Raw genomic sequence first — 54,420 nt, forward strand, 5'->3', positions numbered from 1 at the left:
GAGAACCGCGAGGTGCCGTCCGGCATGACGCCTTGCCCCTGGGTGGCGCGGATGGCGGTGCAGAGATTGGTCTTGCGGCTGAGGCAGGAGGGGCAGGCGCGGCATTCCGGCGTATAGAGCGGAATGACGTGGTCGCCCTTCTTGACCGAGGTGACGCCGGGGCCGACATCGACGACGATGCCGGCGCCCTCATGGCCGAGGATCGCCGGAAACAGCCCTTCCGGGTCGGCACCCGAGAGGGTGAAATCGTCGGTGTGGCAGATGCCGGTGGCCTTGACCTCGACGAGCACCTCGCCGGCCTTCGGGCCCTCGAGCTGAACCGTCATGATTTCCAGCGGCTTGCCGGCCTCAGTGGCGACGGCGGCGCGTACGTCCATGTCTCCATCCCCCTTTGCACATTATAATCGACTTGGGCTGCTTCGTCAGTATACCCGACCAAACGCAGCCCTCTTCCCGACGCTCGGCAGTCAATCTTGGCCGGTGACCACCGGTGATCATCTCAGAGACAAGAGCGACGTCGCCGGCCATCACTGCGTGATCCTCTCGTCCTGTTCATCGAGCAGCGGCACACCATAGGAGAGCAGGAGTTTGTTGATGTCCGCCTGATTGTCCCGGATGAAGGTGTTAAGCGTGCGTTTCCATTGCTGGTCGGACGGCCGCACCCCCATCGTGATCCGATAGGTCATGCGCGAGCCGCCCTTCTCCCCGGTTAGGGGCACGATCGCCATCGCGACCTTCGACTTTTCTGCATAATAGCCCGCCATCGGCCCCCAGACCACGGCCGCGTCAATCACGCCTGCCACCATGTCCCGGATCATCACCTCGGCCATCGATGGCACGTTCCGCGTGTCGACCACGAGAGGATAGACCTTCGCTTTGCGCATCAGTTTTGCCGCCGCCATCTTTGCGGAGGGTGGCGTTGCGTGGACCACGCCGATCCGCTTGTCGAGAAGCCTCGGGTCGCTCAGCGTTTCGACGCCGGCAAGATCGCCATCCTTCCTGTAGATCAGCACATAGGACGAGCGGTAATAGGCGTTGGTATTCTGGACCAGTTCGTCCCCTTGCGCGTAGCCCATGATGATGTCGCAGCGATTGGCGCCGAGCGTATTGCGGACGAAACCCGGGATCGAGGGAAACCACGTGTAGGCGACCGAGCTTCGTCCCGTCGCGGCCGCGACCATCTCGGCGAGCTTGTTCTCGAAGCCTTCGCCGCTCTCGTCGGAGAAGGGCATGTTGGAGGGGTCGGCGCAGACCCGCAGCGTCTCCGGGTCGACCAGTTCGCCGGCAGCCCCGAGCCCGGCACTCTGCGAATGCGCTTGCCATGGCATCAGCACGGCCGCCACCAGGGAAATGAAAGCCCTGCAGGTCCGCTGGATGCCGTGTGCCATCTCATCCCCCCATGCAGGACGTTTCATAGGCGGTAGCCGCCTCCGGCTTGTCGGCCTTCTTGGGCGGACGCCCTCGGGGCGCAGCGCCGACGGCGCGGGCGCGCAGGTAGATGTAGATGTCGTCGAGATAGCAATAGACATTCTTGTTTTCGCCGAAGGCCGGCATGACGACCTCCTTGCCGCCGACGACACTCTTGCGTCCTTCGGCGACGATCGACAGGAAGGTCCCGTAATCGAGGTTGATCATGGTCTTGGCGAGAGCCGGCGCATAGGAGGAGCCTTCGCCATCGGGCCCGTGGCAGACATGACAATCGGCGTGATAGCGGCGATATCCGTTGAAAGTGTACCAATCGACGACGCCGTTCTCGATCTTGAAGGTGGGATTGCCGTCGGCGTCGAAATGCTTGCCGTCTTCCTCCGTGGCGCTGGCCGCCTTTTCCTTGCTGTCCTCGGCGCGGAGAGTGCCACTTGCACTCAGCAGGAGGACCACGGCAAACGCCGAACTGATGAAGCGTGGTGACATGCGTGACCTCGTCTTCCAACCGCCATCGACCATGGCTGAGGGCGTGAGATTCTGTTGGTGAAGCCGAGAGCCCGGCAGCCTCTGCTGATACGGGCTCTCGTTCAGGCAGGGTTCGCCCGGCTATCAATCCGGGAGACCGAATACGGTCAGTTGCCCGCCGAGTGTGGTGTACTCGGCCAGTGCGGCATAGCCGCCCACCGCACCCAAACCCGCCGTGGCGATGGCTTCGCTTTCTTCGGTCGGAGCTTTCTCGCCCGCTACGGCCTGTTGCCACGCCGCTGCACCTTCGGCCGCCAGAAGGCCGCCGGCAAGCCCGATGCCTGCCCAGCCACCGACACCCGACAGCACCGCAATATATTGCTTGCCACCATGCTCGTAGGTGTTGATGTTGCCGATGATGCCCGAGGGAGTTTTGAACTTGTAGAGTTCATTTCCCTGCATATCCACGGCCTTGATGTAGCCTTCCAGCGTGCCGTAGAAGATGACGTCGCCTTCCGTTGCGAGCGCACCCGACCACACCGAGAACTGTTCCGGCTTCGACCAGACGATCTCGCCCTTGGCCGCGTCCCAAGCGATGAAATTGCCCATGCCGCCGTGACTGTTGGGCGTCGGGTACATGTTCACGGTCGCGCCCACATAGGCTTGGCCGGCCGTGTAGCTCACCCGGTAGGGCTCGTAGTCCATGCAGACATGGTTGGTCGGCACATAGAACAGCTTCGTCTTCGGCGAATAGGTTGCCGGTTGCTGGTCTTTCGTTCCAAGCGCCGCCGGGCAAACGCCTGTGGTGTTGAAGTCCTCGCCGTTATGCTCGGTGGAGTACTTGTCCACCACCTGCGGACGGCCATACTGGTCGCTCTTCGGGTCCATCACGACCTCGGTCGCCCAGTTCACCGTGGGATCGTATTTCTTGGCAACCAGAAGCTCACCCGTCGCACGATCGAGCGTATAGCCGAAGCCGTTGCGGTCGAAATGCACGAGCACGTCGCGCGGTTGACCCATGATCTCCATGTCGTCGACAAGGATCATTTCGTTGACGCCGTCATAGTCCCATTCGTCATGCGGCGTCATTTGATAGGCCCACTTGGCCATACCCGTATCGGCGTCGCGCGCGAAGATCGTCATTGACCATCGGTTGTCGCCGGGTCTCTGGTTGGGATTCCAGGTCGAAGGATTGCCCGTACCATAGTAGACGAGGTTGAGTTCCGGATCATAGGCGTACCACCCCCAGGTGGTGCCGCCGCCGGTCTTCCACTGCTCGCCTTCCCAGGTGTTCATTCCGGAGTCCTTGCCGACCGGCTTGCCGAGATGGGTCGTCTTCTCCGGGTCGATCAGCGTTTCTGAATCAGGGCCGGTCGAATAGGCCCGCCAGGCACGCTTGCCGTCGCTCAGATTGTAGGCAGTGAGGTGGCCGCGGACACCATATTCGGCACCCGAGACGCCGACGATGACCTTGTCCTTGACCACCATGGGCGCGGACGTGCCGGATTCGGACAGGCTCCCGTCGATCTTCTCGCCGTTCTGGGCTTGCCAGGCGACCTTGCCGGTCTTGGCATCGAGAGCCGTCACCATGGTGTCGGCCTGATAGAGGATGATCTTTCCGTCACCATAGGCCGGACCGCGGTTGACTGTGTCGCAGCACATGATCGCGATGACGCTCGGATCCTGCTTCGGTTCGTATTTCCAGAGGATCCTGCCGTCGTTCTTGAGATCAAGTGCATAAACAATGTTCGGGAACGGCGTATGGACGTACATGACGTCGCCGATCACCAGCGGGCCGCCTTCATGGCCGCGCAATACGCCGGTGGAGAAGGTCCACTTGACCTGCAGATCCTTAGCATTGTCCTTGTTGATCTGGTTCAGCTTGGAATAACGCTGATTGGCATAGTCGCCCGTGGGCATGGCCCAGTTCTTCGGGTCGGCCGCAAGGGCCTTCAGTTCGTCATTGGCCAACGCATTTCCGGCAAGCGCCGCTGTCAGAACTCCAGCGGCCGCCATCGGCAGATATGCGAATTTTCCGAGTATGCGCATGCGAAGTCCTCCCGATGTCGATAGTCACCCGAGGCTCGTCTTCACAATTCCGCAGGCGACCACAAAGGCCAGCCCAAGCATGTCATGCTTGTCGTGGGACATGCGCTTCCGTCAGCGTGTCACGGCTCATTCGGATCGGCAGAGGGCACCGTTATTGCCAAACCTCTTGATAAGCGAGACTTCGCCGCTCCCAGACAAGGCTTGAAGCCGGAAACCGCTGGAGAATAGGCGATCATAAAGAATAAAGCAAGGTTCATTATACAATTGATGCTGCAGCGCAAAACAAAATATGCTGCCGCGCAGCACGAAAGTTACTAATATTTGACAAATCTAGATTGGATGCTATGCGAGAATTTACTACACTAATACATCCTCACGGCAGGTTAATTTAAGAACCTGTCCTAGGTGACGAAGCTGGCGGAGGTTCATGGTGACGATTGGTAACTTGGAAGTGATCGGCTTGCTCGTTGCGCTCTCGGGCGCCGCACCGGCATCGGCCGCCGGAGGTTACCCGACGGTTGCCGTCGTCGACTATGTGTATGGCTGCATGAAGGCTAATGGCGAAACGCGTGCCGCCCTCGAACGCTGTTCATGCTCGATCGACGTCATAGCGTCGATCATGCCTTACGAACGCTATGAGACGGCCGAGACCTTCAGGAGCCTCGGACTTCAGACAGGCGAAAGAGGGGTTCTGTTCCGGCAAAGCGCGCCAGCAAAATCCGCCGACGCGGAACTCAGGCGAGCGCAGGCCGAGGCGGAGGTCCGCTGCTTCTGACCCGTCGCCCGCTCGGGACAATCAGTCCGCGTCCGGAAACCTCTTGTGAAACTCCGAGACAAGCTGGTCCAGCGATGCCGCCTCACGGGCGTGACGCGGCACGCCCACGTCGAAGATACCCAGCACATGCGCTGGGCGCGGCGACAGCACCACGATGCGATCGGCAAGCAGAAGCGCCTCGCGCAAATTGTGGGTGACCATCAGGGCCGTGGTGGGTCTCGCCGCCCACACCCTCATCAGAAGCTGGCGCAACTTGTCGGCGGTTCGCTCGTCGAGCGAGGCGAACGGCTCGTCCAGAAAAAGTACCGCGGGCTCGGTGGCGAAAGCCCGGGCGAGCGCGGCGCGGCGCGCCAGGCCGAGCGAAAGTTCCGAAGGATAGAGCGCCCGCATTGCCGAAAGCCCCAGAATGTCGAACAGCCAGTCCAGGTCCTTGTCCCTGAGGCGCGGCGCGAGCGCAAGACGGACGTTCTGCTCCACCGTCCGCCAGGGGAGGAGCACCGGCTCCTGGAAGACCGCAGCGACGCGGTCGGAACCGCCTTCGGGCAGTTGATAGCTGCCGGAAAATTGCCGATCGAGGCCCAGCAGAATGCGCAGGGTCGTTGTCTTGCCGCAGCCCGACGGGCCGAGCAGGCAGGCAAATTCGCCCTGTCTCACCGCGAAGGAAAGACCGCGCAGCGCAACGATCGTAACGCCCTCCGCCGAGCGGAACGTCTTCTCGGCAATGTCGACCTTAAGCGGAGCGGCGGCGCCAGCGGGTTGCATGTCGTTCAAGTGGCTGCACCAGAAGGAGTTCGATCGACAGCATGATAGCCACGAAAGCGAGCGTGTAGGCAAGGATGGCGGCAACGTCGAATATCTGGAAGTAGAGATAGATCTGGAAGCCGACGCCGCTCGAACGGCCGAGCAGCTCGACGACGAGCACGATCTTCCAGATCAGCGCAATGCCCAAGCGCGAGGCGGCGGCGAAATAGGGCTGCAACTGCGGCACCAGTATATGGCGAACATGGTCGAGCGGCCCGAGCCGGTAGACCGTGGCCATTTCCGCGAAACGGGGCTCGAGCGCCCGCGCGCCCTCACGCATGGTGACGACGACGTTGGGTATTTTGTTGATGGCGACGGCGCCGATTGCGGCAGCCTCGGTCAGGCCGAACCAGATATAAGCGAGTACGATGACGACCAGGGCCGGGAGATTGAGGAAGAGCACGAGCCACGGATTGAAGAAGACGTCCGCCCGCCGGTGCATGCCGAGCAGCACGCCGATGACCGATCCGACGATCATGGCGACGACATAGGCGGCCGCGACCCGCCAGAGGGTCATTGCCAGGTGATAACCAAGGTCGCCGCTGGCCGCCTCCTTGAGAAGCACCTGCCAGACTGCGAGCGGCGGCGGGAAAGCACGGCTCGGCCAGATGCCGGCCGCGAGGCTCCAGAGCAGGCACAGGGCGGCGAGCGATGCCACGGCCGTCGCCGCCGGCAACCCACGGGCCCTGCGCGCGGGCCGGCGCGCTGACAGCCCGTTTTCCGATCCGAATTTCGCCGTCATGTCTTCAATGCCGCCCAGAATGTCCCGGGAGCCATCTGCCGCGCTTCGCCGACGAGCTTCTCCCCGCCCAGTTGCGCGAGAACTTCATAGAGCTTAGCGGCATCGCTTTCCTCTTCGGCGAGAGGCCGGTTCGGAATGCCTTCCCGGTAGCGATCGCGCAGCACCTCGAGCTCTCTGCCCTCGGCGCGCACGATAGGCGCCAAGCGCTGCCATTCGTCATCCGACCGAGCCAGCAGCTTCTTGGCGTCTGCGCTTGCCTTGACAAAGCCCATCGCCGCATCCGGGTTTTCGTTCGCCCATTTGTCGCGGAACACGTAACCGAGTGCCGAGACCGGCCCCGATGCCCCAAGCGCCTTCGCTGCATCGTCGGCACCGATCAGCCGGCGAAAGCCGTTTGCCTCCAGCCGCGCGCAGAAATGCCAAAAATTCAAGACCGCGTCGAGCTCACCGGAAAGCGCCTTCTCCGACAGCAGCGGCGGGGCGCCGAAAACGACGTCGCTCTCTTTGGCCAGGTCGATCTTGTGGTCGCGCTCGGCAAGTCCCTGGATCAGGAGCCAGCTCTTGTCGAGCGATCCGCCGGCAACGCCGATCTTCTTGCCGATGAGGTCGGGGATTTGGCGGATTGGCGCCTCGTTTTTGACCATGATGGCGCCAACGGCTGTCGAGTAGGGGGCAAGCGTCAGGTCTTCGCCCTCGGAACGTTGACGCGACACCCACAGCCAGTCGGAAACGATGACGTCGAGATCGCGCGCAAGCATGGCGACATTGGTCGCGTCCTCGCCGGCGAAATAGACGACCTCCACCTCGATGCCGTTGGCCGCGTCGAACTTGTTGTGCTTGATGGTATCGAGTTCCCAATTCACCGTGCCGAATTTCAGCACACCCACACGCACTTTCGGCGCCGACGGCGCTGCAAAGGCAGGCAATCCCAGAGGACTGACGGCAGCCAGAAAAGCCACTCCGCAAAGCGCACGCCGCGATATGTTCATGATGTCACCTTCCATCAATTTCCTAGAGGGACGTCAGATTTCCTGCTCCTCGGGCGGGAAAACACATTTCCATCGCACGATCTTCAGTGTCGGATGGCTTACGGACCACTTGGCGATCTCAGCCGGAGCCAGCATCATGCATTGGACCAGCGATCCGTGGCTCTGGAAATACAGGTGCTCGGTGCGGCAACGGGTAGGGTCGGCCAGCATGCAGACGGTCAGGACGAGATCGACGAGGTTCACCTAAGCACCTTTCCGCACGAACGCGCGCAGAGGCAACGCCGACTGAGACGCTTGGCGCACCAGTCCGATAACCGGCTTTCACAAGGTGCCTGATGGAAAGCCCGCATGAGAAGGATACGCGCGCGATAAACCAGCGTCAATTATCGCGGAAAGCCCCCGCTTCGCCGTGAGCGACAGCTTCGGGGGGGGTTATCGATCGCTGAGCGTCTGCGCGATCGATTTGGCCAGAGCGTAGAGGCGCTGCTCGATGAGCGTCGGCACCTCGCAGACGAAGCCCAGCGATTGCGCGCGCTCCTGAAAAACGCGCGTCTGAAAGACCAGCCGGTCGTTCCGCCGTGCAAGCTCCTTCGGGTCGGCAGCGGGCTTCGCTCGCAAGGCATCGACCGCCGACGCCTCCTGCCGCAGGAATGCCGCCATGTCCCTCTGCGCGTGGGCGTAGCGGGCGATGCCGGCGATGACATCCGAGCGTTCCCGGTTCATGTGCTCGAACAGGCCCTGCGCGAGCATGGTCATGCGCCGTTCCTTCTCGCCCTCCGGCAGGCTATCCGCATATTCCCGGATCTTTTGCTGTGCCTCCGGCAGCGGCACGCGGCGCGCCGAGAGCTCCGTCACCAAATGAGCGATGGCCGCATCCTTCGACCAGTCGGCGGCCGTTTGCGGCAGTGCGGCGCCGGCCCATATCTGCCCGAGCGAGAGCTCCGGAACCTTGCGCTGAATGCACGGCCAGTCCGGATCGCCGCCCTGCGCTGCCAAAACGGGCCCTGCGACCGCTGCAGCGATCGCGGCCGGCAGGATGCGCGTCAGAAGCAAGCACCGCATCAGGCATTTCCTCCCGTATCCTGCCTGCGGCTGAGCAAGCCGTTCGACGGATCATAGGCGAGGATCGCGCCGCCAAGAAACAGCACGGTGAACGCAACCACGATCGACAGCGATCCCCAGTCGCTCTGTCCGTAAAGGGCGAAGCGGATCAGTTCGATCGCATAGGTGAACGGGTTTGCGACGCAGATCTTGTGGAGAAGCGGGCTCGATTCCTGAATGCGCCACAGCGGATAAAGTGCCGGCGAGGCGAAATACATCGGGAAGATCACGAAGTTCATGATCCCTGCGAAGTTCTCCAGTTGCTTGATCATCGAGGACAGGAGCATTCCGAGCGAGCAGAGCATCATCCCGGAAAGGAACAGTGCGGGCAGGATCAGCAGATAGCCGGTCCATGGCGGCCTGACGCCCCAGAACCAGGCGATGGCAAGAAAGGCATAGACCTGCAGGATCGAAACGGAGACTCCTGCGAGCAGCTTGGACACCAGCAGGAACCAGCGTGGAAATGGGCTGACCAGCAGGGTCCGCATGTTTCCCATTTCCCGGTCGTAGACCAGCGAAAGCGAAGACTGCATGCCACTGAACAACAGGATCATGCCGCATAATCCGGGGGTGATATAGACCTCGTAGAGCACGTAGGTCTTGTAGGGCGGGATGATCGAGACGCCGAGAACCTGACGGAAGCCCGCCGCGAACACGAAGAGCCACAGGAGCGGACGAACCAGCGACGAGACGAAGCGCTCCCGCTGGTTGAGAAAGCGAAGTCCTTCGCGGATGAGGATGCCCTTGAGGCAGACGAGATACTGGCGGGCGCTGAAGCCCGGGTCGGAATCGGCCGGAATTCCGTCTGCGGCAGACTGCAAGCTCATCGGACGCCTCCGCCTGCCGTAGCGACCCCGCTCAGCGTCGCGAAGGCTTCTCGAATGCTACTTGCGCCTGAGGAGCGGACGACGTCATCGACCCTGCCGTCCGCGAGCACCCTGCCTTGGTGGAGTATGACGACGTGATCGCCGTCCTCGACCTCGTCGATGAGATGGGTCGCCCAGAAGACGCCGATGCCGTCGGTCGCCACGAGCTTGCGAATGGTCGCGAGAATCTCGGCTCGCGATTGTATGTCCAGCCCGACCGTTGCCTCGTCGAGGAGCAGCAGCGGCGGCCGGTGCAAGAGCGCCCGGGCGATTTCGATGCGCCGCATCTGCCCCCCGGAAAGACTGCGCGCCTTGTCGTGCAAACGGTCGCTCATGCCGATCTGGGCCAGCAGCGCTTCGATGCGCGCGCGGGCCTCTCTCTGCCCGATGCCGTGCAGCGAGGCGTGGTAGGAGAGATTCTGATAGACGCTGAGGTCGAGATCGAGGGTGCGCGCCTGGAAGACGATGCCGAGCCGCCGTAGCGCCTCGCCCGGTTCGCGGCTGACGTCGTGGCCGAAGATACGGATCGACCCCCGACGCGTGTCGAAGAGACGGCTGATCAGCGAGAACAGCGTCGTCTTTCCGGCCCCGTTCAGGCCGAGAAGGACGGTGAAGCGCCCTGCCGCAATCGAGAAGGAAATGTCGGACAGAACCTGCTTCCGGCCGTAGCTGTGGTCGACCGCCGAGACGTCGAGCGCGGCGGGCAGGCTCAATCCGTCGTTTGCCCTCACATGCTGCATGTTGGCATCGTCCTCCTCGATCATCCAACCTCATTTGCCCGATCATCCAACCTTATTTGATCGTGATCGTTCCTTTCATGCCTCTCTCGGCGAGATCGGGAACCGACCAGCTGTAGCTACCCGGGCGCACGGTGGTGAACTGGATCTGGATGGTGCCGTCCGCATCATATTCGAGCCAGGCCGGGGCGCCGTTCATGTGCACTTCGAGATCGTTGATGACGATCTGGTTCATCCACACATTGCGGAAGAGGTCGGTGTGGAATTTATACTCCAGACCGCCCGCAGCCGATATCTTCCAGCGGTAGCCTTGGCCGGCGATCAGCGCGAAATCCTTTTGATTGACGGTGAACTGGTCATTCTTCGACCCAAGGATCAGCTCGGGGACGTCCTTGCTGGCCCGCGTCACCTGCTCGGCGTCCGCAGCCGGCTGCGTCGCGTCGTTATCATCGTCGTCGGCCTCCTGTGCGGAACCGGGTGTTACGGACAGGACCACGCCGAGAAACACGGCAAGCGCGAAATTCCGATAGCTCTGCATTTCCTCCTCCGCTGCCAAAGAGCTTTGCCGTCCCGTCAGTTCGGATGCACGACCACGCCCCAGGGCAGCGCCCCGACGGTCACCGATTGAATTGCCTCGTCGGTCGCGACGTCAATGAAGGTGATGTCGTTCGAGACGCCGTTGGTGCTTATGATCGTCTTCTGGTCGGGGGTGAAGGCGAGCTGCCAGACCCGTTGCCCGACGAGCACGTATTTTTCGACCTCATAGGTCTTCGCATCGATCACCGCCACGCGGTTGGCGGGGCCGAGCGCCACATAGGCTTTCGTGCCGTCGGCGGTGATGCGCACGCCGACCGGCTGGATCGATTCCGAGCGCAGGCCAGGAATCTCGAAGGTGATCTTGTGCTTTACCTCACGGCTCGCATTGTCGATGATCGAGACGGTGCCGCCGATTTCGGCGCTGACCCAGATCTCTGAATTGTCTGGCTTGAACTCGGCGAAGCGCGGCCGCGAATCGACGAGAACATTGTGGGTGATTTCGTTGGTTGCCGTGTCGATGAAATGGGCCATGTTGGTCGTCTCGGAGGTGTTGACCATGGTCTTGCCGTCCGGGCTGATGCCCATTCCCTCGGGTTCGACGCCGACCGGCACCTCCGCCACCACTTTCTTGCCCTCGAGGTCGATGACGGTGACCAGATTGTCGTCCTCGTTGGCGACATAGAGCGTCTTGCCGTCGGGTGAGAGGACGAACAGCTCGGGATCCGGGCCGGAGGGTAGCGATCCGACAATCTCGTAGGTGGCCGTGTCGATGATCTCGATCGTGTCGTCGTCGCTTGCGCAGAGATAGATGAACTTGCCGTCGTGCGAAATGGTGATGCCGCGCGGCCGCTGGCCGACATTGATCGTGCGCACCACTTCCTTCGTGACCGAGTCGACCACAGTCACCGTGTTGTCCTTCTCGTTGGAGACATAGACCATGTAGGCGAAGGCTGGCGAAGCCATGCTGGCGGCGACGGCAAGTCCGGCCGAAAGATACGTCAGTCTTCGCAGCACCTGTCTCTCTCCCTGTTTAAGGCAACGTCAGAGCACATTTTGTCTCCGGCTGGTCGACGCCGAGCGTGTCGAGTTCGGAGACCTGATGCAGGAACCCTTCCTGGGGCGAGGTCGAAACCACGGAACGGCCGTCGCCCAGGAAGATCGGCTGGCGCAGCTGCCAGTTCCATTTACGGAAGGTCAGCTTCTGCCCCTTGAAGGCCGCGAGCGAGAAGTCGTCGGAGCGTATATAGGCTGCGAGCGTCTCGGGATCGGCGCTTTGCGTGCGCGTCGCGGCCTCGCCGACGATCCTCGCCGCCGTCCAGGCGGCCATGTCCTTCGACAGCATGCGCCGGCCATTCGCCTTGGCGAAACGGTTCTGGATCTGCGTGCCGCCCCATTGCTCGCTGGCCGGGTGCCAGGCAGAAGGGATCAGGCCGGCAGTGCCGGCCACCGGGCGCGGAATCCAGGTCCGGAACGGCACGTATGTTCCGAAAACCTCGCTTTCGTCGGCGACGAGCAGCACGTCGTGGTCGGGGAACGCCTGCGTGAAGACGGGCATTTGCCGCTGGATCTGGACCACGCCGGTATCCGTTCGCCGCGCCGTGCCGGTGTCAGTGAACTCCTTTTCGGCGATGATCTCGCCACCGAAGCGCGTGGCGGCGCGGCGCAGCGCATCGGCGAACAGTCGGTCGGGCTCATGGGAGCCGTGGACCAGCACCCATCGGCGCCACTGCTTCCAGACCAGATATTGCGCCAGCCCGTCGGCCAGCATCGTGCGGGTCGGGGCGGTGTGGAAGACGTTCGCCCGGCACTCCTCCTCGCGCAGACGGTCGTCGGTGGCGCCGACGTTGAAGATCAGCACTCCCTTGTCGCGGGCGATTTCGGCGATCGACAGAAGCTGCGCGGCCGAGAGATCGGCGAGAATATAGCGCGCGCCCTTCGACACCATGTCGTTGAAGGCCGGCACGGCATCGGCGTCCGGCCTTATTTCGGTCAGATCGAGCGTGAACTTCTGTCCGAGGAAGGTACCGGTCGTGTTGTTGTCGCCCACCGCCACCTTGGCTCCGGCGACGCCGTCGTCACGCGGCGGCACGTCGAGCACCGAAAGGGCGAGTTCAGGCGCATAGGCCCGAAGATAGCCCAGCTTGAGTTCCAGGACCTGCTCGGCCGGAGCCGTCTTGCCGACGGGCGCAGGCTGCTGCGTAACGGCCCGGGAGCCGGAAGCCGCAAGAAGAACTGCGATAAGGAGCGTCAGGGCATAGCGCACCGCTGATCCCATTCGATCGACAACATGCACCATCTCCGACGCCTGTCGGATCTGTGCAATTGCTCGGTGCCGCAGACAGCTTAGTCGAGATTTCGCTGATTTCAACCCGGCTGCGATGCGGCAGTCCTGCCAGCGCCTGCATGTTTCTCCGCAATAGAACAGCTCAGGCAAAGGCCGGCGGCGCGCTGGGCGGCAATGTGTCCCGGCGCAATGTTCGAATCTTCCCGGCGTTCCACATGGGAATTCGTCAGCGACAACCGCTGAACTTTAGCAAAGTCGGGTATCCACGACGAAGCATTACTTCGGAAAACTGTCGCTGCCGGAGCAAACTCTTTTGCTGCGCTGGTTTCGTGATAGAATACCGGAAAAATATGGGGGCCATGTGTTGAAACGGGAGGAAGAAACATGGCTGTCCAGGTCCCGAAGGACTTCCGGCGGGTGATCGTTGCCGCATCGGTCGGAAACATCATCGAATGGTACGATTTCTACATCTTCGGCAGCTTGGCCGCAGTTCTCTCGGTCAAGTTCTTCGAACAGTCGCACCCGGTCGCAGCGCTCCTGAGTACGATCGCGCTGTTCACGGCGGGCTTCCTGATCCGTCCGCTGGGGGCGTTCCTGTTCGGCTGGATGGGCGACCGGGTCGGTCGCAAATACACCTTCCTGATCACGCTCAGCGGAATGGGCTTGGGCACCGGCGCCATCGGCCTGATCCCCACCTATGAGGCGATCGGCCTCACCGCCGCATTTCTTCTCTTCGGCTTGCGGATGATCCAGGGCCTGTGCCTCGGCGGCGAATATGGCGGCGCCATCACCTATGTCGCCGAGCATGTGCCGGACGAGCGCCGCGGCTACTACACCGGCTGGCTTCAGACCTCTCCGACGCTCGGTATCGTGGTGTCGCTCGCCGTCATCATCGCGACCCGCACCTATTTCGGCAACGAGGTCTTCGAAGCATGGGCCTGGCGCGTTCCGTTTCTGGTGTCGTTCCTGCTGGTCGGCATCGCGATCTACATCCGGCTTCAGCTCCAGGAGACGCCGATCTTCGCGGAGATAAAGGCCAAGGGGCAGATGACCCGAAATCCCTGGAAGGAGGCCTTCCTCAGTTCCAACATCAAATTCGTCGGGATCGCCACCATCGTGCTGATCGGGCAGGGGGTGGTCTGGTACAGCGGCCAGTTCTGGGCGCTCTACTTCCTGCAGCAGGTTTCCAAGGTGGATGCATTGAACTCCGCCTATATCGTCGGCGCAGCGCTGCTCCTGGCGACGCCGAGCTTGATCTTCTTCGGATGGCTGTCCGACATCATCGGCCGCAAGCCGGTGATCCTCGGAGGCATGCTGCTCGCCGCGATCACCTACTACCCGCTGTATCTGTGGCTGGGCACCGTCACCCAGCCGGACAATATCAACTACCCGACGGCGATCTTCATCATCTTCATTCTCGTCTGCTATGTCGGGATGGTCTATGGCCCGGTTGGGGCATTCCTGGCGGAATACTTTCCCGGCCGTATCCGGTACACCTCGGTCTCGGTGCCGTATCACATCGGCAACGGCTGGGGCGGCGGATTGGTGCCCTTCGTCACCTCGGCGGCCTTCGCGGCCACCGGCAGCGTCGGCTACGCGCTGATCTATCCGATCGTCGTGCCTGCCGTCTGCTTCCTGCTTGCGCTTTACCTCATGCCCGAGACCCACAAGGTCAGCATTTGGAGGCCGGTCGAGCCCAGAGCGGGTTGAGATTGAGGAGACGTGCCCAAAGTGCGGGGCTCAGCCCCGCACTTTGGGAAGGGGAGCAACTGACCTATCTCACGAGGTAGGTCTCGATCTTGCCGATGCCCTTCAGATCGAGGGCGCGTCGCGGCTCGAGCGTCCACCGGCCATGCAGGGCGCGCCTCGTCGCCTCCGAGATCTGAACGCTGTCGGGCACGCCTTGGGATTCGAGACGGCTCGCAATGTTCACCGTTTCCCCCCAGACGTCGTAGACGAAACGAAGCCGGCCGATCAATCCGGCGACCACCGGCCCCGAGTGGACGCCGATTCGAACCCGGAAGCGGTCGGTGTCGGAGGCTGAGCCCTGCAGCGCTTCCAGCATCGATTTCCCGAGGGCGACGATCCTGTCGGCGTGATCGGCGGAAGGTTCCGGAATGCCGCAGGCGGCCATATAGGCGTCGCCGATCGTCTTGATCTTCTCGACGCGATGCTGCTCGGTCAGAAGATCGAACTTGCTGAACATCGCGTCCAGTCGCCTGACGAGGTCGGACGGCGGCAGCCTTGCCGCGATGGGCGAAAAGCCGACAATGTCGGCGAACAGAATGGACACCTCTTCGAAGCGATCGGCGATGATCTCCTCGCCGCCCTGCAGCCGGGCAACGATCTGGTCGGGCAGGATCGCGTGAACAAGGGAATCGGCGCGCCGCTTTTCCATTTCGATCTGCTCGAGATAGCGGTGCTCGCGGTCTAGCCAGCGTTTCTTTTCGAGCGTGGAGTTGATCCGCGCCCGAAGCAGGACGGGATTAAACGGCTTCGTCAGATAATCGTCAGCGCCGGCCTCGATGCAACGGGCCACGGCCGCCACTTCGCTGAGGCCCGATATCATGATGACCGGCACGTGCCGCCATCGGTCTTCCGCCTTCAGCCTTGCGAGGACTTCGATGCCGTTCATGTCCGGCATCAGGATATCGAGCAGGATGAGGTCGAACTCCCCCTCCGCCAGTCTTGCAAGCGCCGAGCGGCCGGAATCGGCCACGACGACGCGATGGCCCTCGTGGCGAAGGCGGCGGCTGAGAAGATCGCGATTGCTGGCGACATCGTCGACCACCAGGATCCTGCCGCCCTGATCGGTCCAGGCCTCCTGCCTGCTCTGGAACAGCAGCCGTTCGAGTTCGGCCGTGTCTAGCCCGGTCTCATCCCGCGGTTGAAGCGCCCCGATGGCGGCTCCGCGCGAAAGACCGGCGATGGCGTCGACCTGCTTCAACAGCTCGGAGGCCGCGGCCAGAATTACGCCGAGGTCATCCTTCAGCGTGTGCGGCTGCGGCTCTCCGGCCTCTTCGAGGATCATTTCGGAATAGCCGATGATGGCGTTGAGCGGTGTACGAAGATCGTGCCGCAGCCGTGCCTCCGCCTCGGCGGCGTCTCCGCCCGGGCATCCCGTCTTTGCGTCGACGAGGCTCTCGATAAAACTGTTCAGTTGTCTTGCTGCGGCGCCGATGCGTTCCAGGTCGGCGAGCAGCTCGAGTGCGCCGAGATCGCGCGCCTGTTCGAGCAGCAATTCCTGAAACCCCAGGATCGCCTGTGCCGGGCCGGCCATCCGCTGCGCCACATGGGTGGCAAGGGCCTGACGCTGAAATTCGTTCCCGACGCTCATTTTCAACGCCACTCAGGGAGATGCGGTGAGCAATTGTTCGATCTTCCGGACAAGCTGCGTCAGGTCGACCGGCTTGCTGTCATAGTCGTCGCAACCGGCATCCAGCGCCATGTCCCGGTCGCTGGCCATGGCGTGGGCCGTCAGCGCGATGACAGGTATCCCGGACGTAAGCGGGTTGGCCTTGATCTGTCGGGTCGCTTCCCAGCCGTCCATGACCGGCAGGCTCATATCCATCAGGATCACATCGGGCCTTTCGGAAGCGGCGAGCTCGACGCCGGCCTTGCCGTTTTCGGCAATGAGCACGTCGAAGCCGCGGCGGGACAAACGCCGCGAAAGCATGTCGCGGTTCATTTCATTGTCTTCCACCAGAAGGATTCTCGTCATTTCCGGTCTCCTCCTGCCCGCTGCAGGTTTGCACGGCACGATTTAGCCTTCAGCGGTCGCCGACGGTCTGGCCGGCCGTTTCACGCGATGCGATCTGGCGCTCGAGAGCCTCCACCAGTTGCGACCTGCTGTTTGCCCCCTTGTTGACGACGGCGACCGCCCGCTCGCGCAGCCACCGCAACTCGTTGGCGGAGAGGTCCTTCGACGTGACCACGACCACCGGAATGTTCTGCAGCTCCGGAATTCCCTGCATCTCGCTGAGCGTCTGGAATCCGTCCATTTCCGGCATCAGCAGATCGAGCAGGACGAGGCGCGGCAGAAGCCGTTTCATCATGTCGAGGCCGCGCACGCCGTCACCTGCCTCGTGGACCTTCCAATCCCTCTTCACCAGAATGCGCCGCAGGAATTCGCGGGAAGCCAGGTCGTCGTCGATGACGAGCACGTCGCGGTTTCCACCGCCGCAAGCCTCGACGGTCCGGATCAGCTTGTCGGTGTCGATCGGCTTGGTCAGATATTCGACCGCGCCGAGCGAGAGACCGAGCTCGCGATCCGCCAGAATGGTCGCCAGGATCACCGGGATGGTGCAGAGGTCGGGGTCGCTCTTCAGCGTGCGCAGCACCGACCAGCCGTCCTGGTGCGGCATGATGATGTCGAGAATGATGGCGTCGGGCCGATGCTCGCGGGCGACGGCTATCCCCTCCGCGCCGCTCGCCGCCTGCATCGAGGCGAGACCCGCTTCCGCCAGCGCCTTTGCGATCAGGTTGCGGGCGGCCGGGTCGTCGTCGATGATGAGCGCGGTGCGGCCCGGCTGGATGATCTGCGATGGCTCGGCTGCCGGCGCCACGCCGGCCTCCCGCCGGCATCGCGCCGGCACTTCCATCGTGAAGACCGAGCCCTTTCCCACTTCGCTTTCGACATCGACGGCGCCGCCGATCATGCGGCTGAAACTGCGGGTGATGCTCAAGCCGAGGCCGGTGCCGCCGTAGTTGCGGGTGGTGGACGCATCGGCCTGCGTGAAGGCGTTGAAAAGCCGGTTCTGCTGTTCCGGCGTCATGCCGATGCCGGTGTCGGAGACCTTGAAGACGAGCCAGTCGCCGTCGGCTCGCTCTTCGCGCCGGGCCGACAGCGTGACCCGGCCGCTATTGGTGAACTTCGCCGCGTTGCTGAGCAGGTTGAAGAGATTCTGGCGCAGCTTGGTCTGGTCCGAATGCATCTCCCCGAGATCGCCGTCGAACTCCTGGATGAATTCGTTAAGGTTCTTCGCCATCAGCGGCGCGACGGTGGCGGTCACGTCGCCGAGCAGCCGGGCGACGTCGAAGGTTTCGAGGAAGACCTCCATCTTGTTGGCCTCGATCTTCGACAGGTCGAGAATATCGTTGATGAGCGACAGCAGATGCCGGCCGGCCGAAGCGATTTTCTCGAGGTCCGGGACCAACTCGTCCTCGTCATGGTCGCGCGCTTCCTCTATCAGCATCTCGCTATAACCGATGATCGCATTCAGCGGCGTGCGCAATTCGTGGCTCATCGAGGCGAGGAACCGGCTCTTGGCCTCGCTGGCCGCTTCGGCATTGCTCTTGGCACGCTCGAGCTCGACCTGCCTCTGCTTGAGTTCGGTAATGTCGGTATAGACGGCGACCGTCCCACCGTCCGGGATCTTGCGCTTGGTGATGCGCACCCATTTGTCATTGAACCGCCTCTCGTCGACGAGGCCGGCGGGATCGCGGTGGAGGCGCAGGCGTTCCTCGATCCACTCTTCCGGCGCCTTGCCTTCGAGGTCCACTTTCCCTTTTGCCAGGTTCTGCTCCAGGATTTCGCGGAAGCTCTTGCCGCGCAGTTCGTTCGGCTTGTGGCTGGGGAAGATTTCGCAATATTTGCTGTTGGCGACGAGGATACGGTCGTCCGGATCATAGAGCACGAACCCGTCGGAAATCGCCTCGAGCGCCGCGGCGACCGTCCGCCTTTGCCGCTCCGCCTGGTCCTCGAGCTTCTTCTTTTCGATGGCGTTCTGCTGGAACAGCGAAAGCGTTTTCGCCATCGCCCCGAATTCGTCGCCGCCCTCCTGGGGGACCTCGACATCGTAGCGGCCCTCGGTCAGGTCGCCGATCACCCGGTTGAGGCGCCGGAGCGGCCCGACGATCGAGCGCAGGACGAGGAGCGTCAGGAGCGAGCCGATCAGGACGACCCCGCCGACGAGGATGGCCGCGGTCGTGGCCGTCTTTTGCGTCTGCGCCACGACCTCGTTGCGGGCAGCCTCAGCATCGGCCTTCACCTGCTCGACAAGCCTGTTGAGGTTCCGATCGACATGGCCGCTATGGGTGCGTGCTTCCGCCAGCAGGGTGTTGCCCAGGATGCGGTTGTCCTGGGTATAGCTTTCCGTTGCCTGTAGCGCCGTCGCGACATAGGCGTCGATTTCCGTGCGGATTTCCCTGACGGCGGCCGGAGAGTGCTTGGCAAGGCGCTCCAACTGGACCTGCAGGCGCTCGCGGGCCTGCTCGGCATTGCGCTGCGAATTCATCAGCAGGCTGACGGAGAGATCGGTCAGCCAGTACCGGAGGTCGCCGAAGGCGACATGCGCCGCCGCCGCCGATGCGGCCCGGTCGAAGAGTTCCTGGGTTTCGGCCATGCGCGCGGCGCTGCGATGGAGCGCCTGCGTCAGGAAAACCGACGATAGTACAAGGCTGATCATGCCGGCCGCGGTCAGCGTCGCGACGCGTGCCGAGATCGGCAGATTGGCGATCCGGCTGGCAAGCCTCGGCGCCGGGACAGGCTTTAGTGGCTGCAACTGCTCGCGAAGCGCGCTCATTGGAACAAGACGATGCTGATCGCACCGCCGAGGTCGCCGGCCTTGCCGCCCTCCTTCGGATAGCCGGTGACGTCGATTTCCCCCTTCGGGACGCCGTGGCAGACAAGGCAGGAATCGGTGTAATACTCTGGCAGCAGCATGCGAAAGGCAGGGCGACCGTTGACGGTCGTCACTTCCGTATAGCTCGCCTCCTTCGGTCGCTGCGGATCCGGGAAAACCTCCTCGATGACCTTCGCCTCCCAGGCATCGGGAAGCGACTTGCGATTGCGCACCAGCACCTCCGGCGCCGTGACGCGGACCAGCGCTTCGTTTCCCACCTTGACGGCGAATTTCTCGTTCATCAGGCGCGCGAAGACGGCTGGAACGAAGCCCTTGAAGGCAATGCCCGGACGGTTGATGTCGTCCTGATGCTCGTCGATCACCTCGCGCATGGCGTCGACCTGAGCCTGGAGCAGCTTGCGGTCGCGCTCGGCCAGATCGTCGGAGATCAACGGACTGCCGGTGCGCTTGCCGTAAAGCGCGATCGCTTCGGCCGTGAACCGTTCGCCGTCGAGATGCTTGTCGGCGACGGCCGGATCGTTGATGAGCGACTGATAGTTCGAAAGGACGCTTCGGGCCGCCCTGAGCAACTCGGCGAGCCGCGTCCCGGTCGCGACATCGGCAGCCTCTTCGGCCGGTGCCGGAGGCGACAGCAGCATGCAACCGGAGAAGACAGCGACTGCGCAGTTCCGCGTGAAGCCTTTAAGAGTCCCCATGTTGCTTTCCTCCGCAAGGAAGCACAAGGCGGAAAAGATAGCACAGGAAGCATACCGGAAGGAGTCATCTCTGGAACATGAACTACCCAGGCTTATGTCGCGAGAAGTACCATTTTTGGTGAGCCAGCAGCGGGAAGCCAAAAGGAAGTTGTAGCCCTGCCTGTCGTGCGTAGTTTACGCGGGCTCAATTCGGGCAGGGGACTTATTTCATGAAGCAATTTGTTTTGGCTGCAGTCACCCATGGGGGCCCATCGCATTCTCATCGGCGGCTTCGGCCGAATACCTGACTTTCACGTTGAAAAACGACACAGGCGCGACGCTCGTTCGTTTCCACACGTCGCCGGTCGGGGTCGAGGAATGGGAAGATGATGTGTTCGGCAGCCAGGTTTTGGACCGGGCGAAACGATCGAGCTTACGATCGCGGATGGCCGCGACGTGTGCGAGTACGACATGCGTTTTGAGTACGACGAGAACTCGAATCTCGAATCGACGGTAGATAAGCGGGATCTCTGCAAGCTGGGGCGTTACTCGATTCACGAGTAACGCTGTGAGCGAAAGGCGATCCCGTGTATTCGACAGCGGGATTGCCGTTGCGACTCGGTGGTCAGACACCGGTCGCGACCGCAGCTCGGACGGCACCGCCTCGGGCTACAGACTAGACGCCCTCTTTGACGGCAAAAGGCGAATGATCCGCCGCCTGAGACCGTCGAATGCTTTCCAGACCCCCGCATGTGCTTGCATCACCGATGTTGCCTGCAGCAACAGCCATGGAAAACTCACCTGAAGTTTGAGAGAGATAGGGCAGCGCGTAAGCTTCTATGGCTGCGCGGGCTTCCGCGACCGCGAGCTGGACCCTCGCCGCCTCCTTCGGCTGATAGCGATACCAATGATCCTGCCGCTCCGGGCGCTGAAAGCCGATGCGCTGGCGTGCCCTGCAGTCATGTTCCGCAACTCTGGCCTTTGTCGGCCGGGTGTCGAGGGTCACGCCGATATTGACGGTGAAGCGGGAATCGAGCTCTGTATTGTTCATCGACCGCTGTACGGAAATGACCTGCACGACGCAGTCCATACGCCGATTCCAAGTCTGGCCATGTCTCAGAAAGCCGACTGATCGGAGGTACGGTGCCAGCTCCTGGCCGATCACTCGTTCGAAAGCGCTCATCGGTGCAAATCGCGTTGGTTGGTGGCAGTTTCCCGGCAGCCGGGCAGTCGACACTCTTACCTGATCGGCACGACGGAATTAGGATCGCCCCATGCGGGGATGCCCTGACCGGTACCGGTCAGGGCGATTCTTGATCTCGAGGCCTGAAAAAAAGCCATGGCACGGCAATGCGGCCGCAAACGTTACGAGTGTGATCACCGAGCGTCAGAGGTTGTGCCAGAGCGAAGATGAACATACATAGTTGCATTGCTTTTGCAACTAGAAATTAGGGGTTATGGGAGTTGCGCGGAAACGCTGGTCTTCGTGTCGGCCGACTCCCAAACCGCTCGAATAGCAGAAGCTCTCAGCGCCATAGCTGTGGCGCTCACAGACCCGCCAGTTAATCGCCGCACCATGACATTTTCGCTTGTAACTCTAGTCGCTAGAGGTTTTAGCCTGCTCTGAAGCTAAGAGGAGCAACGCATGAGAGGTCGGGTTCGGGAAAGCAGATATCGCGTAGAAGGCATGGATTGCGCGTCCTGCGCCGCGAAGATCGACACCGCCGTCAGGCGCGTCGCCGGTGTCGAGGAGGTCAGCGTCTCGGTGACTGCGGCCACGATGATGGTCCGGCATGCCGACCACGACAATATCGGCCCGGCAATCGTGCGCAAGGTGGTCGGGCTTGGTTACGGGCTCTTGCCACTGGCCGGGGAAGTGTCGCAAGGATCGTCGCCTCCTGGCGAGCATGCTTGCTGCGGCCATGCGCATGCCGCGCCAGGTGAGGATCACGGTCACAGACACTCACACGAGGTCTCGTCCGCACGCTCCGCCGACCTTCCGAATACTGGCGCCACCGCGAATCAAGTGCGCCGAGCGGAGTCATGGTGGAGAACGAAAAAGGGCAGGCTGACCGTTGCCTGCGGCGTCGCGCTCGCCGGGGCCTATGGCATTGGAAAGCTCTTTCCTGTGACCGAGCCGTGGATATTCACCCTTGCCATGCTTGTCGGCCTGCTGCCGATCGCCAGACGCGCAGTCATGGCCGCTCTCGCCGGGACGCCGTTCTCCATCGAGATGCTGATGACCATCGCGGCGGTTGGCGCCGTCTTCATCGGCGCCGGCGAAGAGGCGGCGATGGTCGTGTTTCTCTTCCTGATCGGCGAACTCCTCGAAGGGATCGCCGCCGGTAAGGCGCGGGCGAGCATTGAAGCGCTGACGGCGCTTGTGCCGAAAACGGCGCTCATGGAGGCGGGGGGCCGCATGATCGAGGTTCCGGCGGAGAGCCTGCCGGAGGGCGCCATCATTCTTGTCCGCCCCGGTGAGCGGTTCGCCGCCGACGGCGTGGTCCTGACCGGCGAGAGCGGCGTCGACGAAGCACCGGTGACCGGCGAGAGCGCGCTTGTCCTGAAGGGGCCCGGCGACGCCGTCTCTGCCGGTACGGTCAACGGCGATGGCGCCTTGCGGCTGCGCGTCACCGCCGCTGCCGCCGACAACACCATCGCCCGCGTCATCAGGCTCGTCGAGGAGGCGCAGGAGACGAAAGCGCCGACGGAACGGTTTATCGACCGCTTCTCCCGCACCTATACGCCGGCCGTGGCCCTGGTCGCCGCCCTGGTCGCGATCGTCCCGCCGCTCTTCTTCGGCGGCCTCTGGCAGGAGTGGATCTACAAGGGGCTCGCCCTTCTGCTGATCGGCTGCCCCTGCGCCCTGGTCATCTCCACCCCGGCGGCGATCGCCGCGAGCCTCTCGGCCGGCGCGCGCCGTGGCCTGCTCATCAAGGGCGGCGCCGTGCTCGAGAACATCGGCAAGGTCACCGCCGTCGCCTTCGACAAGACCGGCACGCTCACCGAAGGTAGGCCGTTGGTGACGGATATTCTTGGATTCGATCGAGCCGAAGCGGAGGTCCTCAGCCATGCGGCCGCCCTCGAACAGGGCTCCAGCCACCCGCTGGCGCAGGCGATCCTGTCGCGTGCCGAGGCCGATGGATGCGCATTGCCGACCGCCACCGACGTCAAGGCCCTCGGCGGCAAGGGTGTCAGCGGCTGGGTGGCGGACGTGGACCTTTTCCTCGGCGCGCCGCAGGAGGCTGACCGCCGCGCGCCATTGACGGCAGAGCAGAAGGCGCAGGTGACCGCGCTGCACGGCCAGGGCAAGACCGTTTCGGTGCTGATCGCCGACGGTCGCGCGGCCGGCGCGCTCGCCATGCGCGACGAGCCGCGCACCGATGCGGCGACGGGCGTGAAGGCGCTCGCGGAGCGCGGCCTTCGTGTGATCATGCTCACGGGCGACAACCGGCGCACGGCGGAGGCGATCGCCGGCCGGCTCGGGATCGAGGCGCGCGCCGAACTCCTGCCGGAGGACAAGCAGCGCATCATCGGCGAATTGAAGAGCGAGGGTTACGTGGTCGCCAAAGTCGGCGACGGCATCAACGACGCGCCGGCTCTGGCAGCTGCGAATGTCGGCATCGCGGTCGGCGGCGGCACCGACGTGGCGCTCGAGACGGCCGATGCCGCCAGCCTCCATGGGCGCGTCACGGATATTGCCGCGATGGTGACGCTGTCGCGGCAGACGATGCGCAATATCTACCAGAACATCGCGATAGCGCTCGGCCTCAAGGGCGTCTTTCTCGTGACGACCGTTGCCGGCGTCACCGGCCTCTGGCCGGCGATCCTGGCCGATACCGGCGCCACCGTCCTGGTGACGATCAACGCGCTGAGACTGCTGCGAACGCCCATCGATCCCTGAGGAATTTTGCCTTTCGCCGGCAAGAGCCTAGGACCCCTGACCCCTCACATGCCTGTGCATATTCATGCTGGACTCTCACCGGCGATCCGATGAGAGTATAAGGAGATCGCGATTTGAGGCTTTCGCGCCGGAAAATCGATGATAAACTTATACCAAATGGTAAAAAATTGCCGGCACGGTCTTGGGGCAGGGCCGAAGCGGGCAAGAAGGGGATCGCAGGCCAATATGGACAATATTGCCATCGAATTGCGCGGGATCGACAAGAGCTTCGGTCCGGTCCATGCCAACAAGGACATCAATCTCAAGGTTCGCAAGGGCACGATCCACGGCATCATCGGTGAGAATGGCGCCGGGAAATCGACGCTGATGTCGATCCTCTACGGCTTCTACCAGGCCGACAACGGCGAGATATTCGTCGACGGCAAGGAGGTCGCCATTCGCGATCCGAATACGGCGATCTCCGTCGGCATCGGCATGGTCCACCAGCATTTCATGCTGGTGGAGAATTTCACCGTGCTCGAGAACGTCATGCTCGGCGCCGAGGACAGTCAGATCCTCAACAAGGGCATCGCCAAGGCGCGCCAGGAACTGAAGCGGCTCGAACGGGAATATGCGCTCGAGGTCAATCCAGATGCGCTGATAGAGGAACTGCCGGTCGGCCTGCAGCAGCGGGTGGAGATCCTGAAAGCCCTCTACCGCAGGGCCGACATCCTCATCCTCGACGAGCCGACCGGCGTTCTGACCCCGGCCGAGGCCGACCATCTCTTCCGCATCCTCGGCCAGCTCAAGGCTCAAGGGAAGACGATCATCCTGATCACCCACAAGCTGCGCGAAATCATGGCGATCACCGACGAGGTCTCCGTCATGCGCCGCGGCGAGATGGTCGCGACCCGCACGACGCGCGAGACCTCGGTCGAGGAGCTTGCCGAGCTCATGGTCGGCCGCCGCGTGCTGCTGCGCGTCGAAAAGGGCGAGGCGAGCCCCGGCGACGTGAAGCTTGCGGTTGAGGGGCTGACCGTCAAGGACAGCCGCGGCGTGACCATGGTCGACGACGTCTCCTTCGAGGTCCGCGCCGGCGAGATCGTCGGTATTGCCGGTGTTGCCGGCAACGGCCAGTCGGAACTGCTCGAGGCGATCGCCGGCATCCGAAAGGCGACCTCCGGAACCGTGCTTTTGAACGGCAGGTCCGTCGATGTGACGGGCCACAGGGATCCCGCCGAGCTCCGAGCCCGCGGGCTGGCGCATGTCCCGGAAGACCGGCATCACGTCGGTCTGGTCCTCAAGTTCGAGGAGAGCGAGAACGCCATTCTCGGCTACCACAACGACCCGCGTTACCTGAAGGGCGCCTTCCTCGATATCGACGCGATCCGCAAGGATGCCGAGGAGAAGATCGCCAAATACGACATCCGTCCGCCGAATGCGCGGCTGAAGACCGCCAATTTCTCCGGCGGCAACCAGCAGAAGATCGTCCTTGCCCGAGAGATGGAGCGTGGCCCCGATGTGCTGATCATCGGCCAGCCGACCCGCGGCGTCGACGTCGGCGCGATCGAATTCATTCACAAGCGGATCATCGAGATGCGCGACCAGGGCAAGGCCGTGCTGCTCGTCTCCGTCGAGCTCGACGAAATCCGCTCGCTTTCCGACCGTATCCTGGTGATGTTTGCCGGCCGCGTGGTCGGCGAGCGCAGCCCGGAGGCGACGGAGGGCGAACTCGGCCTGCTGATGGCCGGCGTCGAGGGCCGCAAGGAGGCCGCAGAATGAGCACACCCTATGCGAAGCTCCCGGGCTGGGTCGAATATGGCCTCATCCCGCTGATAAACCTTGCCGTCGCCTTCCTCGTCGCCGGTCTCGTCGTGCTGCTCGTCGGCGAGAATCCGTTCGAGGCCGCCTACCACCTGATCAATGGCACCTTCGGCCGCGGTGAATATATCGGCTTCACGCTCTACTATGCGACCACCTTCATCTTCACCGGGCTTGCCGTCGCCGTTGCCTTCCATGCCGGGCTCTTCAACATCGGCGGCGAGGGCCAGGCCTATGTCGGCGGCATCGGCGTCGCGCTTGCCTGCCTCTGGCTCGACCAAGTGATGCCCTGGTACGTGGTCTTCCCGCTGGCTATCGTCGGCTCGGTCTTCTTCGGCGCTCTCTGGGCCTTCCTGCCGGGCTGGCTGCAGGCCAAGCGCGGGAGCCATATCGTCATCACCACCATCATGTTCAACTTCATCGCCTCGAGCCTGATGGTCTATCTCCTGACGCGCGTCCTGAAGCCGCTCGGCTCGATGGCGCCGCAGACGCGGACCTTCGCAGAGGGCGGCCAATTGCCGAAGCTCGACTGGCTGCTGTCGATCTTCGGCCTCAATGTCGGAACGGCGCCGTTCAACATCTCCTTCCTGCTGGCGCTCGCCGCCGCCTTCGGCGTCTGGGTGCTGATCTGGCGCACCAAGCTCGGCTACGAGATGCGCACCATGGGCCATAGCCCCTCGGCGGCCCGCTATGCCGGCATTCGGGAAAGCCGCATCACCGTCATCACCATGATGATCTCCGGCGGCCTTGCCGGGATGATGGCGCTGAACCCGATCATGGGCGAGCAGTTCCGCATGCAGCTCGATTTCGTCCAGGGCGCCGGCTTCGTCGGCATCGCGGTTGCGCTGATGGGCCGGTCGCATCCGGGCGGCATCATCCCCGCGGCGATCCTCTTCGGCGTGCTCTATCAGGGCGGAGCCGAGATCGCCTTCGAGATGCCGTCGATCTCGCGCGACATGATCGTCATCATCCAGGGCCTCGTCATCCTCTTTGCCGGCGCGCTCGAAAACATGTTCCGCCCGGCGATCACCCGCGCCTTCGCCATGCGCGGCCAGCGCGCGGCCGCCGTCGTCCAGACCAAGGGGGCCTGAAGCCATGGATTTCTTCCACGTCCTCGTGGTGCTCCTCGAATCGACGATCCGCGTGTCCGTGCCGCTCGTCTTTGCCGCGCTCGCCGGCCTCTTCACCGAGCGTGCCGGCGTCTTCGACATCGGGCTTGAAGGCAAGATGCTCGGCGCCGCCTTCGCGGCCGGTGCCGTCGCCGCCGTCACCCAGTCGGTCTGGATGGGGCTCCTCGCGGCTATCCTCATCTCCATTCTTCTGTCGCTGGTTCACGGCTATGCCTCGATCACCCAGCGCGGCAATCAGATCGTCTCGGGCGTTGCGATCAACTTCATCGTCGCCGGCTCGACGGTGATCCTCGGCGAGGCCTGGTTCCGCCAGGGCGGCCGTACGCCGGCGCTTGCCGAGGGCGCCCGGTTCCAGACGATCAATCTGCCCGGCGCGGACGCGATCCGAGATGTGCCGGTCCTCGGGCCGATCTATGCGGACCTGCTCTCCGGACATTTCCTGCTCACCTATCTCGCCTTCGCCATGGTTCCGGCAAGCTGGTGGATCCTCTACCGCACTCGCTTCGGACTTCGCCTGAGGGCCGTCGGCGAGAATCCCGGCGCGGTCGATACGGCCGGCATCTCGGTGATCTGGCTCAGATACCGCGCGGTCATCTGCTGCGGCATCCTCTGCGGTTTTGCCGGCGCCTACCTGTCTCTGGCGATGACCGCCGGCTTCGTCAAGGGGATGACGGCGGGCAAGGGCTATATCGCGCTCGCGGCGCTGATCTTCGCCAAGTGGCGGCCGAAGAACGTCATGTTCGCCTGCCTGCTCTTCGGCTTCCTCGACGCGCTCGCCATCCGCCTGCAGGGCACGCCCCTGCCGCTCGTCGGCCAGGTGCCGGTGCAATTGATGCAGGCGCTGCCCTATATCCTCACCGTCATCCTGCTCGCCGGCTTTATCGGAAAGGCCATTCCGCCGAAGGCCGGCGGCGTGCCCTACGTGAAGGAGCGTTAATGCATGTCGCCCAAAAGTGCGCAGCGGTTTTGGGGCAACGACATGCATGAATCAAGGATGCATGTCGCCCAAAAGTGCGTAGCGGTTTTTGGGACAACGACATGCACAACATAAGGACAGACCATGCCGAAGAACGAGCTCTTCGTCGCCGCGCGTGAGGCCATGGCCAAGGCCCATGCACCCTATTCGAAATTTCCGGTGGGGGCGGCGATCCGCGCCGAGGATGGCAGGATCTATACGGGCGCCAATATCGAGAACCTGTCCTTCCCGGAAGGCTGGTGCGCCGAGACGACAGCGATCAGCCACATGGTGATGGCCGGCCAGCGCAAGATCATGGAAGTTGCGGTGATTGCCGAGAAGCTTGCGCTCTGCCCGCCCTGCGGCGGCTGCCGGCAGCGGCTGGCGGAATTCTCCGGCGCCAGCACGCGCATCTATCTCTGCGACGAGACGGGGATCAAGAAGAGCCTGGCGCTTTCCGACCTGCTGCCGCACAGCTTCGAGACCGAGATCCTCGGATGACCGGCGCGGCTGAATTCCTGCGTGACAAACTCGGCGATCTGTCGCCGCGCCATGCCATCGTCCTCGGCTCGGGTCTCGGCTCGCTCGTCGAGGCGGTCAGCGCGCCGGTCCGCTTTTCGTATGCGGACATACCGGGCTTCCCGGTCAGCAGCGTCTCCGGCCACGCGGGCGAGCTCGTTATCGGCCGCCTCGGCGACGTTCCGGTCGCCATCCTGTCGGGCCGCGTTCACTATTACGAGCGCGGCGACGCCAATGCGATGCGTGCCCCGATCGAAACGCTGAAGCGGATCGGCGTCGAGAATCTGATCCTCACCAACTCGGCCGGATCGCTGCGCGAAGACATGCCGCCCGGCTCGGTGATGCGCATCGCCGATCATATCGCCTTTTCCGGCGCCAATCCGCTGATCGGCGTCGAGAGCGACGATCGCTTCGTCGGCATGACGAACGCTTATGACGCGGCGCTCGCCGTTCAGATGGAAGAGGCCGCCGAGCGGCTGGGCATTCCGCTCGCCCGCGGCGTCTATATGTGGTTCTCCGGCCCGAGCTTCGAAACGCCGGCGGAAATCCGCATGGCCCGCGTTCTCGGCGCCGATGCGGTCGGCATGTCCACCGTGCCGGAGGTGATCCTCGCCCGGTTCTTTGGCATGAAGGTTGCGGCCGCGTCGGTCATCACCAACTATGGCGCCGGCATGACCGGTGCCGAGCTCAGCCACCACGAGACCAAGGAGATGGCGCCTTTCGGCGGCCAGCGGCTGGCGTCGATCCTCAAAGAGATGATTGCGAGCGAAGGCTGAGATGGCCCCTCTTCCTCAGGAACTGATCCGCAAGAAGAGGGATGGCGGTCGGCTCGAACCGACGGAGATACGCGGCTTCATCGAGGGCGTCACTAATGGTTCTGTCTCGGAGGGGCAGGTTGCCGCCTTCGCCATGGCCACCTGGTTCTCGGGCATGAGCCGCGACGAATGCGTGGCGCTGACGCTGGCAATGCGCGACTCCGGCGAGACCCTCGACTGGAGCGCGTTCGGCCGCCCCATCGCCGACAAGCATTCGACGGGCGGCGTCGGCGACAATGTCTCGTTGATGCTGGCGCCGATCGTCGCCGCCTGCGGCGCCGCCGTGCCGATGATTTCGGGGCGAGGGCTCGGCCACACCGGGGGTACGCTCGACAAGCTCGAATCGATCCCGGGCTATGACATCCAGCCGCCGCCCGAACTGTTTCGCCAGATCGTCGAGAAGGTCGGTTGCGCCATCATCGGCCAGACCGCCAATCTGGCGCCGGCCGACAAGCGCCTCTATGCGATCCGGGACGTGACGGCGACGGTCGACTCGGTGCCGCTGATCACTGCGTCGATCCTCTCCAAGAAGCTCGCCGCCGGCCTGCAATCGCTGGTGCTCGACGTCAAGGTCGGCAACGGATCCTTCCTGACGGATCCCGGCGAAACCGAAATCTTGGCGCGTTCGCTCGTCGATGTTGCGAACGGGGCAGGGGTGCACACCTCGGCGCTGATCACCGACATGAACGAGCCGCTGGCGGATGCTGCCGGAAATGCGCTGGAAGTCGGGAACTGCCTTGCTTATCTGCGCGGCGAGAAGGCGGGTACCCGTCTCGATCAGGTGGTGATGGCTTTTGCGGCGGAAATGCTGGTCGCGGCGAGGATTTCGGCAGGCGAGGCCGATGCTGAAGCCATGGCCCGCCGCGCCCTGCAGAGCGGCGCTGCAATGGAACGCTTCGCCCGCATGGTGCACGGCCTCGGCGGACCTGCCGATTTCGTCGATCGTCCCGACGCTTACCTTGAAAGGGCGCCGGCAATAATTCCAGTGCCCGCCAACCGCGACGGCTACCTTTCGGCGTGCGAGACCCGTGAGCTTGGGATGACGGTCATCGCGCTTGGCGGCGGGCGAACGCGCCCGGACGACCGGATCGATCATCGGGTCGGCCTTTCCGGCCTCAAACCGCTCGGGACAAAGGTCGAGAGGGGCGAGCCGATCGCCTTCGTACACGCCGCCGACCGGCAGCGGGCGGAAGGGGTGAGAGACAGGGTTGCCGGGCTCTATGTGATCGCCGACGAGCCGCCTCAACCGAGCCCGGTCATCCTCTCGAGACTTATTTGACGAGCTGGAGCGCACCGTCCTCGACACGATAGGACGATAGCCGGTTGAGGAAGGACATGCCGACGAGCATGCCCGAAAGCGCCTTGTCCGGAAGAACCATGGCCTCGACGTTCCGGAGCGAAATGCCGCCGATCTCGACGCGATCGAGGCTGACCGAGGCCGCTTCGACGATGCCGTTCGCCGTCTGCGCCCGCGCATCGAAGGAGAGGCTGCCGACGGCGATGCCGAACCGCCGGGCCAGGGAAGCATTGATGGCGATCGTGCTTGCGCCGGTGTCGACCAGCCCCTGTTCGGGCCGTCCGTTGATCCGGAACGTGCCGACGAAATGGCCGGAGCGGTCCGCTTCGAGTACGACGGCCTTGCCGCCCGAATAGTTGGCGCCAGCCGGCGTGGCGCTTGCAGCCGTTTGCTGCGGCGACGCGGACTCCTGGCGATCGAGATAATTGGAGACGAGGTCAGGGACGACGAGGGCGAGGGCGGCAAGTCCGCCGGCAAAGGCAATGAGACGTGTCAGCATTCTCGGCTCCGGATATCGGCTGGCGCTTTTCGCCAATATCAGCGGAGCATCGCTAACGTTGCGCAAAAAATCCGCCGGATAATCCGTCGGCCTCTCGTTTCTTCATCGTCTGGTTAAGAAAGGACGAAGCTATTTGGTGCCGTACATGCGGTCGCCGGCGTCGCCGAGGCCCGGCATGATATAGCCTTTTTCGTTCAGGTGGCTGTCGATCGAGGCGGTGAAGATCGGCACGTCCGGGTGCGCCCCCTGGAAATTGCGGATGCCTTCGGGTGCGGCAAGCAGGCAGAGGAAGCGGATATTCCTGGCGCCCCGCTCCTTCAGCTTGTCGATTGCCGCAATCGAGGAATTGCCGGTCGCAAGCATCGGGTCGACGACGATGATCAGTCGCTCCGAGAGGTTCTCCGGCGCCTTGAAGTAATACTCGACCGGCTGCAGCGTTTCATGGTCGCGATAGACGCCGATATGCGAGACGCGGGCGGACGGCACCAGTTCGAGCATGCCCTCGAGCAGCCCGTTGCCGGCGCGCAGGATCGAGGCGAAGACGAGCTTCTTGCCCTCGAGAATGGGGGAGTCCATCTCCTCGAGCGGCGTTTCGATCCGCTCGATGGTCAGTTCCAGATCCCGCGTCACCTCGTAGCAGAGCAGCGTCGAGATCTCGCGCAGCAGCCGGCGGAATCCTGCGGTCGACGTCTCCTTCTTGCGCATGATGGTCAGCTTGTGCTGCACCAGCGGATGATCGATCACTGTCACGCCGTCCATGGCTTCACCTTCCCCGAGAATTGGCATATCCGCCTTCTTTTCCATGGAATGAGCGGACGCTGCAAGGGTGTTGGCGTGCTTCCGGCGAATATCGCGGCTACATATGCAGTGCCTTGAGCAGCCTCTCTCTCGTCGGCTCGTCCACGAAGGCGGCTTCGATCGCGGTTCTCGTCATCCGGTCGATCTCGCTGTCGCCAAAGCCCATCACATGCGCGGCGATCTCATATTCCTGGGCAAGCGAGGTGTGGAAGAAGGGCGGATCGTCGGAGTTGAGCGTGACGCGGACGCCCGCCTCGTAAAGCGGCCTGAGCGGGTGCGAGAAGAAATCCGGGAACACTTGCAGCGAAATGTTGGAACCCGGGCAGACCTCGAGCACCACGCCCTCCTCGGCAAGTCGCTTGACGAGATCCGCGTCCTCGATCGCCCGGACGCCGTGGCTGATGCGCGAGGGGCGCACATGGTCCAGCGCGTCGCGGACGCTGAACGCGCCGGAAAGTTCGCCGGCATGGATGGTCAGGCCGAGACCGGCGTCGCGGACCACGTCGAAGGCGCGGGAAAACTCGGCGACGCTGTGCAGCCGCTCCTCGCCCGCCAGGTTGAAGCCGGTCACCAGCGGGTGGCGGCGCATGGCCGCATACTCGGCGGTCCGGACGACCGATTCCGGCCCGAGATGGCGGATGCCGGTGATCAGCATGCGCGACTCGATCCCCCTCTTCGCCCTGGCCGCCTCCATGCCGGCCGCAAGCCCCTCGAGATAGGCGTCGGCTCCGAGCCCGATCGTGTTGCCGTGGTCCGGCGAAACGATGATTTCGCTATAGATCGTTCCCGCCTCGGCGAGTTCGGTGAGATAGGTCTCCGCGAGCAACGCATAGTCGCCCTCGGTGCGGAACAGCGAGGCGACCGCGTCGTAGCATTTCACGAAGCTGGTGAAATCCTCCCAGACATAGGCTCCCTCGCGGATGATGGCGCTCGTGTCGACGCCGTATTTGCCCGCCTGCCGCAGCGCCAGTTCCGGCGGCGTGGCGCCTTCTATGTGGCAATGCAGCTCGGCTTTTTTCAGATGTGCGGTCAAAGAAGGCTTCTCCCATATGGACCCGGCGCGATGCCGAGATGTCGGGCGACGGTCTCGCCGATATGGGCAAAACTGTTCGCAACGCCGAACGATCGGCTCCTGAGCGACGGACCGAACATCAGCACCGGCACGCGCTCGCGCGTATGGTCGGTGCCGCGCCAGGTGGGGTCGCAGCCGTGGTCGGCGGTGAGGATCACCATGTCGCCGGGCCGGAGCCGCCGGTCGAGATCGGGCAGCCGGGCATCGAAGGCTTCGAGCGCCGCCGCATAGCCAGGGACATCGCGTCGGTGGCCGTAAAGCATGTCGAAGTCGACGAAATTGGTGAAGACGAGATCGCCCTCTTCCGCCTCTTCGAGCGCCGCGAGGCTCGCGTCGAAGAGCGCCATGTTGCCGTTCGCCTTGGTGAGCTTCGTCACGCCCTGATGCGCGAAGATGTCGCCGATCTTGCCGATGGCGTGCACCTGGCGCCCGGCATCCTCGAGCCGGTCAAGGATCGTCGGCTCCGGCGGCAGGACGGAATAGTCGCGGCGATTGCCGGTTCGGGTGAAATTGCGGGGACTGTCGCCGACGAAGGGACGGGCGATGACGCGGCCGATATTGTAGTCGTCGACGAGCCGGCGAACGACCTGGCAGAGCTCCAGGAGCCGCTCGAGCCCGAAGCTCCGCTCGTGCGCCCCGATCTGGAAGACCGAGTCGGACGAAGTGTAGCAGATCGGCTTTCCGCTTCGCATATGCTCCTCGCCGTGGCGGGCGATGATATCGGTGCCGGAGGCATGGCAATTGCCGAGAATGCCGGGAACGTCGCCTTCGCGGCAGATCGCCTCGACGAGTTCCGGCGGAAACGCATCGCCCTCGGATGGAAAATAGCCCCAGTCGAACCTCACCGGCGTGCCGGCGATCTCCCAATGGCCCGACGGCGTGTCCTTGCCGCGCGAAACCTCGCTGGCGGCGCCGTAGACGCCGTAGACGCGCTCCGGCAGCGGCATACCGGCAGGAACCCGTCCGGTCGCCAGCCGCGCCGCATGGATCAGCCCGAGCGCCGACATGTTGGGGAGGTGCAGGGGACCCTCGCGCAAGCCGGCGCGGTCTCCGGCGCCGGCCGCGCAGAACTCGGCGATGTGGCCGAGCGTGTCGGCACCGAGATCGCCGAATGCCTCGGCGTCCGGGGCACCGCCGATGCCGAAGGAATCGAGCACGAAGAGAAAGGCACGCGCCATTGAACACCCGCTGGACCGGAGCGCGGGCGCGGTCCGGTGCTATTGACGAGCGCGGGAGCGATCCCGCGCAATCCCGCAGGAATAGCGCGGCGCCAAATTCAATGCAATTGAGCGGGAGGAGTGACTCAGCAGTCGGTGCATTCGATCTTCGTGCCGGAGCGCTGGCGGTAATAGGAGGTCTTGGAGAGATCGATCGTGCTCACGTTGCTCGAAAGATCCGGCGAGAAAAGCAGCAGCTCGTGCGGGACGACCAGTTCGGTGCGCACCACGAAGGCGTTTACAGCCTCGAGATCGGAGGGAACCGTGGTCGTGGAATTCGCCGGATAAGGCGTGCCGCCGTCCTGGTCGCGCGACCAGAGAACGGTGCCGGTCGTGGTGCCGTTAACCTGTATGCCGGTGATCTTCAGCGTATAGTCCGTTCCGGCATAGGGGGCCAGGACGCTCTCCGCGACATTGTTCATGCTATCCAGGAAGTCCGTATCGACGCTCGACCCCTGGCTGACCAGATCGGCGACGGTGCTCGAGGCGCGGGCGACCTTGCGCACCACGTTCAGTCCGACCGAAAGCTCGAAAGCGCCGATATAGGCCATGATCAACAGCGGCGCGACGAGGGCGAACTCGACGCCGCCGACGCCGCGACGGTCGTGCGACAGACGCGACAGGATACGCCGGGCGGAGGTCATTCCATGCGAGCGTTCCATGGCGTCCTCAATAGTCTTCGTTGCGGAATGTTGCGGTCGCGACCATCAAATAGTCGTCCGGCATGCTGCTGCCCGCCGACCGCAAGTTGGTGACATAGGGCCGCACGAGATCGGTGATCACCTGCCAGCGGTAATAGGCGCGCACCATCGTGTATTCCTTGCCGCCGCCCGGCGCGAACTGGAAGCCGCTGGTGTCGAGATCGGAGGAATCGCCCGACCCGACCCGCGGCACCGCCGCCGGAAACTGCGACGGATCGGTGACTTGGCGAACATCCAGGTAGAGCTTTTCCGGCTCGTCGACCTCCGTCGCGGAGCAGGTCAGGAGGATGGCGATCTCGTCGCAGAAGGCTTGGCGGAACTCTGATTCGCCCATCTCCTGAGTGATCTCGCCAGTGCGGATCTTGCGTGCCAAGGTGTCGGTCGCATTGGCGAGCAGCTGCTCGCCGGCAAAGGCCACGAAGGTCTCTATCGAGGCGAAGACGACGATGAAAAAGGGCAAGGCGAGGATCGCGAACTCGATCGCCGTGCCGCCCCTTTTATCTCCGAGCAGGCGGCGAAAGAGGGGGCGCGGTGCGCGCCGGTTCGCCGTGGATGCTTTCACTATTATCGACATTGCGCCGTTCCGTCATGTCACGTCGTGAGCGAGATTCGGGAAGGGCATGCGAATTCGCCTGCACCTCCGCCTCATGCAATTGTCGATAGAATAAGCTAAGACTGTTGAAGAATCGTTTTCCAAGACCCGAAGAATTTTAGTGGTCTTGGAGAGGCCTCAGTTGCTGCTCGTAGTCGTCGCCTTGCGCTCGGCGTGGCGCTCGCAGTTCGGCGAGCAGGAGAAGACGGTACGGGTGGTCTGCTTGTAGACGCGCACGGTGTTGCCTTCGTCGATCGACACGAGGATGCGCTCGTCGACAATGGCATTGCCGTCCTGGTCGAGGATTACGAGGTTCGTGGTGCCGAAATTGCGGCCCGTCAGGACGATCGTCTTCGAATCCGCCACCGTCGCGTCGGCGACGTCCGAATTGCCGATGATCACCTTGCTCACCGACCGATCGAGCTTCAGCACGCGCGCGTGGTCCATATAGACGCGCATCATCTGCTCCGCCGCCTGCGTTGCCCCGGCAACAAAGAAACCGAAAAGCGCGGTTGCGAGAAAGGCAAGGGTGGCGACCTGCTTGGTCGCGAAGTGCGTGTTCATGATGCGTCCCGGTGGCGAATGGCTACTCGCATTCTGGCGTGTTTTGGTGAATGAAAGGTTACATTAGTATTTCGCAATCAACCGGATCCCTTTCCGGGACATTCACCCAAGAAACAGCGGTCACGCCTTTACTTCACGCTAACCGGTTTCCTTAAGCCGATGGCAATTCGCCCCCGATAATTTCAGGGTATCCGATCAACGGCAAACAGTTGGCGGAAGTGCTGACAACAACGTGAAGTAGGAGAACCTCCATGAAGACCATTTTCGCCCGCCTGATGAAGGACGAATCCGGTGCGACCGCAATCGAATACGGCCTGATCGCCGCCCTGATCTCTGTCGCGCTGATCGGCGGTGCTACGACGCTCGGCGACGAACTCCAGGCGCTGTTCAACGAACTTGGAACTGAAATGCAGACTGCTCAAGACAACATGTAAGCTGTCGCGTCTCTTTACTGAACTGCGGAGAGGGGTCGTTTCGGTGTTGAAGCGACCCCTTCTTCATACTGATGTCCTCGCGCGGTTTTCGCAGGATGTCGGTAAGATCATTGTTCTTTCGGCGAAACTCGCTCTCGGAGAATAAGTTGACCATAGCTGCTGCCTTCGTCGTCTTTCCGTTTTGCCTGGCCTTCGCGGCCATCTCGGATCTGCTGACGATGACGATCCCCAATCGGATATCGGCGATCCTGCTTGGCGCATTTGTCGTGATCGCGCCTTTAGCCGGCTTCGACGCTGGGCAGATTAGCCTTCACGTGGCGGCCGCCGCCTTGGTCTTTGCGGTCTGCTTCTGTCTCTTTGCGATGAACGTCATGGGCGGCGGCGACGCCAAGCTCCTGACGGCATGTGCTATCTGGTTCGGCCTCGATGCATCGCTCGTCGCTTTTCTTGTCTATATCTCCATTTTCGGCGGGCTGCTGACGCTGGCAGTGCTTCTCTTGCGCAGGCAGGAGAATGCTATTCTGGCGAGCGGCATTCCGGTACCGCAACTTTTGCTGACGGCAAAAAAGATACCCTACGGCATCGCGATTGCGCTCGGCGGCTTTGCCGCCTATCCCTCGTCGCCGCTGATGGAAGCCGTGTTCGCTCAGCTTAGGTGACAACGGCATAGCCCCAAAACGCGGGTTACGTCTCGTTAACCGCGTTCATAAGCGATCCGTTAACTATAATTACACCATTTCCTGATCAATCTGGCCCTGGGGATTTTCAGGGGCTTGGACGATCATGAAACCGGTGCGCATCATCATTCTGGCGGTGGCCGTGGGTTCCGCGGCAATGGCCGGGCTGTTGGCGATGAAGCTCACCCGTGCTCCGGCGCAGCGGACGGCCGAGCCGCTCGTCGAGCAGGCGCCTAGCATCAATGTGCTCGTCGCCAGCAAGAGCCTGCCGGTGGGCTCGCGGCTCGGCGGCGATTCGATCCACTGGATGGCCTGGCCGAAGGACGGCGTCGGCGACGGGATGATCACCGAGGAAAGCCGCCCGGCTGCAATCGATGATCTGTCCGGTGCGATTGTCCGCCTGCCGCTCTTCGACGGCGAGCCCGTCCGCCAGGAAAAGATCGCCGACCCATCCAACCGCATCATGTCGTCGCTTCTGCCGGCCGGAAAGCGGGCGGTCGCCACGGAAATCACCGTCGCGACCGGCGCCGGCGGGTTCATCCTGCCCAATGACCGCGTCGACGTGATTATGGTGCGCAAGTCCGACGGCGACGTCTATCTGACCGAAACCGTGCTCAGCAATGTCCGGGTGCTGGCGATCGACCAGCAGGTCGAAGAGAAGGATGACGGCTCGAAATCCGTCATCGGTACGACGGCGACGCTTGAGCTCACGCCAGACCAGTCGAAAGTGATGACGGTCGCGCAGCAGATGGCCGAGCGCATCTCGCTGGCGCTGCGCAGCGTCGCGGATGCGCAGGAAGCCGATACCGGGGCGGCCGACTATCTTTTGAGCGGCGACGGCCAGCCGAGCATTCAGGTCATCAAATCCGGCTCCATCGTCAAGAGCGATGAAGCCACCACCACGCAGAACCAGCAGTAAGACGGGACGGGCAACGTGAAGCGGAGCGGAAACACATTTCGGACCTGTCTCGCAGCCGGTCTTTCATTCTCGCTGGCATTTTCCGGCCTCATGTTGCCAGCGGCTCCGACCGCAGAAGCGGCCGCCTCGTCGGTGGTCCGCATCGTCGAGAGCGGCCCGGGCGTGAAGAAAAAGGTCAATCTCGGCCTGAACAAGGCCGTGGTCGTCGATCTTCCCACCGACGCCCACGATATCCTCGTTGCCGACCCGGCGCTCGCCGATGCGGTCACGCGCACGTCGCGCCGCATCTACCTGTTCGGCAAAACGGTCGGCCAGACCAATATCTTCGTCTTCGGACCGAATGGCGAGGAAATCGTCAGCCTCGATGTTTCCGTCGAGCGTGATGTCGCCGGCCTTGAGGCCAATCTGCGCCGTTTCATCCCGGAGGCGGATATCAATGTCGAGATCGTTTCCGACAACGTCGTCCTGACCGGAACCGTCCGCACCCCGCTCGATTCGACCAAGGCGGTCGATCTTGCCCGCGCCTTCCTGCAAGGCGGCGAGGCGACTACCCGCAACATTACTGCCCAGGGTACCAACGGCGATGCGGACATATTTGCCGAGGAGCGCCAGACTTCCCAGATCGTCAATCTGCTGACGGTGGAGGGCGAGGATCAGGTAACGTTGAAGGTGACAGTTGCAGAGGTCAGCCGCCAAGTGCTGAAGCAGCTTGGGTTCAACGCTTCCGCGATCGGCAGTTGGGGTTCGATAGCGTTCCGCAATCCGGCCAATTTGGGTAATGCCATTGGTATCGACCCAACGGCTACGATCAGCAAAGCGATCGGTGGTACCGACGTTGATGCCTATGTCACCGCGATGGAACAAGCTGGCGTCATGCGCACGCTCGCCGAGCCCAGCCTGACGGCAATTTCTGGTCAGGAGGCCAAATTCTACGTCGGTGGCGACTTCCGACTGGCGAGCGGGCAGGAAGTTTCCAGGGAGATAGACCCGGATACCGGACAAATCAAAACAGAGGTTGAACGGGAGACCACGGATGTTGAATACGGCATCCGACTGAACTTCAAGCCCGTCGTTCTCGGTCCCGGGCGCATTAGCCTCGCCATTGAGACGGATGTATCCGAGCCAACCTTTGAGGGTTCGGTCGTGACCGGCGACAAGCTGACCGACATTCGCGGTAATACGTACCTCGGCATTCGCCGGCGCGAGGCCTCAACGAACGTCGAACTCCCCTCCGGCGGCTCGATCGTCATCGCCGGGCTGGTGCAGGACAATATCCGCCAGGCAATGTCCGGCCTGCCCGGTGCGTCCAAAATCCCGATTCTCGGCACGCTCTTCCGCAGCAAGGATTTTCAACGCAACGAGACGGAACTGGTGATCATCGCGACGCCCTATCTGGTGCGCCCGGTCGCCCGCAGCGCGCTGTCGCGGCCAGACGACAATTTCAATCCCGCCAACGATCTCGAAAGCTTCTTCGTCGGCCGCGTCAACCGCCTCTACGGACGTCCCGAGGCGGCACCCCCAGTCGGTCGCTATCACGGCAATGTCGGCTTCATCTACAAATAGGTCGGGTCATGCACAACCGAAACACTGCTCTCAAAAGACTTGAAAGACCCGCATCGATGTCGACCCGCATCTCCGCCCGGATCGCCGCATTGGCGATCCTTGCCGGCCTGCTTGCCGGCTGCGGCAGCAAGGACAGGCTGGCGACCGGCTCGATTCCGGACGATTACCGCACCCGTCATCCGATCGTTATTGCCGAAGGAGAGCGGGTGATCGATATTCCCGTCGCCTCCGGTGACCGGCGGCTGACGGCGGGCACGCGCGACGTCATCCGCGGCTTTGCCACCGAATATCGCAACGCATCGAGCGGCGTCATCCAGATCATGCTGCCGCGCGGTTCCGCCAACAGCCATGCCGCGCAGATCGTCCGCAAGGACATCCGGCGCGTGCTGGCGGCAAGCGGCGTGCCGCCGAAGAGGATGATCGAAACCAGCTACGAAGCGCTTGCACCGGGCGACGCCGCCCCCATCCGCTTGAGCTATGTCGCGATCACCGCGCAGACCGCACCCTGCGGCGAGTGGCCGGAGGACCTCACGCTGACGATGGAGAACCGAAACTATTACAATTTCGGCTGCGCCTCGCAGTCCAACCTCGCCGCCCAGATCGCCAGCCCGACAGACCTGATCGGTCCGCGCCAGATGTCGCCGGTCGACGCCGCCCAGCGCGGCGAAGTGATCGACGCCTGGCGTGATGCGGCGGCTGACTGAGCGACGGCGGAATGATGCGGGTTTTGAGGAACCAAGATGAGCGCGATTGAATACAACATCGACACCGGCGGAGCCGAGCTTGCGGCGGACGTCTCGCGCCCCGGCGACCTCGATCAGCTCCGGCCTTTGCCGCGCATTTCCATCCATGCCTTCTGCGAAAGCGAGGCCATGCAGCGCCTCATGGAGCGCTGCGGACAGGATCGCCGCATGGCGAAGGTGAGCCTTCGCATCACCGGGGGCAGCATCGCCGCCGCCGCAAACATGTTTGCGAGCGTGTCGACGCCCAATCTCATCATCCTCGAGACCGACACGGAACCGCGATCTCTCCTTACGGAGCTGGCGCCGCTTGCCGAAGTCTGCGACCCGAGCACCAAGGTCGTCATCATCGGCCGTCACAATGACATTGCTCTGTATCGCGAACTGATCCGCAACGGCATCTCCGAATATATGGTCGCGCCAGTGGCAATGGCGGATCTGCTGGCCGCCGTCGCGGCGATCTTCGTCGATCCGGAAGCCGAGCCGCTCGGGCGAAGCCTCGCCTTCATCGGCGCCAAGGGCGGCAGCGGTTCGTCGCTGATCGCTCACAATTGCGCCTGGGGCATTTCCAACCTGTTTTCGACGGAAACCATCCTTGCCGATCTCGACCTGCCCTATGGCACGGCGAACATCGATTTCGACCAGGACCCGCCGCAGGGGATTGCCGAGGCCGTCTCGGCGCCGGACCGGCTGGACGAGGTTTTTCTCGATCGGCTCTTGACCAAATGTTCCGAGCACCTGTCGCTGCTGGCCGCCCCGTCGATGCTCGACCGCGCCTATGATTTTGAGGCGGGCGCCTTCCAGCCGATCCTCGAGATTCTGCAGCGCAGCGCCCCCGTTTCGGTGCTCGACGTTCCGCATGGCTGGTCGGACTGGACCCGCTCCGTGCTCGGCGAGGCCGATGAGGTGGTGATCACCGCCGTCCCAGACCTCGCAAGCCTCAGAAACACGAAGAATCTCCTCGACGCGCTAAAGAAGCTTCGGCCGAACGACCGGGCGCCGCATCTCGTCCTCAATCAGGTCGGCATGCCGAAGCGGCCGGAAATCGCTCCCAACGAATTCTGCGAGTCGCTGGAGCTCGAGGCCGCCGCCATCATCCCCTTCGATGCGGTGCTCTTCGGAAATGCCGCCAATAGCGGCCGGATGATTGCGGAAATCGACAGAAAGTCACCCGCCGCCGAGACCTTCTCGCAGCTCGCCCATCTTCTGACCGGACGCACGGCGATCAAGAAGGCGCGCAAGGGCGGTCTCGGCAAGGTTCTGGCCAAGCTCGGCAGGCGATAGGCACCCGGCGGCGGAAGAACCGATGCAGCAAGTGGAATGAAGTGATGTTTGGCAAACGCGGAAATGAGGGTTTTGGCAAGACCGGCGCGCAATCGCCCGTGGCGCCGCCGGCCATGCCGTCGGCGCCGTCGGCGGTGATGGAGCGTCCTGCCGCACCGGTTCTCGCCGAGCCGGCGGCTTCCGCGCCCCGCGTGCAGCCAGCCGCTCCGGCGCGCCGCCGCGCACAGCGGGCGGAGGACTATTACGATACGAAATCGCAGGTCTTCTCCGCGCTGATCGACACGATCGACCTGTCGCAACTTGCCAAGCTCGATACCGAGAGCGCGCGCGAGGAAATCCGCGATATCGTCAACGACATCATCACCATCAAGAATTTCGCGATGTCGATCGCCGAGCAGGAGGAACTGCTAGACGACATCTGCAACGACGTGCTCGGCTATGGCCCGCTCGAGCCGCTCTTGGCCCGCGACGACATCGCCGACATCATGGTCAACGGCGCCGGCCAGACCTTCATCGAAGTCGGCGGCAAGGTCGAGGAGTCGGACGTCCGCTTCCGCGACAATGCCCAGCTCCTGTCGATCTGCCAGCGGATCGTCAGCCAGGTCGGCCGCCGCGTCGACGAATCGAGCCCGATCTGCGACGCGCGCCTGCCGGACGGCTCGCGCGTCAACGTCATCGCGCCGCCGCTGGCGATCGACGGGACGGCGCTGACGATCCGCAAGTTCAAAAAGGATAAGCTGACGCTGGAGCAGCTCGTGCGCTTCGGCTCGATCACCCCGGCCGGTGCCACGCTCCTGCAGATCATCGGTCGCGTCCGCTGTAACATAGTCATTTCCGGCGGCACCGGCTCCGGCAAGACGACGCTCTTGAACTGCCTGACGCGTTACATCGACGCCGACGAGCGGATCATCACCTGCGAAGATTCCGCCGAACTGCAACTGCAGCAGCCGCATGTGGTTCGCCTAGAAACCCGCCCGCCGAACATCGAGGGCGAGGGCCAGATCACCATGCGCGACCTGATCAAGAACTGCCTGCGCATGCGCCCCGAACGCATCATCGTTGGCGAGGTGCGCGGCCCGGAGGTGTTCGACCTGCTTCAGGCGATGAACACCGGCCATGACGGCTCGATGGGCACGATCCACGCCAATACGCCGCGCGAGTGCCTAAGCCGCATGGAGTCGATGATCGCAATGGGCGGCTATACGCTGCCGGCCAAGACCGTTCGCGAAATCATCGCCGGCTCGGTCGACGTCATCATCCAGGCCTCGCGCCTGCGCGACGGGTCGCGCCGCATCACCCACATCACCGAGGTGACCGGCATGGAAGGCGACGTCATCGTCACCCAGGATCTGATGCGCTACGAGATCGACGGCGAGGACGCCAACGGCCGGATCATCGGCCGCCATGTGTCGACCGGCATCGGCCGGCCGCATTTCTGGGATCGTGCCCGCTACTTCAACGAGGACAAGCGGCTCGCCGCCACGCTCGATGCGATGGAAAAGAACTAGGGCGGCGCTGGAGCGAAGGAACCGATAACTCGATGTTCGGCATAGACATCACCGTTCTGGCACTGGCCGGCCTCGTCGCGATTGCCGCGGCGACGCTCGCCTACGGTGTGCTCTATTCCCGCATCGAGAACGACAAGAAGGCGGAAGGGCGCCTTCGCCGCGTCGGTGCCGCCGAGACCGACCGCGCCAAGATCAAGGCGGCACGCGACCGCGTCAACGAGATGTCGAAGCGGCGCAAATCCCTGCAGGATTCGTTGAAGGAGCTCGAAAAGAAGCAGCAGGAGAAATCGGCCAACGCCGCCCCGTCGATGAAGAAGCGGCTGGTGCAGGCCAACCTGTCGATCTCCCCGACGCAGTTCTACTTCTTCAGCGCGGCCTTCGGCCTGTTCGCCCTGGTTGTCGTCCTCATCGCCGGAGCCGGCCTGTGGATTGCCGTCGGCGTCGCTCTGATCACGGCCGCGGGTCTGCCGCGCTGGCTGATCGGGGCGATGATCAAGCGGCGCTGCAAGAAATTCCTCGACGAGTTTCCGAACGCCCTCGACGTGATGGTCCGCTCGATCAAGTCCGGCCTGCCGCTGAATGACGCCTTGCGGCTGATTGCCAGCGACGGCCAGGAGCCGGTGAAGACGGAGTTCCGCCGCGTCGTCGAATCCCAGCAGGTCGGTCTCAACGTGCCGGAAGCCTGCGCCCGCATGATCCAGAGCATTCCGCTGCCCGAGGTCAACTTCTTCGCGATTGTCATCGCCATCCAGGCGCAGGCCGGCGGCAACCTGTCCGAGGCGCTCGGCAACCTCTCCAAGGTGCTGCGCGAGCGCAAGAAGATGAAGGCGAAGGTGGGGGCCCTGTCGATGGAAGCCAAGGCCTCGGCCTGCATCATCGGCGCACTCCCCTTCATCGTGGCAACGCTCGTCTATCTGACGTCGCCGGATTACATGATGGTGCTTTTCACCGATCCGCGCGGCCATCTCATCATGGGCGTTTCGGCCGTCTGGATGAGCATCGGCATCTGGGTGATGCGCAATATGATCAATTTCGACATCTGAGGCTGCGATGGACGGCTGGATAAGGACACTCACCGATCCGAACATCCTCATCGCGGTTCTCGTGTCGATGGCGGTGCTTGCGACGTTCTACTCGCTCGCCGTGCCGTTTTTTGAGCGGGGCGACCTTGCCAAGCGGATGAAGTCCGTCGCCACCGAGCGCGAGCAGATCCGCGCCCGCGAGCGCGCCCGGCTGAACGCCGAAGCGGCCGCCGGCAAGGCAAGCCTCCGGGCGCAGCACAATAGCTCGGTCCGCCAGATCGTCGAGCGGCTCAATCTCCGGCGGGCGCTGGTGGATGAAAACACCGTCAACCGCCTGAAGACCGCCGGCTACCGTACCCAGAACGCGCTGAACACCTTCCTTTTCGCCCGCTTCTGCCTGCCGTTCCTGTTTCTGGCGGTTGCCATCGTATATATTTTCGTGCTGGGCAACTTTGCCGAGAAGCCGTTCATGCTGAGGACATGTTTCACGCTCGGCTTCGCCTATCTCGGGTTCTACGCGCCGAATATCTTCATCGCCAATGCGATCTCGAAGCGCCAGCACTCGATCCGCCGCGCCTGGCCGGATGCGCTCGATCTCCTGCTGATCTGCGTCGAATCGGGCGTGTCGATGGAACTCGCCATGCGGCGCGTCGCCGACGAGATCGCCGCCCAGTCTCCAGCGCTTGCCGAGGAACTGGTGCTGACGACGGCAGAACTCTCCTTCCTGCCCGATCGGCGCATCGCGCTTGAAAATCTCGGCCTGCGCGCAGGCCTCGAGGAGGTCAAGGCGGTGATGCAGGCGCTGATCCAGGCCGACCGCTACGGCACGCCGATCGCTCAGGCGCTGCGCGTGCTGGCGCAGGAAAGCCGCGACCAGCGCATGACCGCGGCGGAAAAGAAGGCGGCCGCGCTGCCGCCGAAACTGACGGTGCCCATGATCCTCTTCTTCCTGCCGGTCCTCGTCGCCGTGATCCTCGGCCCTGCCGGAATTCAGGTGGCGGACAAGTTTTAGGCCGGACGCATTCCCGAAGTAGCGATCGCCCCCCGAGAGAACCGTTGCGCTTCTGAATCGGTCCTGCGAGGGAGACGATTTCGCTGCAACCGATTTGGCGTGAAGATGCTGGACCGCGATCAGAAAATCGCCGTCGGATTTACGGCACCGCCGGTCTAGTTCGTATTCCCCTCGTCCGCTTTGGCGAGCTCGGTCCAGGCGCCCTTCTGCGACAGCATCGAGCGCAGATAGGCGACGTTGGCCTCCGCCTGCTCGGGCGTCAGCTCCTGCCGGGCAATGGTTTCGGCCTCCTGGAAACGGCCCTGCAGACCGACGGCAAGGGCGAGGTTCTGGCGGACGCTGCTGCCGGCGCCGGGCTGATCTGCGGCGGAGCGGAGGTAGGTCTCGGCGGTCTTGAGGTCCTTGGTGAGAAGATAGGACATTCCGAGATTGGACAGGATGGTGGGCTCGTTCGGCTGAAGATCCAGCGCCTCGCGGTAGCGCAGGCGCGCCTCGGAGGCACGGCCGAGTTGGTCGAGCACGGCGCCTTCCGCCGATTTCAGCTTCCAGTCGGGGCGATCCGGCGTCTGCGCCCGGCCGATGGTCGCGAGCGCTTGTTCGAGCTGCCCGGCGGCGGCCTGGGTCTTGCCATAGGCGCCGAGGACCTCGCGGTCCGTCGGATGGTTGATCGCCACCTGCTGCATCACCGCGAGCGCCTGTTCGTTGCGGCCCGTCATCCGCAGCAGATTGGCGTAGTTCAAGCCCGCCTCGCGGTTCTTGGGATCGCGCTCATAGGCTTGGCCGATACTTTCCGCGGCTGCCGCGAGCTCGGTGGCGTTCATCGATTGCACCGGTTTCGAGAGCTTCGGGATCGAGCCGGTCGTCAGCTCCTTCCTGCCCTCTTGCCCGGCGCAGCCGCCGAGCGCCAGCGCCATCAGCGCAACCGCGGCTCCGGCTGACAGGCGTTGCATGAAGGAGGAGAGGATGTTTTTCGTCGTCATCGAGTGGTGCCCCAGAATGCGATTGGCACCGGAACTCCGAACATCAACGGCGCAACTTTCACTCCAGCAATAATCTGTTAACCCTAACAGAGCGTTAATTGCGCCATCCCTATCCGTCAGTCGAGGACATTCATGGCTCCCTTCCAGTTCATCGAGCGGCCGTCGCCCTTCAACACCAGTGCCGGCAAGACGCTGCCCATCTTTGCGGTGACGCCGGCGCATATCGATACGGGGAGCATCGACCCGATCGCTCTCGATTGGGCGAGGAAGGCCGGGTTCAAGGCGGAGTCGGGTGCCGTCCTCCTCATTCCTTCTGCCGATGGTCATCTCGGCGGTGCACTGTTCGGCCTCGGCTCAAGGCCGTCGGAGGCCCCCTTCCTGACCGGCAAGCTCGCGCGCAGCCTGCCGCCCGGCAAATGGCACATCGAAACGGCGCCGCTGACCGCCAATCGCCTGGCGCTCGGCTACGGTCTCGGCTCCTATCGTTTCGAGCGCTATAAGTCCCCCAGGCCCGAGGCGCCGACGCTGATGATCCCGGCCGACGCGGACGCGACCGATATCAAACGGCAGCTCGCCGGCGTCTTCCTGGCGCGCGACCTGATCAACACGCCGACCAACGACATGGGGCCGGAAGCGCTGGAATCGGTTTTCCGAGCGCTTGCCGCGCACTATAAGGCGGATGTCTCGGTGATCTCCGGGGAGGCCCTGCTGACCCAGAACTTCCCGCTGGTGCATACGGTGGGCCGGGCCAGCGCCGAGGCGCCACGGCTCCTGGAGCTGCGCTGGGGCAAGAAAGGGCACCGGAAGGTGACGCTCGTCGGCAAGGGCGTGTGCTTCGACACCGGCGGCCTCGACATCAAGACGGCCGCCTCGATGCATTTGATGAAGAAGGACATGGGCGGCGCCGCAAACGTCCTGGGCCTGGCGCTGATGATCATGGACGCGAAGCTGAAGGTCGAGCTCCGCGTCATCGTACCGGCCGTCGAGAATTCCATTTCCTCCAACGCCTTCCGCCCCGGCGACATCTACCGGAGCCGCAAGGGCCTGACGGTGCAGATCGACAACACCGACGCCGAGGGCCGGCTGATTCTTGCCGACGCGCTCGCCTATGCCGACCAGGAGAAGACCGACCTGATGGTCGACATGGCGACGCTTACCGGGGCGGCACGCGTGGCGCTCGGCCCAGACCTGCCGCCCTTCTTTACCGACGACGAGGATCTCGCCCGCGACCTTTTCGAGGCGAGCCTGACTGTGGACGACCCGCTCTGGCGTATGCCGCTCTACATGGGCTACGACAAGGACGTCTCGGCCCGCATCGCGGACCTCACCAACGCTCCCTCGGGCGGCATGGCCGGCTCGATCACAGCGGCGCTGTTCCTCAAGCGCTTCGTCACCAATGCGAAGAGCTGGGTGCATTTCGATATTTACGCCTGGGCGCAATCCGAGCGGCCGCATTCGCCCGTCGGCGGCGAGGCGCAGGCGATCCGGGCGCTTTATCACCATATCGGGCGGTTGGCGGGGTAGCCTTGCTGTCGTCGCCTGCGCCTCATCCCGCTGCCGCGACCTTCTCGCCATTGATGGGGAGAAGGGATGTGCGGCGCCTCTTTCCCGCGACGCCGAAGGGGGGGCGCGGCTTGCCCCTGCGGCCCGGCGATAAAGAAACGCTTGCGTAACGATCCTCTGGCTATGGTGCGGGAACGTGACTTACGCAGGAGTTTGCCTTGCCGGTCGAACTGACACCCTCGCAAGCGCTGGGGCTTTGGCATGCCGTCTCGATCGAGCAGGTCCGGGTCGACAGCCGCGATCTGACGCTCCGCCAGATGGCGATCCTGCTCGAAATCTATCTCGTGCCGCCGCCGCACACGGTGCGCGGTCTTGCTGCCAAGCTCGGCGTGACGAAACCGGTGATCACCCGCGCTCTCGATACGATGGGGGCGCTCGGCCTCGTCGATCGGGTGCGCGACGAGCGCGACAGGCGTAATGTGGTCATCAAGCGGACCGTCGAGGGCGCGCTCTATCTTGAAAAATTCGGCGATCTGATCATCAATCAGGGCCGCAAATTGTGAGTTCAGCCATGCCCGAAGTGCTCGATCGCCGTCTCAATGCCTATCGCGAGGACCTCGCGGAGGAGCGCCTGCGCGGCCTCGTTGAAGCGAAGCGCTTCGTCGAAGGGACGCCGGCTGTCGTGTCCGTGCCCGTGGTGCCGCTGAGGGCGAGGCCGGATCTTGCCTGCGGCACCGACACGGAAGTGCTCTATGGCGAAACGGTTCGCGTGCTCGACGCAGCCGACGGATGGGCCTGGGTCAAGTCGGAACGCGACGGCTATGTCGGCTACGTGCCGCAGGACACGGTGGGGCAGGTTGGTGCGGCGGCAACCCATATCGTCACCGTGCCGCGAACATTTGCCTATCGCGGCGCGGACCTGCGCTTTCCGCTGGCCTTTGCACTTTCCATGGGAAGCCGGATCAATGTCGTCGGCGAGGCGGAGACACGCGGCACCCGCTATGTCCTGCTCGACGGTGGTCTGGCGGTGGTTGCCAACCATTGCACGCCGGCCGATGCGCCGATCGGCGACGACTATGTCGCGATCGCCACCCGTTTCATGGAAACCCCCTATCTCTGGGGCGGCCGCTCCGGCTTCGGCATCGATTGCTCCGGCCTCGTGCAATTGGCGATGCAAATGACGGGGCGGGAGGCGCCGCGCGACACCGACATGCAGCTCGCTCTCGGCCAGCCGATCGGCCGCGACGAGCTCGCCCGGGGCGATCTCGTCTTCTGGAAGGGCCATGTGGCCATCATGGAGGACGAGGAGACCCTTGTGCATGCCAACGGCCATACGATGACGGTGGCGCGCGAGGGGCTCGACGATGCGATCCGCCGCATTGGCTGGCTCTACGGAGAGCCGACAGGGTATCGACGACCTTGAACTGTTTGCATAGATGCGCTCCTGTAGGGGAGTGACGCCTTGCTTGCGCGCCGCCCAGGCTGCACCGTCCGGCCAGCATGCCCGTCATTCTCAGCTTCAATAGCCGGCTACCTTATCCACCACATGCTCCAGCGGCAGGCCGCTTTCGAAGCGGGTGATCTGCTCTTCGACATGGGCAAAGAGTGCTTTGACGTCGGAGGAGGCGGCGACGTGCGGCGTCACATAGACGTTCGGCATGTCCCAGAAGCGGCTTTCGGACGTCAGCGGCTCTCTTTCGAAGACGTCGAGCGAGGCTCCACCCAGAACGCCTGAATCCAGGCATTCGAGGATGTCGGCTTCCACCTGGCTGCCGCCGCGGCCGGCATTGATGAAAACCGGTGCGCCGAAAGGTCCGTTGCGGCTGAGCTTCCTGAAGAGGGCTGCGTTGAAAATGCCCCTCGTATCCGGCGTCAGCGGCAGCAGCCCGACCAAAAAATCCGTCCGGCCGAGGAAGGAGTCGAGGCCGGCGGCATCATAGGTGTCGATGCCCTCGACGGTTCGCTTGGTTCGCGACCAGCCGATGACCTCGAAGCCCATCACCGCGAGCTTGCGGGCGGCGTCCTGGCCGAGCACGCCCATTCCCATGATGCCGACGGTAACGTCGGCGGCTTCCGGTTGGCTTAGGTCCCGCCACTCGCGATTGCTGGCCAGCGCCTCATAGGCGCGATGTTGGCGCAGATGCAGGAGGCATTGCATCACCACCCATTCGCTCATCCGCGTCGTCAGCGTCCGGTCGACGAAGCGCACCAGCGGCACATCGGGCAGGCCCGGCAGCGTCAGAACGTGATCGACACCGGCGCCGCCGGAAAAGACGACCTTCAGGTCCGGTGCGCGAGAGAAGAGGTCGGGCGCCGACTTCCAGACCACCGCATAATCGATCGCCGAGAGGTCCCGGCCGAGATGGGACGGATCCGCGAGGTTGATCACCTCGCGTCCGGGAAAGGCGCCCTTAAGGGCGGCGCCCACTTCCTCCGGAATGAATTTCAGGTCGACGATGATGGGGCTCTTGGCAGGCATTCGGACGCTCTACTGACGGATGGCGGAAAGGTTGACGGCCTCGAGATTGAAGGCGGCGGCCATCAGCGCCTTGGTATAGTCTTCGACGGGCGCCTCGAAGATCCGTTCGGCCGGTCCCTGTTCGACCACCTTGCCGAGCCGCATGACGATCACCTCGTTGGCGAGCGCCCGCACCACCTTCAGGTCGTGGCTGATGAACAGATAGGCGAGATTGTGCTTGCGCTGCAGATCGCGCAGGAGGTCGACCACTTGCGCCTGGACGCTCATGTCGAGGGCCGAGGTCGGCTCGTCGAGCATGACGAATTGCGGCTTGAGGACCATTGCCCGTGCAATCGCGATGCGCTGCCGCTGGCCGCCGGAGAATTCATGCGGGTAGCGCCAGCGGGTGGCCGGGTCGAGCCCGACTTCCTGCAGCGCTGCGGCAACGCGTGCATCGCGCTCGTCGTCGGAGAGCGCCCTCTCATGAATCTTCAGCCCCTCGCCGATGATGTCGGCGACCGACATGCGCGGGCTGAGGGAGCCGTAAGGATCTTGGAAGACCACCTGCATGCGGTTCCGGAGCGGCCGCATCTCGCGGAAACTATAGGCGTCGATGTCCTGGCCGACGAAGGCGATCCGTCCCTTCGACGAGATCAGCCGCGTCAGCGCCAGGCCGAGCGTCGTCTTGCCCGAACCGGATTCGCCGACGACGCCGAGCGTCTGGCCGGCACGCAGCGTCAGATCGATGCCGTCCACCGCCTTCACATGATCGACGACACGGCGCAGGAAGCCGGCCTTGATCGGGAACCAGACCTTCACGTCCTTGCCTTCGACGACGATCGGCTTCGATGGGTCGGAAGGCGGCGGCTCGCCCTTCGGCTCGGAGGCGAGCAGATGCCGCGTATAGGCATGCTGCGGATTGGCGAAGATCTCGGCGGTCGGGCCGGTCTCGACGATCTTGCCCTTGGTCATCACGCAGACCCGGTCTGCGATCTTGCGGACGATGCCGAGGTCATGGGTGATGAACAGCATGGACATGCCGTGCTGGTCCTTGAGCGACTTCAGGAGTTCGAGGATCTGCGCCTGGACGGTGACGTCGAGCGCGGTGGTCGGCTCGTCGGCGATCAGGAGTTCCGGCCGGTTGGCGAGCGCCATGGCGATCATCACGCGCTGGCGCTGGCCCCCGGAAAGCTGGTGCGGATAGGCGCCGAGCCGCTTTTCTGCCTCGCGGATGCCGACCTGATCGAGGAGCTCCAGCGTTTTCGCTCGCGCCGCGGGCCCCTTCACGTCCTGGTGCAATTCGAGGATTTCGCCGATCTGCTGCTCGATCGTGTGCAGCGGATTGAGCGACGTCATCGGCTCCTGGAAGATCATGGTGATGTCGTTGCCGCGCACATGGCGCAATTCAGCATCGCTCGCCTTCAGGAGATCCTTGCCGTTGAAGAGGATTTCGCCGCTCGGATGGCTCGCTGCCGGGTAGGGCAGGAGCTTCAGGATCGAATTCGCCGAGACCGACTTGCCCGAGCCGGATTCGCCGACGAGCGCCACCGTCTCGCCGCGCTTGATGTTGAAGGAGATGTGGTCGACGGCGACCGAGGTGTCGCCGCCCTGGTGGAAGGCCACGGAGAGGTCGCGCACGGAGAGGAGGGTGTCTGTCATCGTCGCGCTCACCGGAACGTCTTCCTCGGGTCGAAGGCGTCGCGCGTCGCTTCGCCGACGAAGATCAACAGCGACAGCATGACCGACATGGCTGAGAAGGCGGTGAGCCCGAGCCACGGTGCCTGCAGGTTCGATTTGCCCTGGGCGATCATCTCGCCCAGCGAGGGCGACCCGGGCGGCATGCCGAAGCCGAGGAAGTCGAGCGAGGTGAGCGTCGTGATCGAGCCCGACAGGATGAAGGGCAGGAAGGTCAGCGTCGCCACCATCGCGTTCGGCAAGAGGTGGCGGTACATGATGGTGCCGTTGCCGACGCCGAGCGCGCGGGCCGCATTGACGTACTCGAAATTGCGCGCCCTCAGGAATTCGGCCCGCACCACGCCGACGAAGCCGACCCAGGAAAAGAGCAGCATGATGCCGAGCAGGATGAAGAAGCCGGGTGGCAGGATGGCGGCGATGATCAGCAGGATGTAGAGCACCGGCATCGACGACCAGATCTCGATGAAACGCTGCAGTAGGAGGTCGGTCCAGCCGCCGAAATAGCCCTGGACAGCCCCGGCCGAAACGCCGATCACCGCCGAGGCGATGGTGAGCGCCAGCCCGAACAGCACCGAGATGCGGAAACCGTAGATCATTCGCGCCGTGACGTCGCGTGCCTGATCGTCGGTGCCGAGCCAGTTCAAATTGCCGAGGATGCAGCCGCGATCCGCCGACCCTTGCGGATAGGCCGAGCAGCGCTCCTCCTCGCTCATCAGCCAGAAGGGCGCAGTCGGCGCCGAATGCGGAATATTGGAGTTGACGGTCTGATAGGAATAGCGGATCGGCGGCCAGATCATCCAGCCATTCGCCTCGATCTCGTCGCGGATAAAATCGGAGCGGAAGTCGGTCTCGGCCAGGAAGCCGCCGAATTTCTCTTCCGGATAGTTGACCAGCACCGGGAACAGGATCTCGCCCTTGTAGGAGGCGACGATCGGTTTGTCGTTGGCGATGAATTCGGCACAAAGGCTGAGGCCGAAGAGGACGAGAAATATCCAGAACGACCAGTAGCCGCGCCGGTTGGCCTTGAAATTCTGCCAGCGGCGCCGGCCGATCGGTGTCAGCCAGCCCTTCTCTGGCGCTTGCGAATAGGTCGCGACGGTGCTCATCAGACGTCCCTCCGCTCGAAGTCGATGCGGGGGTCGACCCAGGTGTAGATGAGATCGGAGATGAGGCTGACGATGAGGCCCATCAGCGAGAAGATGTAAAGGGTGGCAAAGACGATTGGATAGTCTCGCTTGACCACGGCGTCATAGCCGAGCCGTCCAAGTCCATCGAGCGAGAAAATGTATTCGATCAGCAGCGAGCCGGTGAAGAAGGCGGAGATGAAGGCGCCAGGGAAGCCCGCAATGATGATCAGCATCGCATTGCGGAAGACGTGGCCGTAGAGCACCTTGCGCTCGCTGAGCCCCTTGGCGCGCGCCGTCGTCACATATTGCTTCTTGATCTCGTCGATGAAGGAATTCTTCGTCAGCAGCGTCGTCGTCGCGAAGGCCGAAAGCAGCAGCGTGATCAGCGGCAGCGTCATGTGCCAGAAGTAATCGAGGATCTTCTGGTACCAGGGAAGCTCGTGGAAATTGTCCGAGACGAGGCCGCGCAGGGGGAACCAGTCGAAGAAGGAGCCGCCGGCGAAAATCACGATCAGCAGGATGGCGAAGAGGAAGCTCGGCACCGCATAGCCGACGATGATGACGCCGGAGGTCCAGACGTCGAAGGTCGAACCGTCGGAGACCGCCTTCCGAATGCCGAGCGGAATCGAGATCGCATAGGAGAAGATCAGGATCCAGACGCCGAGCGAGATCGACACCGGCATCTTTTCGATGATGAGGTCGACGACCGAGGTGTTGCGAAAAAAGCTCTCGCCGAACTCGAAGCGGGCATAGTTCCACATCATGCCGAGAAAGCGCTCGAGCGGCGGCTTGTCGAAGCCGAACTGCTTCTCGAGCTTGGCGATGAATTCCGGATCAAGCCCCTGCGCGCCGCGATACTGCCCACCCTCGCCGCCGCCACCCTCCTGCAGGAGATCGCCGCCGCTGCCGGACAGTCGATCGGAGCCGGCAGCGTTGGTGAGGTCTGAAATCACCTGCTCCACCGGGCCGCCCGGCGCGAACTGCACGACGGCAAAGGAGATCGCCATGATGCCGATGATCGTCGGGATCATCAGGAGCAGCCGGCGCAGGATATACGCACCCATCAGGCGAACCTCGGCATTGTGGCGCCGCCGATCGCGGGAGCGCTGGTTTGCCGTCTATTTCGTCTCAATCCCATACTCCTTGGGCGCGTCCGATGCCGCCGTCGTCCGTCATTTTACTGATTCGCTTCCTGCATTTGGAATCGAGAGCGGCCTCAAGCGCAAGTCTTCATTGGCTGGCAGCGCCCTTGAGCCACCATACGTCGGGAAAGCCGATCGCATATTTCGGCAGTTCCGCAGGTCGGCCGAACTTGTCCCAATAGGCGACGTTGGCCTTGAGCTTGTAATAGAGCGGGACCACGTAATTATGGGCGAGCAGCACACGGTCAAGCGCTCTTGTGGCGGCGACGAGTGTGTCGCGATCCTTGGCGAAGATGACGCGTTCGATCAGCTTGTCGACACCCGGATCGGCAATCCCGGCATAATTTCTCGAACCCTCGCGCGTCGCGGCCTTGGATCCCCAATAGTCCGCTTGCTCGTTACCGGGGCTCAAGGTCTGGCCCCAGACCTCCCAGGTCATGTCGTAATCGAAGGCGCGCTCCCGG

General features: G+C 63.3%; 53 protein-coding genes and 2 pseudogenes. 22 read left to right on the plus strand and 33 right to left on the minus strand.

Annotated elements, in window-relative coordinates; genetic code table 11:
* From CO656_RS26455 to CO656_RS26470, 4 genes are all read right to left on the minus strand, one after another.
* Positions 1-377: alcohol dehydrogenase catalytic domain-containing protein (locus tag CO656_RS26455; RefSeq protein WP_158255703.1), on the minus strand; the 377-nt coding region annotated here is incomplete at its 3' end.
* 150 nt (positions 378-527) lie between these two features.
* Positions 528-1,388: a substrate-binding domain-containing protein gene (locus CO656_RS26460; protein WP_037422778.1), complete on the minus strand. Its 861-nt coding sequence runs from the start codon at positions 1,386-1,388 to the stop codon at positions 528-530.
* Position 1,389: 1 nt separating this feature from the next.
* A complete protein-coding gene (locus tag CO656_RS26465; protein WP_097527762.1) occupies positions 1,390-1,911 on the minus strand; it encodes a c-type cytochrome, methanol metabolism-related in 522 nt (173 codons plus the stop codon).
* 123 nt (positions 1,912-2,034) lie between these two features.
* Positions 2,035-3,906 (minus strand): methanol/ethanol family PQQ-dependent dehydrogenase, encoded by a 1,872-nt coding sequence (locus CO656_RS26470; RefSeq protein WP_097527794.1) that lies wholly within the window; start codon positions 3,904-3,906, stop codon positions 2,035-2,037.
* Between the two features lie 460 nt (positions 3,907-4,366).
* Between CO656_RS26470 and CO656_RS26475 the strand changes: the two genes are divergently transcribed.
* A complete protein-coding gene (locus CO656_RS26475) occupies positions 4,367-4,714 on the plus strand; it encodes a hypothetical protein (RefSeq protein ID WP_179864847.1) in 348 nt (115 codons plus the stop codon).
* Positions 4,715-4,735: 21 nt separating this feature from the next.
* On the opposite strand, the gene CO656_RS26480 is transcribed toward CO656_RS26475, so the two are convergent.
* From CO656_RS26480 to CO656_RS29940, 11 genes are all read right to left on the minus strand, one after another.
* Positions 4,736-5,476, minus strand: a complete 741-nt coding sequence (locus CO656_RS26480; protein ID WP_097527763.1) for an ATP-binding cassette domain-containing protein — start codon at positions 5,474-5,476, stop codon at positions 4,736-4,738.
* A complete protein-coding gene (locus CO656_RS26485; protein ID WP_234819643.1) occupies positions 5,445-6,173 on the minus strand; it encodes an ABC transporter permease in 729 nt (242 codons plus the stop codon). Before CO656_RS26485 ends, CO656_RS26480 begins: the two co-directional genes overlap by 32 nt.
* An 80-nt stretch (positions 6,174-6,253) precedes the next feature.
* Positions 6,254-7,246 carry an ABC transporter substrate-binding protein gene (locus CO656_RS26490; RefSeq protein ID WP_097527796.1) on the minus strand — a complete coding sequence of 331 codons (993 nt, stop codon included), beginning with the start codon at positions 7,244-7,246 and terminating at the stop codon, positions 6,254-6,256.
* A 33-nt stretch (positions 7,247-7,279) separates the two neighbouring features.
* Entirely contained in the window at positions 7,280-7,489 is a 210-nt protein-coding gene (locus tag CO656_RS26495) for a hypothetical protein (RefSeq protein WP_097527764.1), read from the minus strand.
* Between the two features lie 189 nt (positions 7,490-7,678).
* Positions 7,679-8,308, minus strand: a complete 630-nt coding sequence (locus tag CO656_RS26500) for a hypothetical protein (RefSeq protein ID WP_097527765.1) — start codon at positions 8,306-8,308, stop codon at positions 7,679-7,681.
* Positions 8,308-9,174: an ABC transporter permease gene (locus tag CO656_RS26505; RefSeq protein ID WP_097527766.1), complete on the minus strand. Its 867-nt coding sequence runs from the start codon at positions 9,172-9,174 to the stop codon at positions 8,308-8,310. The genes CO656_RS26500 and CO656_RS26505 overlap by 1 nt, the downstream gene beginning before the upstream one ends.
* Positions 9,171-9,953 (minus strand): ABC transporter ATP-binding protein, encoded by a 783-nt coding sequence (locus tag CO656_RS26510; protein WP_097527797.1) that lies wholly within the window; start codon positions 9,951-9,953, stop codon positions 9,171-9,173. The genes CO656_RS26505 and CO656_RS26510 overlap by 4 nt, the downstream gene beginning before the upstream one ends.
* Before the next feature lie 52 nt (positions 9,954-10,005).
* Positions 10,006-10,488 carry a hypothetical protein gene (locus CO656_RS26515; RefSeq protein WP_097527767.1) on the minus strand — a complete coding sequence of 161 codons (483 nt, stop codon included), beginning with the start codon at positions 10,486-10,488 and terminating at the stop codon, positions 10,006-10,008.
* A 35-nt stretch (positions 10,489-10,523) separates the two neighbouring features.
* On the minus strand, positions 10,524-11,498 hold the full coding sequence (locus CO656_RS26520) for a YVTN family beta-propeller repeat protein (RefSeq protein WP_144353240.1): 975 nt from the start codon (positions 11,496-11,498) through the stop codon (positions 10,524-10,526).
* A 19-nt stretch (positions 11,499-11,517) separates the two neighbouring features.
* Positions 11,518-12,783 (minus strand): ABC transporter substrate-binding protein, encoded by a 1,266-nt coding sequence (locus CO656_RS26525; protein WP_234819645.1) that lies wholly within the window; start codon positions 12,781-12,783, stop codon positions 11,518-11,520.
* A 68-nt stretch (positions 12,784-12,851) separates the two neighbouring features.
* Positions 12,852-13,157, minus strand: a complete 306-nt coding sequence (locus CO656_RS29940) for a hypothetical protein (protein ID WP_144353239.1) — start codon at positions 13,155-13,157, stop codon at positions 12,852-12,854.
* Between CO656_RS29940 and CO656_RS26530 the strand changes: the two genes are divergently transcribed.
* The gene (locus CO656_RS26530; protein WP_097527769.1) at positions 13,156-14,481 is read left to right on the plus strand and encodes an MFS transporter; all 1,326 of its coding nucleotides are present in this window, start codon (positions 13,156-13,158) and stop codon (positions 14,479-14,481) included. The two genes, CO656_RS29940 and CO656_RS26530, sit on opposite strands and share 2 nt — an antisense overlap.
* Positions 14,482-14,545: 64 nt before the next feature.
* On the opposite strand, the gene CO656_RS26535 is transcribed toward CO656_RS26530, so the two are convergent.
* From CO656_RS26535 to CO656_RS26550, 4 genes are read right to left on the minus strand one after another with little or no spacing between them, the layout of a single operon-like run.
* Positions 14,546-16,108, minus strand: a complete 1,563-nt coding sequence (locus tag CO656_RS26535; RefSeq protein WP_097527799.1) for an adenylate/guanylate cyclase domain-containing protein — start codon at positions 16,106-16,108, stop codon at positions 14,546-14,548.
* A 12-nt stretch (positions 16,109-16,120) separates the two neighbouring features.
* Positions 16,121-16,492, minus strand: a complete 372-nt coding sequence (locus tag CO656_RS26540) for a response regulator (RefSeq protein ID WP_037422759.1) — start codon at positions 16,490-16,492, stop codon at positions 16,121-16,123.
* A gap of 49 nt (positions 16,493-16,541) precedes the next feature.
* The gene (locus CO656_RS26545; RefSeq protein ID WP_097527770.1) at positions 16,542-19,295 is read right to left on the minus strand and encodes a response regulator; all 2,754 of its coding nucleotides are present in this window, start codon (positions 19,293-19,295) and stop codon (positions 16,542-16,544) included.
* Positions 19,292-20,050, minus strand: a complete 759-nt coding sequence (locus CO656_RS26550; protein WP_097527771.1) for a DUF3365 domain-containing protein — start codon at positions 20,048-20,050, stop codon at positions 19,292-19,294. Before CO656_RS26550 ends, CO656_RS26545 begins: the two co-directional genes overlap by 4 nt.
* A gap of 217 nt (positions 20,051-20,267) precedes the next feature.
* On the opposite strand from CO656_RS26550, the pseudogene CO656_RS31070 reads away from it, so the two are divergent.
* A pseudogene (locus CO656_RS31070) lies at positions 20,268-20,593 on the plus strand (hypothetical protein).
* A 112-nt stretch (positions 20,594-20,705) separates the two neighbouring features.
* Here CO656_RS31070 and CO656_RS26560 read toward each other — a convergent pair.
* Positions 20,706-21,119: a DUF4304 domain-containing protein gene (locus CO656_RS26560; protein ID WP_234819646.1), complete on the minus strand. Its 414-nt coding sequence runs from the start codon at positions 21,117-21,119 to the stop codon at positions 20,706-20,708.
* 555 nt (positions 21,120-21,674) lie between these two features.
* Between CO656_RS26560 and CO656_RS26565 the strand changes: the two genes are divergently transcribed.
* From CO656_RS26565 to deoA, 7 genes are all read left to right on the plus strand, one after another.
* The gene (locus CO656_RS26565) at positions 21,675-23,933 is read left to right on the plus strand and encodes a heavy metal translocating P-type ATPase (RefSeq protein ID WP_097527772.1); all 2,259 of its coding nucleotides are present in this window, start codon (positions 21,675-21,677) and stop codon (positions 23,931-23,933) included.
* 225 nt (positions 23,934-24,158) lie between these two features.
* Entirely contained in the window at positions 24,159-25,694 is a 1,536-nt protein-coding gene (locus CO656_RS26570; RefSeq protein WP_097527773.1) for an ABC transporter ATP-binding protein, read from the plus strand.
* A complete protein-coding gene (locus CO656_RS26575; RefSeq protein ID WP_097527774.1) occupies positions 25,691-26,824 on the plus strand; it encodes an ABC transporter permease in 1,134 nt (377 codons plus the stop codon). Before CO656_RS26570 ends, CO656_RS26575 begins: the two co-directional genes overlap by 4 nt.
* 4 nt (positions 26,825-26,828) lie before the next feature.
* Complete coding sequence (locus CO656_RS26580; protein WP_064241806.1) at positions 26,829-27,800, plus strand: ABC transporter permease; 972 nt, start codon at positions 26,829-26,831, stop codon at positions 27,798-27,800.
* Between the two features lie 123 nt (positions 27,801-27,923).
* A complete protein-coding gene (locus tag CO656_RS26585; protein WP_018235360.1) occupies positions 27,924-28,319 on the plus strand; it encodes a cytidine deaminase in 396 nt (131 codons plus the stop codon).
* Complete coding sequence (locus tag CO656_RS26590) at positions 28,316-29,113, plus strand: purine-nucleoside phosphorylase (protein WP_097527775.1); 798 nt, start codon at positions 28,316-28,318, stop codon at positions 29,111-29,113. Before CO656_RS26585 ends, CO656_RS26590 begins: the two co-directional genes overlap by 4 nt.
* Before the next feature lies 1 nt (position 29,114).
* Positions 29,115-30,431 (plus strand): thymidine phosphorylase, encoded by a 1,317-nt coding sequence (gene deoA, locus CO656_RS26595; RefSeq protein WP_097527776.1) that lies wholly within the window; start codon positions 29,115-29,117, stop codon positions 30,429-30,431.
* Here deoA and CO656_RS26600 read toward each other — a convergent pair.
* From CO656_RS26600 to CO656_RS26630, 7 genes are all read right to left on the minus strand, one after another.
* Positions 30,424-30,948: a TIGR02281 family clan AA aspartic protease gene (locus CO656_RS26600; protein ID WP_097527777.1), complete on the minus strand. Its 525-nt coding sequence runs from the start codon at positions 30,946-30,948 to the stop codon at positions 30,424-30,426. The genes deoA and CO656_RS26600 overlap by 8 nt on opposite strands.
* Before the next feature lie 129 nt (positions 30,949-31,077).
* On the minus strand, positions 31,078-31,707 hold the full coding sequence (upp, locus tag CO656_RS26605) for a uracil phosphoribosyltransferase (protein ID WP_037422726.1): 630 nt from the start codon (positions 31,705-31,707) through the stop codon (positions 31,078-31,080).
* 97 nt (positions 31,708-31,804) lie between these two features.
* Positions 31,805-32,779, minus strand: a complete 975-nt coding sequence (locus CO656_RS26610) for an adenosine deaminase (protein WP_037422713.1) — start codon at positions 32,777-32,779, stop codon at positions 31,805-31,807.
* Entirely contained in the window at positions 32,776-33,996 is a 1,221-nt protein-coding gene (locus tag CO656_RS26615) for a phosphopentomutase (RefSeq protein ID WP_097527778.1), read from the minus strand. Before CO656_RS26615 ends, CO656_RS26610 begins: the two co-directional genes overlap by 4 nt.
* 125 nt (positions 33,997-34,121) lie before the next feature.
* Positions 34,122-34,679 (minus strand): TadE/TadG family type IV pilus assembly protein, encoded by a 558-nt coding sequence (locus CO656_RS26620; RefSeq protein ID WP_097527800.1) that lies wholly within the window; start codon positions 34,677-34,679, stop codon positions 34,122-34,124.
* 25 nt (positions 34,680-34,704) lie between these two features.
* A complete protein-coding gene (locus CO656_RS26625; protein WP_097527779.1) occupies positions 34,705-35,310 on the minus strand; it encodes a TadE/TadG family type IV pilus assembly protein in 606 nt (201 codons plus the stop codon).
* A gap of 156 nt (positions 35,311-35,466) precedes the next feature.
* Entirely contained in the window at positions 35,467-35,892 is a 426-nt protein-coding gene (locus CO656_RS26630) for a pilus assembly protein N-terminal domain-containing protein (protein WP_097527780.1), read from the minus strand.
* A 251-nt stretch (positions 35,893-36,143) separates the two neighbouring features.
* On the opposite strand from CO656_RS26630, the gene CO656_RS26635 reads away from it, so the two are divergent.
* The 9 genes from CO656_RS26635 to CO656_RS26675 all read left to right on the plus strand — a co-directional run bounded on the left by CO656_RS26635 (position 36,144) and on the right by CO656_RS26675 (position 45,051).
* On the plus strand, positions 36,144-36,326 hold the full coding sequence (locus CO656_RS26635) for a Flp family type IVb pilin (RefSeq protein WP_097527781.1): 183 nt from the start codon (positions 36,144-36,146) through the stop codon (positions 36,324-36,326).
* A 146-nt stretch (positions 36,327-36,472) separates the two neighbouring features.
* Complete coding sequence (locus CO656_RS26640) at positions 36,473-36,985, plus strand: prepilin peptidase (RefSeq protein WP_097527782.1); 513 nt, start codon at positions 36,473-36,475, stop codon at positions 36,983-36,985.
* Positions 36,986-37,109: 124 nt separating this feature from the next.
* Positions 37,110-37,922 carry a Flp pilus assembly protein CpaB gene (cpaB, locus tag CO656_RS26645; RefSeq protein ID WP_097527783.1) on the plus strand — a complete coding sequence of 271 codons (813 nt, stop codon included), beginning with the start codon at positions 37,110-37,112 and terminating at the stop codon, positions 37,920-37,922.
* Positions 37,923-38,012: 90 nt separating this feature from the next.
* Positions 38,013-39,485, plus strand: a complete 1,473-nt coding sequence (locus CO656_RS26650) for a type II and III secretion system protein family protein (RefSeq protein WP_234819647.1) — start codon at positions 38,013-38,015, stop codon at positions 39,483-39,485.
* Positions 39,486-39,541: 56 nt separating this feature from the next.
* A complete protein-coding gene (locus tag CO656_RS26655) occupies positions 39,542-40,189 on the plus strand; it encodes a CpaD family pilus assembly protein (RefSeq protein WP_179864848.1) in 648 nt (215 codons plus the stop codon).
* 36 nt (positions 40,190-40,225) lie between these two features.
* Positions 40,226-41,509 carry a CpaE family protein gene (locus CO656_RS26660; protein WP_097527786.1) on the plus strand — a complete coding sequence of 428 codons (1,284 nt, stop codon included), beginning with the start codon at positions 40,226-40,228 and terminating at the stop codon, positions 41,507-41,509.
* A 44-nt stretch (positions 41,510-41,553) separates the two neighbouring features.
* Positions 41,554-43,017, plus strand: coding sequence for a CpaF family protein (locus tag CO656_RS26665; protein ID WP_179864849.1), 1,464 nt, complete (start codon positions 41,554-41,556; stop codon positions 43,015-43,017).
* A gap of 32 nt (positions 43,018-43,049) precedes the next feature.
* A complete protein-coding gene (locus CO656_RS26670; protein ID WP_097527787.1) occupies positions 43,050-44,060 on the plus strand; it encodes a type II secretion system F family protein in 1,011 nt (336 codons plus the stop codon).
* Between the two features lie 7 nt (positions 44,061-44,067).
* Entirely contained in the window at positions 44,068-45,051 is a 984-nt protein-coding gene (locus tag CO656_RS26675) for a type II secretion system F family protein (protein ID WP_097527788.1), read from the plus strand.
* 155 nt (positions 45,052-45,206) lie between these two features.
* Here the strand turns inward: CO656_RS26675 and CO656_RS26680 are convergent, their stop codons facing one another.
* Complete coding sequence (locus tag CO656_RS26680) at positions 45,207-46,031, minus strand: tetratricopeptide repeat protein (protein ID WP_037422673.1); 825 nt, start codon at positions 46,029-46,031, stop codon at positions 45,207-45,209.
* A gap of 132 nt (positions 46,032-46,163) precedes the next feature.
* Between CO656_RS26680 and CO656_RS26685 the strand changes: the two genes are divergently transcribed.
* From CO656_RS26685 to CO656_RS26695, 3 genes are all read left to right on the plus strand, one after another.
* Entirely contained in the window at positions 46,164-47,555 is a 1,392-nt protein-coding gene (locus CO656_RS26685) for a M17 family metallopeptidase (protein WP_097527789.1), read from the plus strand.
* A gap of 197 nt (positions 47,556-47,752) precedes the next feature.
* Positions 47,753-48,097: a MarR family winged helix-turn-helix transcriptional regulator gene (locus tag CO656_RS26690; protein ID WP_097527790.1), complete on the plus strand. Its 345-nt coding sequence runs from the start codon at positions 47,753-47,755 to the stop codon at positions 48,095-48,097.
* An 8-nt stretch (positions 48,098-48,105) separates the two neighbouring features.
* Positions 48,106-48,957 (plus strand): NlpC/P60 family protein, encoded by an 852-nt coding sequence (locus CO656_RS26695; RefSeq protein WP_097527791.1) that lies wholly within the window; start codon positions 48,106-48,108, stop codon positions 48,955-48,957.
* A gap of 96 nt (positions 48,958-49,053) precedes the next feature.
* Here the strand turns inward: CO656_RS26695 and CO656_RS26700 are convergent, their stop codons facing one another.
* The 5 genes and pseudogenes from CO656_RS26700 to CO656_RS26720 all read right to left on the minus strand — a co-directional run.
* The gene (locus tag CO656_RS26700) at positions 49,054-50,013 is read right to left on the minus strand and encodes a glyoxylate/hydroxypyruvate reductase A (protein ID WP_097527792.1); all 960 of its coding nucleotides are present in this window, start codon (positions 50,011-50,013) and stop codon (positions 49,054-49,056) included.
* A gap of 9 nt (positions 50,014-50,022) precedes the next feature.
* Complete coding sequence (locus CO656_RS26705) at positions 50,023-51,651, minus strand: ABC transporter ATP-binding protein (RefSeq protein WP_037422723.1); 1,629 nt, start codon at positions 51,649-51,651, stop codon at positions 50,023-50,025.
* 8 nt (positions 51,652-51,659) lie between these two features.
* The gene (locus tag CO656_RS26710) at positions 51,660-52,793 is read right to left on the minus strand and encodes an ABC transporter permease (protein WP_037422659.1); all 1,134 of its coding nucleotides are present in this window, start codon (positions 52,791-52,793) and stop codon (positions 51,660-51,662) included.
* Positions 52,793-53,878 (minus strand): microcin C ABC transporter permease YejB, encoded by a 1,086-nt coding sequence (locus CO656_RS26715; protein WP_097527793.1) that lies wholly within the window; start codon positions 53,876-53,878, stop codon positions 52,793-52,795. The genes CO656_RS26710 and CO656_RS26715 overlap by 1 nt, the downstream gene beginning before the upstream one ends.
* A 166-nt stretch (positions 53,879-54,044) precedes the next feature.
* Positions 54,045-54,420: pseudogene (locus CO656_RS26720) on the minus strand (ABC transporter substrate-binding protein); the annotation flags it as partial.

This window comes from Sinorhizobium sp. FG01 (genome assembly GCF_002531875.1).
Lineage (GTDB): Bacteria > Pseudomonadota > Alphaproteobacteria > Rhizobiales > Rhizobiaceae > Sinorhizobium > Sinorhizobium fredii_C.

Bases quoted from the DNA above. Each gene is read 5' to 3' on its own strand.
- CO656_RS26590 (WP_097527775.1), top strand. From the start codon at position 28,316: ATGACCGGCGCGGCTGAATTCCTGCGTGACAAACTCGGCGATCTGTCG.
- CO656_RS26505 (WP_097527766.1), bottom strand. From the start codon at position 9,174: ATGAGCTTGCAGTCTGCCGCAGACGGAATTCCGGCCGATTCCGACCCG.
- CO656_RS26545 (WP_097527770.1), bottom strand. From the start codon at position 19,295: ATGAGCGCGCTTCGCGAGCAGTTGCAGCCACTAAAGCCTGTCCCGGCG.
- CO656_RS26470 (WP_097527794.1), bottom strand. From the start codon at position 3,906: ATGGCGGCCGCTGGAGTTCTGACAGCGGCGCTTGCCGGAAATGCGTTG.
- cpaB (WP_097527783.1), top strand. From the start codon at position 37,110: ATGAAACCGGTGCGCATCATCATTCTGGCGGTGGCCGTGGGTTCCGCG.
- CO656_RS26530 (WP_097527769.1), top strand. From the start codon at position 13,156: ATGGCTGTCCAGGTCCCGAAGGACTTCCGGCGGGTGATCGTTGCCGCA.
- CO656_RS26575 (WP_097527774.1), top strand. From the start codon at position 25,691: ATGAGCACACCCTATGCGAAGCTCCCGGGCTGGGTCGAATATGGCCTC.
- CO656_RS26585 (WP_018235360.1), top strand. From the start codon at position 27,924: ATGCCGAAGAACGAGCTCTTCGTCGCCGCGCGTGAGGCCATGGCCAAG.
- CO656_RS26680 (WP_037422673.1), bottom strand. From the start codon at position 46,031: ATGACGACGAAAAACATCCTCTCCTCCTTCATGCAACGCCTGTCAGCC.
- CO656_RS26675 (WP_097527788.1), top strand. From the start codon at position 44,068: ATGGACGGCTGGATAAGGACACTCACCGATCCGAACATCCTCATCGCG.
- CO656_RS26700 (WP_097527792.1), bottom strand. From the start codon at position 50,013: ATGCCTGCCAAGAGCCCCATCATCGTCGACCTGAAATTCATTCCGGAG.
- CO656_RS26600 (WP_097527777.1), bottom strand. From the start codon at position 30,948: ATGCTGACACGTCTCATTGCCTTTGCCGGCGGACTTGCCGCCCTCGCC.
- CO656_RS26705 (WP_037422723.1), bottom strand. From the start codon at position 51,651: ATGACAGACACCCTCCTCTCCGTGCGCGACCTCTCCGTGGCCTTCCAC.
- CO656_RS26630 (WP_097527780.1), bottom strand. From the start codon at position 35,892: ATGAACACGCACTTCGCGACCAAGCAGGTCGCCACCCTTGCCTTTCTC.
- CO656_RS26715 (WP_097527793.1), bottom strand. From the start codon at position 53,878: ATGGGTGCGTATATCCTGCGCCGGCTGCTCCTGATGATCCCGACGATC.
- CO656_RS26620 (WP_097527800.1), bottom strand. From the start codon at position 34,679: ATGACCTCCGCCCGGCGTATCCTGTCGCGTCTGTCGCACGACCGTCGC.
- CO656_RS26460 (WP_037422778.1), bottom strand. From the start codon at position 1,388: ATGGCACACGGCATCCAGCGGACCTGCAGGGCTTTCATTTCCCTGGTG.
- CO656_RS26510 (WP_097527797.1), bottom strand. From the start codon at position 9,953: ATGCAGCATGTGAGGGCAAACGACGGATTGAGCCTGCCCGCCGCGCTC.
- CO656_RS26560 (WP_234819646.1), bottom strand. From the start codon at position 21,119: ATGGACTGCGTCGTGCAGGTCATTTCCGTACAGCGGTCGATGAACAAT.
- CO656_RS26635 (WP_097527781.1), top strand. From the start codon at position 36,144: ATGAAGACCATTTTCGCCCGCCTGATGAAGGACGAATCCGGTGCGACC.
- CO656_RS26655 (WP_179864848.1), top strand. From the start codon at position 39,542: ATGTCGACCCGCATCTCCGCCCGGATCGCCGCATTGGCGATCCTTGCC.
- CO656_RS26625 (WP_097527779.1), bottom strand. From the start codon at position 35,310: ATGTCGATAATAGTGAAAGCATCCACGGCGAACCGGCGCGCACCGCGC.
- CO656_RS26475 (WP_179864847.1), top strand. From the start codon at position 4,367: ATGGTGACGATTGGTAACTTGGAAGTGATCGGCTTGCTCGTTGCGCTC.
- upp (WP_037422726.1), bottom strand. From the start codon at position 31,707: ATGGACGGCGTGACAGTGATCGATCATCCGCTGGTGCAGCACAAGCTG.
- CO656_RS26535 (WP_097527799.1), bottom strand. From the start codon at position 16,108: ATGAGCGTCGGGAACGAATTTCAGCGTCAGGCCCTTGCCACCCATGTG.
- deoA (WP_097527776.1), top strand. From the start codon at position 29,115: ATGGCCCCTCTTCCTCAGGAACTGATCCGCAAGAAGAGGGATGGCGGT.
- CO656_RS26480 (WP_097527763.1), bottom strand. From the start codon at position 5,476: ATGCAACCCGCTGGCGCCGCCGCTCCGCTTAAGGTCGACATTGCCGAG.
- CO656_RS29940 (WP_144353239.1), bottom strand. From the start codon at position 13,157: ATGTTTCTTCCTCCCGTTTCAACACATGGCCCCCATATTTTTCCGGTA.
- CO656_RS26550 (WP_097527771.1), bottom strand. From the start codon at position 20,050: ATGGGGACTCTTAAAGGCTTCACGCGGAACTGCGCAGTCGCTGTCTTC.
- CO656_RS26490 (WP_097527796.1), bottom strand. From the start codon at position 7,246: ATGAACATATCGCGGCGTGCGCTTTGCGGAGTGGCTTTTCTGGCTGCC.
- CO656_RS26465 (WP_097527762.1), bottom strand. From the start codon at position 1,911: ATGTCACCACGCTTCATCAGTTCGGCGTTTGCCGTGGTCCTCCTGCTG.
- CO656_RS26650 (WP_234819647.1), top strand. From the start codon at position 38,013: ATGTTGCCAGCGGCTCCGACCGCAGAAGCGGCCGCCTCGTCGGTGGTC.
- CO656_RS26525 (WP_234819645.1), bottom strand. From the start codon at position 12,783: ATGGTGCATGTTGTCGATCGAATGGGATCAGCGGTGCGCTATGCCCTG.
- CO656_RS26515 (WP_097527767.1), bottom strand. From the start codon at position 10,488: ATGCAGAGCTATCGGAATTTCGCGCTTGCCGTGTTTCTCGGCGTGGTC.
- CO656_RS26695 (WP_097527791.1), top strand. From the start codon at position 48,106: ATGCCCGAAGTGCTCGATCGCCGTCTCAATGCCTATCGCGAGGACCTC.
- CO656_RS26665 (WP_179864849.1), top strand. From the start codon at position 41,554: ATGTTTGGCAAACGCGGAAATGAGGGTTTTGGCAAGACCGGCGCGCAA.
- CO656_RS26615 (WP_097527778.1), bottom strand. From the start codon at position 33,996: ATGGCGCGTGCCTTTCTCTTCGTGCTCGATTCCTTCGGCATCGGCGGT.
- CO656_RS26540 (WP_037422759.1), bottom strand. From the start codon at position 16,492: ATGACGAGAATCCTTCTGGTGGAAGACAATGAAATGAACCGCGACATG.
- CO656_RS26670 (WP_097527787.1), top strand. From the start codon at position 43,050: ATGTTCGGCATAGACATCACCGTTCTGGCACTGGCCGGCCTCGTCGCG.
- CO656_RS26565 (WP_097527772.1), top strand. From the start codon at position 21,675: ATGAGAGGTCGGGTTCGGGAAAGCAGATATCGCGTAGAAGGCATGGAT.
- CO656_RS26685 (WP_097527789.1), top strand. From the start codon at position 46,164: ATGGCTCCCTTCCAGTTCATCGAGCGGCCGTCGCCCTTCAACACCAGT.
- CO656_RS26660 (WP_097527786.1), top strand. From the start codon at position 40,226: ATGAGCGCGATTGAATACAACATCGACACCGGCGGAGCCGAGCTTGCG.
- CO656_RS26500 (WP_097527765.1), bottom strand. From the start codon at position 8,308: ATGCGGTGCTTGCTTCTGACGCGCATCCTGCCGGCCGCGATCGCTGCA.
- CO656_RS26570 (WP_097527773.1), top strand. From the start codon at position 24,159: ATGGACAATATTGCCATCGAATTGCGCGGGATCGACAAGAGCTTCGGT.
- CO656_RS26710 (WP_037422659.1), bottom strand. From the start codon at position 52,793: ATGAGCACCGTCGCGACCTATTCGCAAGCGCCAGAGAAGGGCTGGCTG.
- CO656_RS26580 (WP_064241806.1), top strand. From the start codon at position 26,829: ATGGATTTCTTCCACGTCCTCGTGGTGCTCCTCGAATCGACGATCCGC.